43 protein-coding genes are annotated in these 57,671 nt (G+C 53.0%); 26 read left to right on the top strand and 17 right to left on the bottom strand.

Features of this window, described 5'->3' with window-relative positions:
• Positions 1 to 27: 27 nt before the first annotated feature.
• The 5 genes from PXG97_RS06535 to PXG97_RS06515 all read right to left on the bottom strand — a co-directional run bounded on the left by PXG97_RS06535 (position 28) and on the right by PXG97_RS06515 (position 8,567).
• The gene (locus PXG97_RS06535) at positions 28 to 3,135 is read right to left on the bottom strand and encodes a type III restriction-modification system endonuclease (protein ID WP_276496944.1); all 3,108 of its coding nucleotides are present in this window, start codon (positions 3,133 to 3,135) and stop codon (positions 28 to 30) included.
• Between the two features lie 33 nt (positions 3,136 to 3,168).
• Positions 3,169 to 3,921 carry a hypothetical protein gene (locus tag PXG97_RS06530; RefSeq protein WP_276496943.1) on the bottom strand — a complete coding sequence of 251 codons (753 nt, stop codon included), beginning with the start codon at positions 3,919 to 3,921 and terminating at the stop codon, positions 3,169 to 3,171.
• A gap of 31 nt (positions 3,922 to 3,952) precedes the next feature.
• Positions 3,953 to 5,821, bottom strand: a complete 1,869-nt coding sequence (locus PXG97_RS06525; RefSeq protein WP_276496942.1) for a site-specific DNA-methyltransferase — start codon at positions 5,819 to 5,821, stop codon at positions 3,953 to 3,955.
• Positions 5,811 to 6,110, bottom strand: a complete 300-nt coding sequence (locus PXG97_RS06520; protein WP_276496941.1) for a helix-turn-helix domain-containing protein — start codon at positions 6,108 to 6,110, stop codon at positions 5,811 to 5,813. Before PXG97_RS06520 ends, PXG97_RS06525 begins: the two co-directional genes overlap by 11 nt.
• Positions 6,111 to 6,461: 351 nt before the next feature.
• Positions 6,462 to 8,567, bottom strand: a complete 2,106-nt coding sequence (locus PXG97_RS06515) for a copper-translocating P-type ATPase (protein ID WP_276496940.1) — start codon at positions 8,565 to 8,567, stop codon at positions 6,462 to 6,464.
• Positions 8,568 to 8,859: 292 nt separating this feature from the next.
• Between PXG97_RS06515 and PXG97_RS06510 the strand changes: the two genes are divergently transcribed.
• From PXG97_RS06510 to PXG97_RS06500, 3 genes are read left to right on the top strand one after another with little or no spacing between them, the layout of a single operon-like run.
• Positions 8,860 to 10,419, top strand: a complete 1,560-nt coding sequence (locus PXG97_RS06510; protein WP_276496939.1) for a vitamin K epoxide reductase family protein — start codon at positions 8,860 to 8,862, stop codon at positions 10,417 to 10,419.
• Positions 10,403 to 11,740, top strand: coding sequence for an amylo-alpha-1,6-glucosidase (locus PXG97_RS06505; RefSeq protein WP_276496938.1), 1,338 nt, complete (start codon positions 10,403 to 10,405; stop codon positions 11,738 to 11,740). Before PXG97_RS06510 ends, PXG97_RS06505 begins: the two co-directional genes overlap by 17 nt.
• Before the next feature lie 36 nt (positions 11,741 to 11,776).
• A complete protein-coding gene (locus tag PXG97_RS06500) occupies positions 11,777 to 14,308 on the top strand; it encodes a cation-translocating P-type ATPase (RefSeq protein ID WP_276496937.1) in 2,532 nt (843 codons plus the stop codon).
• Positions 14,309 to 14,429: 121 nt separating this feature from the next.
• On the opposite strand, the gene PXG97_RS06495 is transcribed toward PXG97_RS06500, so the two are convergent.
• A complete protein-coding gene (locus tag PXG97_RS06495; RefSeq protein ID WP_276496936.1) occupies positions 14,430 to 15,671 on the bottom strand; it encodes a sensor histidine kinase in 1,242 nt (413 codons plus the stop codon).
• Positions 15,668 to 16,345 (bottom strand): response regulator transcription factor, encoded by a 678-nt coding sequence (locus tag PXG97_RS06490; RefSeq protein ID WP_276496935.1) that lies wholly within the window; start codon positions 16,343 to 16,345, stop codon positions 15,668 to 15,670. Before PXG97_RS06490 ends, PXG97_RS06495 begins: the two co-directional genes overlap by 4 nt.
• 243 nt (positions 16,346 to 16,588) lie before the next feature.
• Here PXG97_RS06490 and PXG97_RS06485 point away from each other — a divergent pair, with 243 nt between their 5' ends.
• The 7 genes from PXG97_RS06485 (at position 16,589) to PXG97_RS06455 (ending at position 23,046) form a co-directional block, all read left to right on the top strand.
• Positions 16,589 to 17,053: a thioredoxin family protein gene (locus tag PXG97_RS06485; protein ID WP_276496934.1), complete on the top strand. Its 465-nt coding sequence runs from the start codon at positions 16,589 to 16,591 to the stop codon at positions 17,051 to 17,053.
• Positions 17,054 to 17,106: 53 nt separating this feature from the next.
• On the top strand, positions 17,107 to 18,168 hold the full coding sequence (locus tag PXG97_RS06480) for an FAD:protein FMN transferase (RefSeq protein ID WP_276496933.1): 1,062 nt from the start codon (positions 17,107 to 17,109) through the stop codon (positions 18,166 to 18,168).
• Positions 18,169 to 18,179: 11 nt separating this feature from the next.
• Complete coding sequence (locus PXG97_RS06475; protein WP_276496932.1) at positions 18,180 to 18,398, top strand: DUF4266 domain-containing protein; 219 nt, start codon at positions 18,180 to 18,182, stop codon at positions 18,396 to 18,398.
• A gap of 11 nt (positions 18,399 to 18,409) precedes the next feature.
• A complete protein-coding gene (locus PXG97_RS06470; RefSeq protein ID WP_276496931.1) occupies positions 18,410 to 19,603 on the top strand; it encodes a DUF3570 domain-containing protein in 1,194 nt (397 codons plus the stop codon).
• A gap of 7 nt (positions 19,604 to 19,610) precedes the next feature.
• Positions 19,611 to 20,507 carry a phosphatase PAP2 family protein gene (locus tag PXG97_RS06465; protein ID WP_276496930.1) on the top strand — a complete coding sequence of 299 codons (897 nt, stop codon included), beginning with the start codon at positions 19,611 to 19,613 and terminating at the stop codon, positions 20,505 to 20,507.
• Between the two features lie 297 nt (positions 20,508 to 20,804).
• Positions 20,805 to 22,295: a sensor histidine kinase gene (locus PXG97_RS06460; protein WP_276496929.1), complete on the top strand. Its 1,491-nt coding sequence runs from the start codon at positions 20,805 to 20,807 to the stop codon at positions 22,293 to 22,295.
• Positions 22,296 to 22,341: 46 nt separating this feature from the next.
• Positions 22,342 to 23,046, top strand: coding sequence for a LytR/AlgR family response regulator transcription factor (locus PXG97_RS06455; RefSeq protein WP_276496928.1), 705 nt, complete (start codon positions 22,342 to 22,344; stop codon positions 23,044 to 23,046).
• Positions 23,047 to 23,081: 35 nt separating this feature from the next.
• Here PXG97_RS06455 and PXG97_RS06450 read toward each other — a convergent pair whose 3' ends face one another.
• The gene (locus PXG97_RS06450; protein ID WP_276496927.1) at positions 23,082 to 24,911 is read right to left on the bottom strand and encodes a metallophosphoesterase; all 1,830 of its coding nucleotides are present in this window, start codon (positions 24,909 to 24,911) and stop codon (positions 23,082 to 23,084) included.
• A 730-nt stretch (positions 24,912 to 25,641) separates the two neighbouring features.
• Between PXG97_RS06450 and PXG97_RS06445 the strand changes: the two genes are divergently transcribed.
• From PXG97_RS06445 to PXG97_RS06435, 3 genes are all read left to right on the top strand, one after another.
• Complete coding sequence (locus PXG97_RS06445; RefSeq protein WP_276496926.1) at positions 25,642 to 25,791, top strand: hypothetical protein; 150 nt, start codon at positions 25,642 to 25,644, stop codon at positions 25,789 to 25,791.
• A 301-nt stretch (positions 25,792 to 26,092) separates the two neighbouring features.
• Positions 26,093 to 26,986 (top strand): cyanophycinase, encoded by an 894-nt coding sequence (locus tag PXG97_RS06440; protein ID WP_276496925.1) that lies wholly within the window; start codon positions 26,093 to 26,095, stop codon positions 26,984 to 26,986.
• Positions 26,987 to 27,445: 459 nt separating this feature from the next.
• On the top strand, positions 27,446 to 28,375 hold the full coding sequence (locus PXG97_RS06435; protein ID WP_276496924.1) for a hypothetical protein: 930 nt from the start codon (positions 27,446 to 27,448) through the stop codon (positions 28,373 to 28,375).
• Positions 28,376 to 28,525: 150 nt separating this feature from the next.
• Here PXG97_RS06435 and PXG97_RS06430 read toward each other — a convergent pair whose 3' ends face one another.
• The 5 genes from PXG97_RS06430 to PXG97_RS06410 all read right to left on the bottom strand — a co-directional run bounded on the left by PXG97_RS06430 (position 28,526) and on the right by PXG97_RS06410 (position 33,428).
• Positions 28,526 to 29,083 (bottom strand): hypothetical protein, encoded by a 558-nt coding sequence (locus PXG97_RS06430; protein ID WP_276496923.1) that lies wholly within the window; start codon positions 29,081 to 29,083, stop codon positions 28,526 to 28,528.
• Positions 29,076 to 30,578 (bottom strand): PQQ-dependent sugar dehydrogenase, encoded by a 1,503-nt coding sequence (locus tag PXG97_RS06425; protein ID WP_276496922.1) that lies wholly within the window; start codon positions 30,576 to 30,578, stop codon positions 29,076 to 29,078. Before PXG97_RS06425 ends, PXG97_RS06430 begins: the two co-directional genes overlap by 8 nt.
• 774 nt (positions 30,579 to 31,352) lie before the next feature.
• Positions 31,353 to 31,988: a TlpA family protein disulfide reductase gene (locus PXG97_RS06420; RefSeq protein ID WP_276496921.1), complete on the bottom strand. Its 636-nt coding sequence runs from the start codon at positions 31,986 to 31,988 to the stop codon at positions 31,353 to 31,355.
• A gap of 50 nt (positions 31,989 to 32,038) precedes the next feature.
• Positions 32,039 to 32,923 carry a DoxX family membrane protein gene (locus PXG97_RS06415; protein WP_276496920.1) on the bottom strand — a complete coding sequence of 295 codons (885 nt, stop codon included), beginning with the start codon at positions 32,921 to 32,923 and terminating at the stop codon, positions 32,039 to 32,041.
• A gap of 142 nt (positions 32,924 to 33,065) precedes the next feature.
• Positions 33,066 to 33,428 (bottom strand): hypothetical protein, encoded by a 363-nt coding sequence (locus tag PXG97_RS06410; protein WP_276496919.1) that lies wholly within the window; start codon positions 33,426 to 33,428, stop codon positions 33,066 to 33,068.
• Positions 33,429 to 33,893: 465 nt separating this feature from the next.
• Here PXG97_RS06410 and PXG97_RS06405 point away from each other — a divergent pair, with 465 nt between their 5' ends.
• From PXG97_RS06405 to PXG97_RS06390, 4 genes are all read left to right on the top strand, one after another.
• A complete protein-coding gene (locus tag PXG97_RS06405) occupies positions 33,894 to 34,847 on the top strand; it encodes a sugar phosphate isomerase/epimerase family protein (RefSeq protein WP_276496918.1) in 954 nt (317 codons plus the stop codon).
• 96 nt (positions 34,848 to 34,943) lie between these two features.
• The gene (locus tag PXG97_RS06400) at positions 34,944 to 36,683 is read left to right on the top strand and encodes a GMC family oxidoreductase (RefSeq protein ID WP_276496917.1); all 1,740 of its coding nucleotides are present in this window, start codon (positions 34,944 to 34,946) and stop codon (positions 36,681 to 36,683) included.
• 26 nt (positions 36,684 to 36,709) lie between these two features.
• The gene (locus PXG97_RS06395; RefSeq protein ID WP_276496916.1) at positions 36,710 to 37,378 is read left to right on the top strand and encodes a gluconate 2-dehydrogenase subunit 3 family protein; all 669 of its coding nucleotides are present in this window, start codon (positions 36,710 to 36,712) and stop codon (positions 37,376 to 37,378) included.
• Positions 37,379 to 37,434: 56 nt separating this feature from the next.
• Complete coding sequence (locus PXG97_RS06390) at positions 37,435 to 38,205, top strand: 3-keto-disaccharide hydrolase (RefSeq protein ID WP_276496915.1); 771 nt, start codon at positions 37,435 to 37,437, stop codon at positions 38,203 to 38,205.
• A gap of 419 nt (positions 38,206 to 38,624) precedes the next feature.
• On the opposite strand, the gene PXG97_RS06385 is transcribed toward PXG97_RS06390, so the two are convergent.
• Positions 38,625 to 39,575 carry an NmrA/HSCARG family protein gene (locus tag PXG97_RS06385; protein ID WP_276496914.1) on the bottom strand — a complete coding sequence of 317 codons (951 nt, stop codon included), beginning with the start codon at positions 39,573 to 39,575 and terminating at the stop codon, positions 38,625 to 38,627.
• 560 nt (positions 39,576 to 40,135) lie between these two features.
• Between PXG97_RS06385 and PXG97_RS06380 the strand changes: the two genes are divergently transcribed.
• Both PXG97_RS06380 and PXG97_RS06375 read left to right on the top strand, forming a co-directional pair.
• Positions 40,136 to 41,422 carry a DUF5690 family protein gene (locus PXG97_RS06380; RefSeq protein WP_276496913.1) on the top strand — a complete coding sequence of 429 codons (1,287 nt, stop codon included), beginning with the start codon at positions 40,136 to 40,138 and terminating at the stop codon, positions 41,420 to 41,422.
• Positions 41,423 to 41,666: 244 nt separating this feature from the next.
• Entirely contained in the window at positions 41,667 to 42,041 is a 375-nt protein-coding gene (locus tag PXG97_RS06375) for a DUF202 domain-containing protein (RefSeq protein ID WP_276496912.1), read from the top strand.
• 306 nt (positions 42,042 to 42,347) lie between these two features.
• On the opposite strand, the gene PXG97_RS06370 is transcribed toward PXG97_RS06375, so the two are convergent.
• From PXG97_RS06370 to PXG97_RS06360, 3 genes are all read right to left on the bottom strand, one after another.
• Positions 42,348 to 42,953, bottom strand: coding sequence for an ankyrin repeat domain-containing protein (locus PXG97_RS06370; RefSeq protein ID WP_276496911.1), 606 nt, complete (start codon positions 42,951 to 42,953; stop codon positions 42,348 to 42,350).
• 59 nt (positions 42,954 to 43,012) lie between these two features.
• Positions 43,013 to 44,371 carry an amidohydrolase family protein gene (locus tag PXG97_RS06365; protein ID WP_276496910.1) on the bottom strand — a complete coding sequence of 453 codons (1,359 nt, stop codon included), beginning with the start codon at positions 44,369 to 44,371 and terminating at the stop codon, positions 43,013 to 43,015.
• A gap of 80 nt (positions 44,372 to 44,451) precedes the next feature.
• Entirely contained in the window at positions 44,452 to 45,300 is an 849-nt protein-coding gene (locus PXG97_RS06360) for an AraC family transcriptional regulator (RefSeq protein ID WP_276496909.1), read from the bottom strand.
• Positions 45,301 to 45,993: 693 nt separating this feature from the next.
• Between PXG97_RS06360 and PXG97_RS06355 the strand changes: the two genes are divergently transcribed.
• From PXG97_RS06355 to PXG97_RS06325, 7 genes are all read left to right on the top strand, one after another.
• The gene (locus PXG97_RS06355) at positions 45,994 to 47,346 is read left to right on the top strand and encodes a hypothetical protein (RefSeq protein ID WP_276496908.1); all 1,353 of its coding nucleotides are present in this window, start codon (positions 45,994 to 45,996) and stop codon (positions 47,344 to 47,346) included.
• 5 nt (positions 47,347 to 47,351) lie between these two features.
• Positions 47,352 to 47,765 (top strand): hypothetical protein, encoded by a 414-nt coding sequence (locus tag PXG97_RS06350; protein ID WP_276496907.1) that lies wholly within the window; start codon positions 47,352 to 47,354, stop codon positions 47,763 to 47,765.
• A gap of 2 nt (positions 47,766 to 47,767) precedes the next feature.
• The gene (locus PXG97_RS06345) at positions 47,768 to 49,219 is read left to right on the top strand and encodes a hypothetical protein (protein WP_276496906.1); all 1,452 of its coding nucleotides are present in this window, start codon (positions 47,768 to 47,770) and stop codon (positions 49,217 to 49,219) included.
• A 521-nt stretch (positions 49,220 to 49,740) separates the two neighbouring features.
• On the top strand, positions 49,741 to 53,205 hold the full coding sequence (locus PXG97_RS06340; RefSeq protein ID WP_276496905.1) for an acetate and sugar kinases/Hsc70/actin family protein: 3,465 nt from the start codon (positions 49,741 to 49,743) through the stop codon (positions 53,203 to 53,205).
• A 210-nt stretch (positions 53,206 to 53,415) separates the two neighbouring features.
• Positions 53,416 to 54,177, top strand: a complete 762-nt coding sequence (locus tag PXG97_RS06335; protein WP_276496904.1) for a hypothetical protein — start codon at positions 53,416 to 53,418, stop codon at positions 54,175 to 54,177.
• A gap of 8 nt (positions 54,178 to 54,185) precedes the next feature.
• Entirely contained in the window at positions 54,186 to 55,931 is a 1,746-nt protein-coding gene (locus PXG97_RS06330; RefSeq protein WP_276496903.1) for a hypothetical protein, read from the top strand.
• Positions 55,932 to 55,941: 10 nt separating this feature from the next.
• Positions 55,942 to 56,598, top strand: a complete 657-nt coding sequence (locus tag PXG97_RS06325; protein WP_276496902.1) for an OmpA family protein — start codon at positions 55,942 to 55,944, stop codon at positions 56,596 to 56,598.
• The last annotated feature ends 1,073 nt before the right edge of the window (positions 56,599 to 57,671 follow it).

The following is a 57,671-nucleotide window of genomic DNA, read 5'->3' as shown; positions in this document are numbered from 1 at the left end:
TTGTTAAAATATCAAGTAACTCCTGCTTCAGTTCTGTACCAGGTTTTCGCTCTGAATGATGGACATCATTTTGTCATAACTACTCACACGTTCGAATTTCACTTCCTGACCGCTAATCAACTTAAAGTGCTCATCGGCACAATGCAGCTTTAGGCGCTCAATTTCACGTACCTGCAAGTCAGAGTCCGACCCTTTAGTTTCGGCTATAAAGTAAATATGCCGTTCCTCGCCCTGGTCCAGCACAATGGCCCAATCCGGGGTATAGTTGGCTACAGGAGTCGAAATGTAAAAGCTCTTAGGCAATTTCGCATACACCACCACCTCAGTACTGCTTTCCAGCGCCTTGGCAAACGCTGTCTCTATGTTCGATTCTGTGATAAGGTAGTCGTAGATGTGTTTTTTTAATGGTTCTGTAGAACGGAGTACCTGCCTGTCATTGGTGAAAACGGTACTTGCGTCATACCTGTGTTCGGTCTTGTGGTAGATGATGTTGTTGATGATAAGGCTAGCCTTTGCCTCGTTGATAAGCCTACTGCAGCCTGCAATAAACGCCTCCGGGTTTTTACGGAGCAGCAAGAATTTTTCCTCGCTGATGGCTTTAAGTATGGCAACGATGGTGCTGCGGGTCAGGTGAGTTAGCGCCTCTATTTCGCCAACAAGATCATACAAGGCTCCAGTAGGAGCAGTGTCCTGTACTCTCAGGCTTTGGCGGCTTTCCTCTTGTAGCAAAGTGCCTTGCTGCAGCTGCTCCTTCGTGCCATACCGCTGCTCGCCGGTTTTTATTTCGTAGGCCCGGTCTGCTATGTGCAGCTGCACATCAATCTTTCGCTTACTGTCAAGAATCAGCTTTTCGGTGTCAAACCTTACTTCATAAACTGTTTTCAGGTTGATCTTTTGCCAGAGCTCCTGAAACTCTTTTTTACGAAGGTTATGGTTGGGTCCCAGCATGATGGTCTGGCGCTCATCCTCCGGCTTAAATGCCACCTCTGCATACACAGACCGGAGCAACTGCACCACAGCATCCTGGTATGGCGCCAGGTGCTCCGGCAGTACGAGTCGGTGCTGTTCGATAAGCTCTCTGCCGAGCGCGGTGATCCTATCATCAGCATCCAGTATGTCGTGCTTGTAAAGGAACTTGTTAAGCTTGTGTGCATCCTGTTCTGTGAGTCGATAGTTCCCGTTTGTTGCATGCTGCAGTACTTTGCCCGCCAAATATGTCGCATCAGCCTTTCGCGGTCGGTCCTTGAGCGTTTCAGCAATCTCTTTCTGTAGTCCTTTCGCGAAGGCCTCATAGCTCTCCGAGGCGATAACCGTGAGCTTGTTTATATCATGCACCTGTTCCCCCACAGTCTCGAAATCCTGGCGGGTGCCGTATTTGTTCACGCACAGGCGCATGCCGCGGCCTACTTCCTGCCGGCGGCGGGTTTGGCTGCCACTGTCTGCATTCTTGAGGGCACAGATCTGGAAAACGTTAGGGTTATCCCAGCCTTCCTTTAGAGCGGAGTGCGAGAAGATAAAGCGTGTCGGCTCCTCGAAGCTGAGCAGACGCTCCTTGTCTTTCATGATCAGGTCGTAGGCAGAGCTGTCGTCCGAATCCTCCGAGCCGCGCTTTACTTTAGGGTCAACCGCTTTCCCTTTTTTATCGACGGAGAAATAGCCGCTGTGTACTTTGCTGGCTATGTCACGACTGAGGTAAGCCATGAAATCCTTTTGTTCTGGATTCTCCTGCTGCCAGTGGGCCATAAACTCATCACGGGCGCTGCTATACTCTTCTTCGAACAGGCGGGCGTAAACACCAGGTTCCGGCTCCCCGGCCTCGTCATAAACCCGGTACTTGTCAACCGAATCAATAAAGAAGAGCGAGAGCACTTTTATGCCCTTCTCGAACAGCTGCTTTTCTTTTTGCAGGTGGGACGTGATGGTTTCCCGAATCTGTACCCTGCGGAACACGTGCTCATCCTCGCTGTTTAGCATTTCGCCCGCATAAATGTCTGCGCCACCAACGGTAATTTTGCTTTGCTGGCCGTTGATTTCGGTCAGGACCTGGTTTTTATAAACGGGCATGCCGCCCGACAATTCGAAGAAGTTAGCTCCTTCCTGCAGCTTTTGTCTTTTACGCGAAACGGCCCCGGCTTTAGTCCGGTACTCATACTCCACTACAGCCACAGGAGGCCTGTTGGCGCTGAGTAGGATCTGCTCCACGTATAAATAGCCTGTTGTGCCGGTGGCGCTTTTCAGGCTGATGCCCTTTACCTGTATTTTCTTAACCAGGCGCTTGTTGTAAGCGTCCAGCGCATCCAGGCGGTATACTTTGTTATACTCGGTTTTGTGGGTGGCGGAGTAGCGCAAGGTGAACAAGGGACTAAAGTCCTGCATGTTTTTCAGCGTCTTCCCGCCATCCACAGACTGCGGCTCGTCGATGATGAGAATCGGATTTGTCTGGGCGATAACATCAATTGGCCTTCTTGTACCGAACTGGTCCAGCTCCTGGTATATTCTTCTGGCATCTGCACCACTGGCGTTAAAGGCCTGGGTGTTGATGATCATGACGCTGATGCGGCTGTCGGATGCGAAACTCTCAATGGCCTGAGGGTGGGCGGAGTTATAGATGAAAGGGCTTATCTTATGCCCATACAGCTCCTGAAAGTGCTCCTGGGTTACCTGAAATGATTTGTAAACCCCCTCGCGTATGGCTATACTTGGCACAACCACGATAAACTTACTCCAGCCATACTGCCTGTGCAGCTCATACATGGTACGGATGTAGGTATAAGTTTTACCCGTGCCTGTCTCCATTTCTATGGTGAGGTGGTAGCCTTGTTTTATACCTTTAGGCCGTTCCAGCTGCTGGCTCTCATGCAGGTCGTTTCGCTGTTGTACTGCCTGTATATTAGTTAGCAGCTGCGCGTCCTGGATCTGGATAGGAGTATTGCGGTAGCCGATTTCCTCCAGCACCTCAGCCTCAAAAGCATACGTTTGCTGGCTTCCCACTGCCGCCTGCCTTGCCTTCTCAAGAAGCGACCTGCTTCTCTCCAGCGTAAACCGATTTGTTGTGAGCGGTTGGCCGGCAAAACAGTCAACGACGGCTTTTACTGCCTGAACCTGAAAGTCCTGCTGCTTAAATTTTAACTTCATAGGATGATGGAAGCAACGGGGCTTCTGCTTGTGTTATTCCTGGTTGATCAGGTTAAAAATTTCTATGGTGTCGAGGGCTTTGCTAAAGGGAACAACACGGAACTTCGATTCCTGGTACGCTGCTGCGGCTACTGCATCATGTGGCCGTAGGGTTTTCTCCTTTGAGACCGCGTCATCCGTCATCATGTCCCAGGTAGCTCCCCCCGTTAGGTATACTTTAAAGTTATCCTTCTTTGCTACCTCCAGAAAACTTCTCCCTTCCGGAATGTGAAAGAGAGTTCTGGTATAAAAGTCTTTCTGCACCTCGCCGGGTTTTACGGAGTTAGAGTAAGGGCCAAGTATATCAAACTCTTTTTCCTTGTGGCATATAGAGAACGTGATGCCAATCCGGGGAAACGAGGAGCGGACCTCGATGCGCTTCTCATTGGACAGCACAACGAGGTCAATCTGTGCAGATGCAGCCGTAAATTCGGTATAATCCACGATGTCTCTTCCTGCTTTCTGGTTTAAGTACTTTTTCCAGCAGTACTCTGCCAGAAGCCCGGCTGCTGCGTTATTCAATATTTGCTCCTTTTCCCTAGGATGCGTTGCATTGTTGGAGGCAGCCGGATTGACAGCCTTGGCAAGCGCTTCACCCTTGGCAAAAACTTTATTCAGTAGCTTTTTGTGGCTCTCATTAGATGCATAATCAAACGCGGTATAAACAAGCCTGAAAGGAGATACTCTGTTCGAGTTTTTATACTTCAGCTCTTGTACGCAGTTGATCGTCTCTTCTTTGAAAGTCATAGCAAAAGAATCAGCAGGTTATGGGTATGGTTTAAATCACTTTCATCTCCGTTTCAGGGCTAAGCTGCTTTAACAAGTGCTTTACGTTTATTTTGGCAGTATCGCTCCTGAAGCCGGCGTCGCGGAAAACGATGCGCTGGGGAGCCTCCTGCGCCAGCGCCTTAGCGAACTCCTCGTCCAAGCCTTTGTCGAAGCAGGCATGGAGCAGGTTCCCACCCACCCGGAACACCTGCTTGCCGGCAACAGCCACCTGTTCTATCCGCAGGGAGAGGGGCAGGCCCCAATCCAGTATGACCTGGGCCAGTAAGTCCGCTGCCGTTCTGTCGGGCTTGATGTTGTCTGCAAACAAGTCCAGTATACTTTGCTGGTAATCCTGTGGCCGGTAGTACACGTCCTGCATGTTGCTGCTGTCCAGGCGGTAGACCCGGAAACCGTAGTCGATGTCGGCGCCCGTCTCTTCCTTCACCTTCCTGGCCGCGCGCCGGATGCGCTCCTTGCCAATCTCGCAGATGTTATGGTAGCCAGCCACGTAGGCTTCGCTCTTTTCGTCCGTGAGCTCCGGTAACTGCACCATGATGTACTTTAAGGAGCCGCGGCCCTCCGCGTTTTCGACCATCACAGCATGCGCCGTGGATGCCGAACCGGAGAAAAAGTCCAGCACGGTATCGTCTGCCTCACAACTGCTCTGGATGATTGTGGATAGCAACTCGATGTTTTTAGGGTAATCGAACAGGCCCTGGCTACTGGCATCTGACCTGGAGGCCAGGATATCCAGCCAATTGGTGTTCCGAAGTATACCTTCCGAGGGAGCGATCCAGTTTTCGACGCCTTTGTTTTTACCTTTTCCGTCCGGGTTTCTGCGGATAAACTTTAACTGTTTGCCCGTAGCGGCCCAATATTCTTCCAACGTCATCTTCTCCTGGTAGTGCTCCAGGTAAGTTTGGTAGTTGGCAACGGCCTCCAGTGCCGTTTCCTCTTTCCATTTCCACTGGCCTGTTTCAGGAGTGTGGCCAAGGATGTCATAGCGCATGGTGGGTCTGTCGGCGTCGTTCCAGAAGCCTTTCCAGTAGCCTGCTGTCTGGCGCTCTTCTGAGCTCTCCTTGAACACGGGCTTGAAAGAAAATTCCGGGGATTTAGCATAGCACACAATGTACTCGAAGCCCACATTGAACGTCTTTAGCCCAGCATTCATGAACTGGCGGTTCAGGTTCTTATCATGGCGCCGGGCAATAAAGGCGTTCCGGAAATTTGACTCTCCGAATATCTCATCGCATACCTTGCGGAGGTTGCTCAACTCGTTTTCATCGATGGAGATGAAAATAGCGCCATTCGCTCGAAGCAGGTTCCGGGCTAGCTTCAGCCTGGGGTAGATCATGGTGAGCCAGTCGGAGTGGTAGCGGCCAGCCGTTTCGGGGTTGGCAAACAAACGCTGGTTGTGGTCATCTGTTTGGCCGCTTTCCAGTGCGTATTCCCCGGCACCTTGCCTGAAGTTGTCTTTGTAGACAAAGTCCTTCCCCGTATTGTAAGGCGGGTCTATGTAGATCAGTTTGATCTGCCCCAGGTAGCTTTCCTGCAGTAGCTTCAGCACCTCCAGGTTGTCGCCTTCAATATAGATATTCTCTGTCGTCTCAAAATCAACGCTGTCAGCAACAATCGGGCGCAGCGTTTTGGTACTGGGCAGGTTAGCCGTTACAATGGCCTCACGCTTCCCCGGCCATTCCAGGCGGTAGCGCTCTTTGGCACCTTCCACTATCTCAGCGCTCAGCTCCTGCTTTAAAAGGTCAAAGTCAATGGCTACACCGGTTGCGGTTTCGGTAACGCAGTGAGGAAACAGCGCTGCAATTTTCTCTATATTTCTTTGAACCAGATCTGGTGTGGCTAAATCAAGTTTATCGGACATACCTATTTTTTATATCTTCTACACAGGCAATAGCAGCGGTCAAGGCCTCCACCTTATAGTTTTCCCCAGCTACTGTTTTCACCACCTTGTCTGCTAACCAAAGCGTCAGGAGCTCTTCCTGTGGTTGCTTGAAAAAAGCGGAGAGGCGGATGATATCTTCTTTCTTAAAGTATCGTTCGCCTCGCTCCATTTTGCTGAGCATGGCCGTATCCATGTCCAGCAGGGCGGCTAACTGGCGAAGAAGTATCTTGTTCTCTTCCCGGAGCGTTCTGATCCTATTACCTATCACTTTCTGTCTATTTTGTTTTAGACTTGACAAATTATGGACAATATATCGAGTTTATTTAATGTTTAAAGCTCATTTTATACTTTATTTTTTTAAAGGCACCGCAAGGGAGCAGGTGGCGGATGCCGCTCTGAAGTATAAGCTACAGAGTAAGTATGGCGTAATCTTTTCAGTTAAGAAAGGGGGAGGTATCCACACCATCCCGTGGCAGTGGCTATCAACGCACACCTTTTCCGGCATTCGTTTCTGAACACAGGCCGTGTTCACAGCTTTGTGCCTGTGGGCTAAGGCTGTCTAAAAGGAGGGAGGTCTATACCAACTAGGGTTGGAGGCATCTTCTTTTTCTTGGGTGCATTATTTGATCTGCCGGCGCAAAAGCTGTGCGTTGATAGCCACGATCACCGTGCTCAGGCTCATAAGAGCCGCCCCCACAGCCGGTGATACCATGATGCCCTGGTGGTAGAGCACACCCGCCGCCAGTGGCAGCGCCACCACGTTGTAACCGGTGGCCCAGATCAGGTTCTGGATCATCTTGCGGTAAGTGGCCTTGCCGAAAAGGATGAGCGAGGCGATGTCCTGCGGGTTGCTGTTCACCAGGATGATGTCGGCCGTCTCGGCGGCTACGTCGGTGCCGGAACCCACGGCAATGCCCACATCTGCCTGTGCCAGGGCAGGGGCGTCGTTCACCCCATCGCCGGTCATAGCCACAAACTCGCCCTGTGCCTGTAGCTCCTTTACCTTCTCCTGCTTCTGGTGCGGCAGCACGTTGGCCAGAAAGCCGTCCATCTGCAGCTGCTCGCTCACGCTTTTAGCCACGCGCTCGTTGTCGCCGGTGAGCAGCAGGTTTTTGATGCCGTTCTCCCGCAGTACCCGTATCGCCTCCCCGGACTCTTCCCGAATCTGATCGCGCATGGTGATGTAGCCCACCGGCTCCCCCTCCACGAGCACATACACCACTGTCTCCACGCCTTCTTCGGCCTGGCTGTCCGGAATGGCAACGTTGTACTCTTTCAGGTAGTTTGGCCCCACCACTTTCACGTCACGACCCTCTACCATACCTTCCAGCCCTTTGCCCGGCAGGTAGCTGAAGGCTTCGGATGGCGGCACGGCTATCTTTTCTTCCTTTGCCCTGCGCAGTATACTTTGTGCAATGTAGTGCTCGGAGTTCTGTTCCACCCCAGCGGCCAAACGTATCATTTCCCGCTTGTCCCTACTTCCAAAGGCTACGACAGAAGCTATCTGGTGGGAACCCTGCGTGAGGGTGCCGGTCTTGTCGAAGATGACGGTGGTGATTTTGCGGGAGTTCTCGAAGGCGGTGCGGTTGCGGATGAGCAGGCCGTTATTGGCCGACACAGCCGTGGAGATCGCCACCACCAGCGGCACGGCCAGCCCGAGCGCATGCGGGCAGGAGATCACCATCACCGTCACCATCCGCTCCAGCGCAAAAGCCAGGTTCTGGCCAAGTATAAGCCATACGGCAAACGTACCAAAGCCAGCGGTCAGTGCCACGTAAGTCAGCCATTTAGCGGCCCGGTCCGCCAGGCGCTGCGTCTCAGACTTGGTTTTCTGCGCCTCCTGCACCAGGTTGATCACCTTGTTCAGGTAGCTTTCCTTGCCCGTAAACTCCACGCGTACCCGCAGCGCCCCGTTGCCGTTGATGGAGCCGCCAATCACTTTCTCGCCCTTCGTTTTTTTAACGGGTTTGCTTTCGCCAGTAAGCATGCTCTCGTTCAGGTGGCTCTCACCGTCCTCCACCACGCCGTCGGCGGGTACTTTCTCGCCGGGCTTCACCAGTATCAGATCGCCTTTCCGCAGGTCTTCGATCCGTACTTTCACTGTCTCCCCGTCACGAATCAGCATGGCCTCGGCGGGCATCATGCTCACCAGCAGTTCCAGTGCCTTGGAGGCTCCCAGCACCGAACGCATCTCAATCCAGTGGCCCAACAGCATGATCATGATCAGCGTGGCCAGCTCCCAAAAGAAGTCCATGCCCTCCAGCCCAAACACGATGGCCGTGCTGTAGAGGTAAGCCACCGTGATGGCCACTCCAATCAGCGTCATCATGCCCGGCGAACCTTTCTTTACCTCCTGCGCAAGGCCGGTCAGGAAGGGCCAGCCGCCATAGAAATAAATGATGGAGGAAAGTATAAAGGCAATGTACATGCTGAATGGAATGTCCAGCGAGAAACCCAGGATGTGCTGTACCATCGGGCTGAGAACAATGACAGGAACAGACAACACCAGCGACACCCAGAAACGCTTCTTAAAGTCCTCGATCATCATTCGGTGATGGTCATGTCCGTGCTCGCCGTGCGGCGGGTGGCCGGTGGTGTCGCTGTGCATCGCGTGCTCGTGGCCATGCAGCGCCTTTTCTTCCAGCCGCTCTTCTGCTTTACTTGCTTTTTGCCCTGCCTGGCGGTGGGTGTTATGGTGCTCGTGCTGTTCGTGTGGATGTTGCATCTCTAAAGTATGTTGCCGGACAAACTTATCCATCTGTAGTAAAGCGAGAAATGATGCGCGTCATGTTTGCGCCCAGAGTGTTTATACTTGTACTTGGCAGGAGGAGATGCGTTGCAGGTTTTACTTTAACAAATGCATCCTATCCTCATCATCTGTAAAACTATTACGGCATGGGTCGGGTAAACCTTAGGATGATGCCGCAGCTCAAGCAGCAACTTATTCCGCAGCTTGTCTAGTCTCGGCGCATCGCTGCCAGGGCAGCAATAGTTGTAGGATTTAATGCATACCGGATATGGATAAGAATAAGCACAAAGGCAACGGGCAGCACGAGGGCGGAGGCATGGGCATGCGCGGTGTTACCCGACCAATGGCCGAGAAGCAAATACGGGGGCACAACAGCAAGATGCAGGAAGGGGAGGAAAGTGGAGGAGAAAGCCACCAGATGAAAATGGACCCCGAGATGCGGCAGAAGATGCTGCACATGCATCACATGCAAACGCTGTGGGTTTACTGGATGATCATCATACTGGGTTGCTGGGTACTGATTTCTCCCTTCACCTTTGACTACAGCATCGGCACGGTCAGCCCGTCAGGGGGCAGGAGCGTGTGGTTGTCCCTGGAGCAGCGCATTGCCTTTATGAAGTGGAGCGTCATCATCAGCGGAGCTCTTCTGATCTTCTTCGGGTGGCGCGGCCTGACGCCCAACCGCCCTGTCAGCCTCTGGGTCTGCTGCTTTGTGGGCATCTGGCTTACCATGGCCCCCATCCTTTTCTGGTCACCGTCTGCAGTGGCTTACCTGAACGATACCCTGGTAGGGGCGCTCGTCATCGCCCTGACCATACTTATCCCCGGCATGCCCAACATGATCCTATATATGAAAATGGGACCGAAGGTGCCGCCGGGCTGGAGCTACAACCCCAGCAGCTGGCCCCAGCGCTGGATCATGATGGTGCTGGGTTTCTTAGGATGGATCGTGTCGCGCTACCTGGCGGCTTTCCAGCTGGGTTACATCGATTCGGTGTGGGATCCGTTCTTTGGAGGCCAAAGCCAGCAGGTGCTTAACTCCAGCATGTCGCACTCGCTGCCGATTTCGGATGCTGGCTTAGGCGCCATTGCCTATACGTTCGAGTTTCTGATGGGCTGGATGGGCAGCCCCGCCCGCTGGCGCACCATGCCCTGGATGGTGGCTGTGTTCGGTATATTGGTCATTCCGCTCGGCTTGGTGCACATCTTCCTGGTGATTTCGCAGCCCGTGATGGTGGGCGCCTGGTGCACCTTCTGCCTGCTGGCCGCTGCCATTATGCTGCCCATGATCCCGCTGGAGGCCGATGAGGTGGTTGCCATGGGCCAGTTCATGAAGAGGAGAGTGCAGCAGGGCGAAGGCTTTTGGAAGGTTTTCTGGAAAGGCGGTACGGTAGAGGGCGGCGAGCAGGAGGAGCATGCGCCGGAGCTCCTGGAATTTCCGCAGGAGCCGGGCAAGGTATACGCTTCCTCTATCTGGGGGATGAGCTTTCCGTGGTCGCTGTCATTAGCTGCATTGCTGGGCGCGGCCCTGGTGTTTGTCCCTGGCCTGTTCGGTGTACCCATTCAGGATACCGTGGCGGATGTGCTGCACCTGTCGGGTGCGCTCATTGTGGTGGTGTCTGTTATCTGCATGGGCGAACCGCTGCGCATTGGCCGTTACCTGAACGTGCTGCTAGGCCTAGTTGCGGCTGCGGCTCCCTGGTTTCTGGGGGGGCAAACGGGGCTCAACATCACATCGCTTATACTTGGTCTGGCTGTCGCCGCACTGGCTATTCCCTTAGGCCCCATTACGCAACGCTATGCCGGTTGGGATGAATACATCAAGTGAAAGTAAGGCATTAAGCCCTGGGCAGGGGGTGTTGCCGGACGAGGAGTTAAGGGAGCGGGTGCGGGCCATGCTGCACCGAAACATGATCAGCGGGAAGCGGTCAGGATACAGTTACCACTTCACCAAACCATCGCCGGAAACGTACCCTTTTCAGTTTTTCTGGGACACCTGTTTCCATGTGTTCACGCTGTCAGCCCTGGGCGAGGTGGATATGGCCAAGAAGCACATGCGCAGCCTTTTTGAGATGCAGCAGCCGGACGGTTTCGTGGGGCACATGAGCTACTGGAAGCGCCTCTGGCCAGGCCGTGTGACAGATTTGCTGCAACTCAGGCCTGAAACTGTCCTGCACCTGCACCAGCCGCACATGTCGGCGCTGGTGCAGCCGCCTTTGGCCGCACAGGCTGTCCTGCGCATCTATAGGGGCGATCAGGGTAGCGACTTTGTCAGGGAGATGCTGCCTCGGCTGAAGATGTATTACCAGTGGCTGGCCGACAACCGCGACTTTGAGGGAGAGGGCTTGCTGTCCATCATCTCCCCGTTTGAGTCGGGCATGGATTGGAAAGCCAGTTACGATCCTGTGGTAGGTTATAGCCGAGGGAAAGCAGGCCCACTGCTTTTTTGGAAGTTCCTGCAGGTGGATGCCTTAAACTTTCTGAAAAATTATAACCTCCCCGAGATCTACGGCAGCAACAGGTTTATCGTAAAGGACGTGGGTTTTAACACTATTTATGCGCAGAATCTTTGGGCGCTGGCAGAGCTCTGTGCCATACTTGCCGACGCGGACGAACAAAAATTTAAGAGGCTGGCACTGAAGACGGAGCAAGGCATCCTGCGCTACATGTATGATGCGCAGGACGCGGCCTTTTATGACCTGCACGGACATCATTACGAAAAGCTAAAGATCCGGACCGGCACGATCTTTTTTCCGGTGGTGCTCAGGAGCGTGCCAAAAGAAGTATGCCAGCGGGTGCTGGAGTTGCACCTGCTGCACAAAGACGGCTTTCATGTGCCCTTTCCATTGCCCTCGCTGGCTGTGGATGAGGCTGCCTTTAACCCGGGCGAATCGCTTTACCTCTGGCGCGGGCCCACCTGGGTGATGTTTAACTGGTTTATGCAGGAACACTTGCTGGAGAAGGGCTACACAGAGGCGGCAGAAGGCCTGCTGCAAAGCGTAAAGCGGCTTATTAGCAAGAGCGGCTTCAGGGAGTATTACCACCCGTTTACCGGAGAGGGCAACGGGGCGGAGGACTTTACCTGGTCGGGGTTGGTGGTGGATATGATGGATAGGCAGCGTAGGTACAAGCGAGAAGGCAACATGTAAGAAGGCAGCTTTCTACAGGAACAATCACTCTATCGTATGGCTAAAGTCACAGTGCCGGAGCAGCGTGCGCACACCCAGGGGCTAAGCACAGAGCAGGTGCTTGCGGCAAGGGAGAAATATGGGCTCAACCGGCTGGAGGAGCACAGGGAAAACGAGCTATGGGCGGCACTCAAGGGTTTAGCCAAGGAGCCTATGGTGGTTTTGCTGCTTATCGCCGCCCTGATCTACTGGATCAGCGGCGATGTGGGCAACAGCATCTTCCTGGCCGTAGCCATCCTGCTGGTGGCTGCCATCTCCCTGTACCAGGACTCCCGCAGCCGCAGTGCACTGGAAAAGCTGCGCAGCTTCACACAGCCAAACTGCAAGGTGATTCGAAACGGGCAGGTGGAGGAGATCAGGAGCGAGGAAGTGGTGCTGGGCGACAGCCTGATGGTGGAGGAGGGGAGCCTCATAGCGGCAGATGGCAGCATTGCGCAGGCAAATGACTTTTCAGTGAACGAGTCCATTCTGACCGGGGAGTCAATGGCCGTGTTTAAGGACCAGCACCAGGCAGACCATTTTATTTACCAGGGCACTACCGTCGCCAGTGGTTTGGCCATTGCCACGGTGACAGCCATCGGCAATGATACCAAATTAGGCAGGATCGGCAGGAGTATGGAAAGTATAGCCGAGGAGGTAACGCCCCTGGAGCTGCAGATTGAGAGCTTTGTCCGGAAAATGGTGCTGCTGGGTGCTGTCGTGCTCACCATCGTGTGGGGTGTTAACTTCTTCCAGACCCATAACATGCTCGACAGCCTGCTCAAGGCCCTTACCCTGGCCATGAGCATCCTGCCGGAGGAGATCCCGGTTGCTTTCACCACCTTCATGGCCCTGGGTGCCTGGCGCCTGATGCGGCTTGGGATCGTGGTGAAGCAAATGAAGACGGTGGAGACGCTAGGCAGCGCCACGGTAGTCTGCACCGACAAAACCGGCACCATCACCGAAAACCGGATGCAACTGGACAAGGTGTTTGCCCTTGCCTCTCACCGGCTTTGCCGCCTGCAGGATGAACTGAACGAAAAGGAAAAGGAACTCATCCGGGTGGCGATGTGGGCCAGCGAACCAATCCCCTTCGACCCTATGGAGCTTTCGCTGCATGAAGCATATAAAAAGCTGGCTGCAGTGGACGAAAGACCGCACTACCGGCTGGCGCACGAGTACCCGCTGGGAGGCAAGCCGCCTATGATGACCCACGTGTTTGAAGACAGTCAGGGCAGGCGCATTGTGGCTTCGAAGGGTGCTCCGGAGGCTTACTTCAACAATGGCGGGCTCACGGCAAGCGAAAAAGCCGAAGTAGAGGGAGTGATGCGCGAGTTGGCGGGAGCAGGTTACCGGGTACTGGGCGTGGCGGAGGCGGTGTGGGATGGCGCTTCGTTCCCGGCCACGCAACAGGAGCTGCCGTTTCGCTTCAAAGGCCTTGTCGCGTTTTATGACCCGCCCAAGCAGGGCATACAGCAGGTGTTCGCAGCTTTTTACGCAGCCGGCATCGACGTGAAGATTGTGACCGGGGACAATGCCGCGACGACGGCGGCCATTGCCCGGCAGGTAGGTTTCCGGGGCTACGACAAAAGCCTGTCAGGAGAGGAGCTGATTAACTTACCCGAGGCGGAGCTGTCGGAGCGGGTAATGGAGACGAAGGTATTTACCCGGATGTTTCCGGAGGCCAAGCTCCGCATCATTAATGCCCTGAAGGCAAAAGACCAGGTGGTGGCCATGACAGGCGACGGGGTGAACGATGGACCGGCGCTGAAGGCAGCTCATATTGGCGTTGCCATGGGCCGAAAAGGGGCGGAGATAGCCAAACAGGCTGCCTCATTGATCTTGCTGGAAGATGACCTGAGCAAAATGGTGGATGCCGTGGCCATGGGGCGAAAGATTTACGCAAACCTCAAGAAAGCCATTCAGTACATCATCTCCATCCACATCCCGATCATCCTGACAGTATTCATCCCCCTGGTGCTGGGCTGGAAGTTTCCTAACATATTTTCACCGGCCCACATTATTTATTTCGAGTTGATCATGGGGCCTACCTGCTCCATCGTCTATGAAAACGAGCCGATCGAGAAAAATGTCATGGTGCAGAGGCCGCGCAAGTTCTCCCAAACTTTTTTTAATTGGCGGGAGCTGGCCACCAGTGTCGTGCAGGGCCTGGTGATCACGGCGGGTTCTTTGAGCATGTACCAGTATGGCGTGCAGCAAGGGTACAACGATGCCCTTACCCGCACCATGGTGTTCACTGTGCTTATCGCGGCTAACCTTTTCCTGACTTTGGTCAACCGCTCCTTTTATTACTCGATGCTCACCACCCTAAAGTATAAGAACAACCTGGTGCTACTAGTAATCGGCATAACCATAATCTTGTCAGGCTTGCTGCTTTACGTGGGGCCGCTGGCGGGCTTCTTTGGTTTTGTTTCCTTAAGTATGCACCAGCTTGTTTTGGCTATAGCCGCAGGTTTTGTTTCTGTGGTGTGGTACGAAGGCGTGAAGTGGTGGAAAAGGCGAAACCGTAAAACAGCGAAGGCGCAGTAAGGGCAGCAGTGTGGTTTGACCGTCACGGCTGCCGAAGAAGCCCAGCATCGGGCGCCCCTTTTAGCATAAACTCAAAAGCTGATTAACCGCTGGCAGGGGCAGTAAGGAGGCTGCAGGATGCTCAGGCGAACCGCACCGTGAAGTAATGCCTGCCATCGCTATAGCTGTACTGCAGTGGCCAGCCATGCACGTTGCAAATCTCTTTGGCTATCGCCAGCCCCAGCCCTGTAGACTGCTCTGGCCCCGACCGCTCCTTTTTAAAGCGTTCAAAAAGCTGTTCCTCCGCCAGGGCCAATGGGCTGCCCGGGTTGGAGATGGTAAGTCTATTCGGGCTGAGGAGTACGGAAACGCGGCCCTGCCCGGAGGTATGGCGAAGCGCATTGCTCAGCAGGTTCGACAGAAGAATCTCCATCAAGTATCTGTTTGCCTGAAGCACACAGGGAGCAATTTCCAGCTGCAGGAGCAGCCCCTTTAACGAGAAAAGCTCCTCGATTTGCTCTAGCTGTGCCTGCAGCAGTTCCCTTACGTCAACTGCTTCCCTTTCCTCAAAAGCCCTGTTGTCCAGCTTGGCTAGCAGCAGCAGCCCTTTGTTGATGCGGGACAGCCTGCTGGTGCTGGCCTTGGCCAGGGCCAGGTGGTGCGCCACCTCTTCGCTCAGGGGGTACTGGCTCAGCCGATCAAGCTTTGACTGCAGGATTGCCAGTGGGGTCTGTATTTCATGGGAGGCGTTTTCCGTGAATTCACGAAGGGCCAGGAAGTCTCGGCGTCCCCGACGGGTCTGTTCCAGCAAGGCACTTTGGAGTTCCTGGAATTCCTCCACTTGCGAAGCGTGAAGGGAAAGTGGTTCAGAAGAGCTGATTTGGTACTGCCGGTAGGTGGCCAGGTTCTGGAAGAAAGGCTGCCAAATCCTTTTAGCCAGGAAGTAATTCGCCACGGTTCCGGCAACGCCGAGGAGCAGCCCCATCACCAAAAATACAAGAAAGATCGTCACGTAATACTCCCCCCAGCCCACATGCGCATCCATTACCAGCAGGGCATAGTTTTTCCCGTTTATGCGCCGCACTGTTCGCAGGTAGCGGTAGTCTTCCTCCCGTTGCTGCACATGGTCGTAGATCACTGAGTCGCCGTAGGTCCTGGTAAGGGCTGTTTCTGTGCTTACCTGCCTTACCTGGGTTAAAGGGAAGCGCGGTATTACTCCGTTCCGGATCTGCTCTACAACCAGCTCCTCCTGCAGGGCAAGCTCCTCGTTTACCTCTTCCTGCACCTGCCACTGCAGTATCAGGAAGAGCAGCAGGCTGCCAACAACCAGCATTGCAAGGGAGGCCAGCAGGTAAGTTCTCGTGATGATGTGCAGGAGCTTCATGAAGTGGCCCATTTGTAGCCCAGCCCGTAAACCGTTTTGATGTACTCTCTCCCTGTGCGCTGCTTCAGCTTTTTACGCAGGTTCTTGATGTGCATGTAGATAAAGTTGAAGTTGTCCGCCATGTCGTAGCTGTTGCCCCACAGGTGCTCGGCAATAGCTTGCTGGCTGACCATCCGGTTCTGATTGACCACCAGGTAGAGCAATAGTTCATACTCTTTCCGCGTCAAAGCCAGTTCTTCTCCCTGTACGGTTACCGCCTTTCCCACAGTGTCAATCCTGAGGTCATCTATCCTGATATCAGCGTGGCCGTGCTGGTACTTCCGGCGTATAAGGGCGTGAATGCGTGCATTCAGCTCCTCCAGGTGGAAGGGCTTGGTGATGTAATCATCCGCTCCCAGGCTTAGCCCCTCCAGCTTATCGGCAAGGGCGTTTCTGGCCGACACGATCAATACCCCCGCCTCAGGGTTTACCTGTTTCAGGAGCTTGAGCAGCTGCAGGCCGCTTCCGTCGGGTAGTGTGATGTCCAGAACAATCACATCGTACTCATACAGCAGCATCTTTTCTTCTGCCTCCACAAAACCTGATGCACGCTCGCACAGGTATCCTTGCTCGGTCAGGTAAGTCGATACCTCCTCCAGTAGTACCTGCTCGTCCTCTACAATCAGTAGTTTCATATTTCTTTTCAGGGGTGCTACAAAGGCTTTTGCTCCCAAGGGTAAGCCTGTAAGTTTAACATATTTTCTGTACGGAGTAACCGTTCCTATAGAAATTCTACAGAAACTTTTGGTTGTTTACGTGCAAATAAGAAGCATTTTCCTGTAAAAGCCTGGTTCCTATTAGCCAGATGCCCCTTCTGTCGAGAAGCTCAGAAAGGCGGCAGATTTTTACAGGCTTGGCTGCTGTAACAAGACTTACTGATGAAAAAGAAGTTAGCTTTTGCCCTGACCCTAGGGCTACTCATGAATCTGAATACGGCTTTTGCCCAGCTCGCCGACGGCAACGGGTGGAAGGTGAAGTATGAAGCCGCTGTCGCCGAGGCCAAAGCCGCGCACAAGCCTATCCTGATGGTGTTTGCGGGGTCGGACTGGTGCAAGCCCTGCATCATGCTGCGCAAGGAGGTGTGGGAGTCGGAACAGTTTAAGCAGTACGCCAGGGAAAACCTGGTGCTGCTGGAGCTAGACTTCCCGAGGCTGAAGAAGAACCAACTGCCCGCGGAGCAGACAAGGCAGAACGAGGAACTGGCGGCCAAGTATAACCGGGATGGCCTTTTCCCGCTGGTGGTGCTCACAGACGAGAATGGAAACGTGATAGCCAAGACTGGCTATAAGACCGGGGGCCCGGAAAAATACATCCAACACCTGAAGGAGCTCCAGAAGGATTGACGTGTAACCACTATCATACTGACTGAATCGGCCTCTACGCCAGACAAGCACTTATGCTCAAACGCCTGTTTATACTTTGGATAATCTGCTGCGGTGGCCTCGTGCAGGCCGTGCAGGCGCAGCGCCTGCCCCTTCAGGAGCCCCAGATGCAGAAGAAAGTGCTGAAGCTGATGGGCACCCGCTTTGAGCTGGCAGCCGTCAGCCAGGAGCCGCAGAAAGCCTGGGAAGCCATAGACGCCGGCATCAAAGAAATCCAGCGCATCGAGGCGCTTATCTCGGAATGGCAGCCTACCTCCCAAACCAGCGAAATCAACCGCAATGCCGGCATCCAACCGGTGGTGGTGGACCAGGAGCTCTATGACCTGATCAGCCGCAGCAACCGCATCTCCCAGATGACGGGCGGCGCCTTTGATATCACCTTTGCCTCCGCCTACCAAGTATGGAAGTATGACGGCAGCATGAAGGTCATTCCCTCGCCCGAGGAAGTGGCCGCCTCTGTCTCCAAAATCAACTACAAAAACATCATCCTAAACCCTAAAGACCACAGTGTATACCTGAAGGAGCCTGGTATGAAAATAGGCTTTGGGGCGATAGGCAAGGGCTATGCTGCCAACCGGGCCCGCGATGTGATGCGCGAAATGGGCATTGCGGGAGGTGTGGTGAATGCGGCCGGCGACATGGTAACCTGGGGTAAACAGGCCAATGGCGAACCTTGGTACGTCGGCATTGCCGATCCGGAGGAAAAAGATAAGGTATTCTCTTGGCTCACCGCCGATAACACCGCCGTGGTGACATCCGGCAACTATGAAAAGTATGTGGAGCTAGACGGCAAGCGCTACTCGCACATCATCGACCCGCGGACCGGCTATCCTGCGCAGGGCCTGAAGAGCGTCACGATTGTATGCGCCAACGGCGAGCTGGCAGATGCCCTTGCCACGGCCGTCTCCGTGCTGGGGAAAGAGGAGGGGCTTTACCTTGTTAACCAGCTAAAGGGGGTAGAGTGCCTGCTGATCACCGACGAGGATGCTATCGTCACTTCAGATAAACTTAGCCTGCATTATTACCAGAACAAGAGGAATTTAACCGAAGCTACCGGGGCAACGGGAAAGAAGTAGGAGACAAGAAAATGAGAAAGCGAAAATTGGTGCTTGCGGCGTTCCCACTGCTGGCGCTGCTGGGCAGCTGCCAGTCTGTGAAGCCTTATCAGAAAGCCTATTTGAATGAGGAGGAAATGAAGCTGAGCGCCAGGAAGCTCGAGAGCTTTGAAACTAGTTTCGAATCGTACCGGGAGGGTGCCTCCGGAGCAAACGGCGGTAAGGTAGGAGGGGGGTGCGGATGCAATTAGAGCAGAAATGCTTGGCACTTGTCGCAGCCTTTGCTTTGGTTGCCGGATGCGCCTGTGCCCAGGGCGCGGGAGCCAAAGCCACCAAGCGGGTAAAGGAGCTGCCCCCCGCCGACGTGAACATTCTGGCCAGTTATTACAGCCAGGACGGCAACCACTCGCCTGTGACGGGCGGCATCGGCACAGAGGAGCTCACTGACGTGACGCCAACGGTGATCGTGAACGTGCCGCTGGACACGGTCACCAGCCTGCTGGTGAATTTCGGTATGGACTTTTACTCTTCCGCCTCTACCGACAAGATAGACTTTAACGTTTCCTCTGCCTCCAGCTCAGACATGCGCACGCACATCAATGTGGGCCTGAGCCGGCGAAATAGCCTGAGCCGCGTTACCAAGAGCGTTACGGTGGGAGGCTCTAACGAGTATGACTATAACTCGTTCTCGCTGGCGGGCAGCTGGGCCAAGGAGTCGCTGGACGGTAACCGTGAGGTGAGTTTTGCGGGGCAGGTTTTCTTCGACAAGTGGAAAATCATCTATCCGGTTGAGCTGCGGGATAAAAGCCCCTGGGTAGACACGGATAAACGCCAATCGTTTATCTTCACGGCTACCGTATCCCAAGTGATCACCAAGCGTCTGCAGGCTTCGCTCACGGCAGACGTCGTGTACCAGACGGGCCTGCTCTCCACGCCCTTCCACAGGGTGTATGTGCAGGAGCAGGAGGAGGCTGTGGTGGAGCAGCTGCCCGACAGCCGCCTGAAGCTCCCGGTGGGGCTGCGCGTAAACTACTATATAAGCGACCTGCTCACGGCCCGCATGTTTTACCGTTTCTACACCGATGACTGGGGCATAACAGGCCACACAATAGAACTGGAGACGCCGTTTAAGATGGGGCCGTTTTTCTCTATTTACCCGTTCTATCGCTTCCATACCCAAACGGCTGCCAATTACTTTGCCCCGTACAAAGAGCACACGCTCAGCCAGGAGTTCTATACTTCTGACTATGACCTGGCAGGCCTGAGTAGCCAAAAGGTAGGCCTGGGGGTGCGCTATTCCCCGCTGTTCGGCATTGCCAAGTTTGGCCTGCCTTTTACCCGCAACGACACACGACTAAAAAGCATAGAGCTGCGTGCCGCGCAGTACTGGCGCAGCGACGGCCTCAAAGCTTTCCTGATCAGCACGGACCTTGGTTTTACGATACCTTCAGAGTAACATACTTATGTTGACGGCACATCCTGAAAGCAAGCACCACGGCAGCGGCATATGGCTGACAATGCTGGTTTGGTTATTTTGTTATGGGGTGCAGGCGCAGGGTCTGCCCTCCCAACCCGACACCACCTTCCTGGATTCCTATATCCGCCGCGAGCGTAGCTTTGGGCCGGCAGCGGAAGCAGCTGCAACCAGCATCGGACGGGCCAGGTGCTCCCCCTTTGCCAGAGGAGCCGCTGTGGTAGTGGCGGGGGCAGGCATTTGGACCGCCACCTTCGCCTGGGCTGATGAACCCATACAGCAATACACCCAAAGCCATCGCAGGGCTGTGTCCGACCAGCTGTCCTCTGTAGTAGAACCGCTGGGCCGGCCCGGCTACATGGCGCCGCTCGCCGGGGCTGCTTTTGCCGGTGGGGTGTTTTTAAATGATGCGAAGCTGCAGAAAGCCGGTCTGGTATCGCTGGGAAGCATACTTATCAGTACGGGCGTAACCAGTATCCTCAAAAATGAGTTTCACCGTTACCGGCCAAGCGAGACGACAGAAAACCACTTTTTCGATGGCCCTGCTCCTGCATCAAGCAACACTTCGCTGCCATCTGCCCATACTGCCACAGCCTTTGCCGTGGCGACCTCTGTTGCGAATGTGTATGGGCGAGAGCACAAATTTGTAAAGCCGCTGGCCTATGGGGCGGCGACACTGGTGGGGCTCTCCCGGATCAATGACAACGCCCATTGGGCCACCGATGTGATGGCGGGTGCCGCGGTAGGCTACTTGTCTGCGAAGGGGGCCATTTACCTCTACGACATGGCCCACCAGAAACAAGGCATCCATAGGCAGCGGCGGCTGCTGGTTACTCCTCAGCCTGGCCTCCACTCAGGAGGGGTGAGTGCTACGCTGGTTTTCTAGCCATGTGAGCAGCTTCTTAGAAGGTCCACCTGATAAGTTATAGGTTTGATGTGATCTTACTTGTCCGGTCGGCACCTCCACCGCCTTGGTTTAGGGCGATTTTCACCACTTATTTCCCAGGACTTTAGGTGAGTACGGCTCTTCCGAAAAGCCTCTGCTAAGCGCTTTCTTAAAAGCAGGCGGAGGTAAGGCTTTCCTGATTCATCACAAACTTCAGGGCTTTCATCACTTTTATTACCTATCAACAGGGCTTTCCTTTATACTTGGGCTATGAATGATATGGCAATAAAAAACATCATGGCAGAGCCTGTCCAGCGGGGCAAGGTAGAGTTCTGGGCCGCTACCACCATTTACGTGTTTTCGCTGTTCTCGCTTTCCATCGAGTACAGCCCAAACGAGTTCGACTTCCGGAACGCGAACCTGGTTTTCCACTATTACGAGCATTTTTTCTGGCCCCAGTTGGTGCGCTTTACCATTATTTACCTGGCCTTCCTGCTGCTTAACTTCAAAGTGGTGCCCAGGCTGATCCAAAAAGAAGCGGTGTGGGTCAACAGCCTGCTTGTTCTCACGGTATTTGTGGCCGTAGGGGTCTTTACTGGCATCACAGATACTTATTTTAAAGGATACCTGCTGGCTAGGTTCGAGAACGTACAGGATTTCTGGAATTATACCTTTCAGAGTAGTTTCCAAAGTACCTTGCGGCTCCTGCTCGTGTTCGGTTTCTACACGTTCATCAAGTACTTCGGGCTTTACCTGCTTGCTAATTCTGATGCCATACAATCCAGGTACCGCATGGTGACACAGGATGTGATTACGGCTTTTATGGTATGGTTGGTGAGTGTGTTCATACTGGTTGTATTTAACGTGGGGGAGGAGTTAACTGCGATCTGGGCCATTGTTTCACTTAGCGGCATCCTGCTCTATTTCTTTTCGTTTTATGTACTCATCCCTAGGTCGCTTGCGGCGAAAAGCCCAGGGATGTTTTATGGGGCCAGGGTGTTGCTGCTACTCGTTCTTGCCTACCTGCCTGCTGCCTTGCTCTTGCTGCCCATGCTGCATGATGAAGATGCCGCCTTTGGGATTAGTCTATTCAATGCCGTGTTTCAGTTAGCCGTAACGGCGCCTGCTACCTGGTTCTTGTATAAGCGGCAGCTAAAAGGCAAGGAAGAGGTATTTGTGCTGAAAAAAGAGCTGGGGCATTCGGCCGCGAACCTGGATTTGCTGCGCTCACAAATAAACCCGCACTTTCTGTTCAATGCCCTCAACACGCTTTATGGCACAGCCCTGCAGGAGCAGAGTGAGCGCACGGCTCAGGGGATACAGATGCTGGGTGATATGATGCGCTTTATGCTCCATGAAAACCTGCAGCAAAAGATCCTGCTGTCGCGCGAAACAGAGTATCTTGAAAACTATATTAACCTGCAGCTGCTGCGGACCTCTGCATCTCCAGGCATTGTGGTTGAGACGAATGTAGAAGAGGTGCTGGACCAGAAGTACATTGCCCCCATGTTGTTGATACCCTTTGTAGAGAATGCCTTCAAGCACGGCATAAGCCTGCAGCACAAGTCCTGGATCAGGATAAGCCTGCATTGCGACTCGACTAAACTATACTTCGATGTGTACAACAGCACCCATAAAAAATCGGAGCAGGACCCTGAGAAGAACAGATCCGGCATTGGTTTGGAGAACGTAAAGCAGCGGCTGGAGCTTCTGTACCCCCATAAGCATGAGCTGATTATCCGCCAAACACCGGAAGAGTACTTTGTGCACCTTACGCTGGAGTTGTAATTACCACCACGGACTACGTATATTCGGAGAAAGTATAAATGCTTGTATGAGAGCAATAGCGATAGACGATGAACCAATGGCGCTGGAGGTGGTGCGGTCTCATGCCGCGAAGGTACCGTTCCTGGAACTGGTCGCCTGCTTTACCGATGCCTTCCAGGCGCTGGAGTTCCTGCAGAAAGAGTCGGTTGACCTGTTGTTCCTGGATATCAAGATGCCTGACATCTCTGGGCTGGAGTTTGTCACCAGCCTTCAGAAAAAGCCGATGGTCGTTTTCACCACAGCTTACTCGGAGCATGCCGTTATCAGTTTCGAGCTTGATGCCGTGGATTATCTGCTGAAGCCCTTTTCCTTGCCCCGGTTCATAAAAGCCTGCAACAAGGCGCAGGAGCTGCTACAACTGCGCGGCGTGGGGGCACCCGCCAATGATCACCTTTTCCTAAAGACAGGCTATGAGCAGGTGAAAGTATACTTTGAGGAGATCTTATACTTAGAGGCAGCCGGCAACTACGTAACGTTTGTGCTGGAAAACAGAAAGCTGCTCACGCGCATGACCATCAGCGAGGCAGCCGATGTACTGCCAACTGCGCAATTCGTGCGCGTGCACCGTTCCTTTGTAGTTGCCAGAAACAGGATCGATAAGATCGAGCGCCATCAGGTAAGCATTGCGGGCCTTGAGGTGCCGGTAGGGGCATCGTACATGCAGCAGTTGCAGGTTGCTCCCCACAGTGCCATCAACGGGGCTGGAAATTAGGTGCTTTCTTCTCTGCCTTAGCTAACCAAAGCGATTCACCGATGCAAAGGGATCACCAGTGGGTTTTCTATGAGAAATGCACGCTGATCCTCCGCAGTAGCAGCTGGATCAAAATAGGGAGCCCCGGCTTGCTTGCCGCTGGACCGATTCCAGGAGCGGGGTACCTTTCTGATACCAATGGGGTAGAGGGTTATCTCCCTTTCGGTGATGCGCAGGCGCAGGAAGTTCTTGTGGTCCTGGTGGCGGAGGGCAGAAAAGGTCTCGTTGTCCTGCACCTGCAGGAGCAGGTTTAGCAGGATTAGGAAAGTGCCGGTCAGCAGCCCTCCCAGCAGCCAGCCTGTTGCCAGGAGCAGCAACACAGAGCCTGCTTTCCCCATGGCATACGCCAGGAAGGGAAGAGCAGTGCTCTCCTGCAGCGAGACTGCGGCTAGCAGGTGGCCTCCGGGCCAGATGATAGCCAGGGCCAGCAGGGCATGGCAAAAGCCATGTACGCCGCCCAGGAAGGTGACCACGGCTGGACGATCAGAGGCTTTCCTGTCTGCAAACATACCAAAGCCTGCAATAAGGAGCGTGAGGAGAAAAACAGTGGAGGGACTGCCGGCCAGGGCCTGTAAAAGGAGAAGCGGCGACGGCCACAGGCCGCCCAGACCCGGCCAGCCTGCTGCCCAGAGCCGGGCATGGTCACTGTAGAGTTGCCAGCCCACAAGCAGGTAAAAGATGCCGAGCAACAGACTGAAATACGGGTTCCTGAATGGGAACAGCAGATTACCGAACGTAAGCGCCCGGGATACCTTTTTCGAGGGGAAGCACTTTTGCAGCTGGAAAGTTTCCGCTTTGCCGCTTTGCTTTTCCGGCCAATTGATGGTTTCCTGTAGGTGATGCGTTGGGTGCAGGAAGGTACCGCCACCGCCGGCTGTCAGGTGGGGGACGTCCGGCTTGCCCTCGCGCAGGTGGGTGTAACGGGCGTAGTGGTGCAGGTCCCCGGACAGCACGAGCACCAGCCGGAGGGTACGCTTTCTCTCCTCCTGGATACCATTTTCCCCCATGTGCGTATAAGCGATTTCCTCGATGCAGGACTTTTTGAAAAAGGCCAGTTTCTCATAGCGCTCTTTTGCGAAGGCCTTTTCACAACGCACCCAGGCTGGCTCTGCCGTGCATAGGATCACCTGGTCGCTGTCCCGCATGCGCTCAGTGGCCACCTCCTTGAAGTAATCCAGCTGCGGTTTGTCGATGTCGGCGTTAAGAGAGATGTCAATCCCCCACAACCAGCACGTAGAGGTCAGTTGCAAGGCAAAGTAACTGCGCTCCTGCCGGGTCGTCCAGCCCCCGAGCCTGCGTTCCTGGCAGAACTGCTTCAGGAAATTAGCCAGTCCGTCATACCAGTCGTGGTTGCCAGGAATGGCAAACAGGTGCGGTTCCGGTGCCGCACAGCCCTGCGGGATTACAGGCCTGGGGAAAGCGCACTCGTAGGGCCCCCACAGCCGGTCGTGGTATTCCTTTCGTGCCGGGGTAGGATATACCTGATCACCACCCATCAGGAGCAGGTCCCCGCGCCGGGTAGAGGTGCTGCCCACCACCAGCTGCTTTTGTGCCAGGAGGTAAGCCGTGTAGTAGGTAGGGTTCCAGCCGTCCCCGATGTCAGCTATGTAGTCCAGCCACAGCTCCTCGCGGCCGCTGTAGTCGTAGGGTCGGGGCTTTCGGGTGGTGGCAAAGGACTCCCGCTTGTCTACATAGGTGCTGAAAACAGAGGAGACCACCACGCGAGTCGCTGTATCGAGCAGCTGCAGCGGGTTGTACCAGTGCACCATGGGCTTTCGCCGGAACGATACGTTACCTATGTCTACTTTTGACTTGTCGCGGTGCATGATAGGGAGTTATAGGGAGTAACTACAAAAAACGGTCTCCAGATGAAACACCATACTAAGGTAGTGGTTCCACGGTACTGTTACAAGCTGCCACGCGTATTCCACCGGCCGGGTTTTGTGGCGCGGCTCCAACTAGTCCTCGCATGTAGCGGGCGCTGAGTCAGGCAACCGGGTACCATGCGTCCGTAGGAGTGCACCTCCTCCAAGCCGCCCGTTCCGTAGAAAGCAGGAGTCTTCTTTACATAGAACTATGTGCGGACGATACCCTTTCATCCCAAACAAAGCGATCAGTGGAGAATCCTGAGCAACCCGGCTGCTGGCACAGTTTGATATGGAGGCCCGATACAATGCCGCGCCTTCCCAACTGTTGCCGGTCATCATCAACGAGGCGCCGGAGTACCTGTAGTACGATGGATCTGCAGAAGAACAAGAAACTCCTTCTGATAGCAGTAAAAATAACATGTAAATTTTTGCCTGTGCCGTACATCTGTTTTTCTCTGGCTTGTTGGTTTGAACACGGCTTTAGAATAGGCTTTAACAGTTGTATGATCATTTTTTAGAGAAAGAAGACGGTGCCAGTATCTTTTTCTGGCGCTGTCTTTTGATACTTACAGCTTTACCAACTCTGTGTCTCTGCAGGAGCCGGGCAACCGCTCTGCGCAAGATAAGTATGAGGTATGAAGAAAGACTAAGCTTCACGCCTATGGAATGAAAAAAGGAATTGACGCACATGGCCTCTGTGGTTGGGCAGCTGCGCAAGGAGGAATACGAGCTCGGCTTCAAGGTAGACAACGGTGGATTGCTGTGCACTATGGACGGGAAACAGCAGTTCGGGCCGGAAGAGGTGCAGGTCGTAAACTTCTACAGCCTCGAGGGCTAAAGTTATCCGGATGACATGGCCATTCTTTACGTGCTGGAGACGAACAGCGGTGCCAAAGGTACATCGCTGGTGCCTACGGCCTCTACCTTGATGAGAGCGTGGAGAGTTTTATAAAGCAGGTACGGGACTTGGGCAAGAACCTGGACAAGCGCGTGTAAAGTGAAGCCAAAAGTGCTTTGCCGGCGCAGCAGCGCTGGCAGGTAAAGAGTGGGAGAGGCTCTGAGTAATGAGCCACTGGAAACCGCAAGAGTACCTGCTTGGTACATGAAGCCCCTTTGTTTAACCTAAACGAAAGTAAAGTATGTCAAAACACACTGTATCAGACAGACCAAAAACGCATAAGGAGGCGCCGGTTCCCAAGGGACGCCTGCTTGCCATTGGCGGTCATGAAAGTAAGGGGGAGGGAGACAAGACAGAAGACCAGGAACGTAATGTAGAGTTCGAGAGCGAGCAGATACTCAGGTTCTTCGCCTCCGAGCTAAAGGGCGACAGCCCGACAGTCGTACTGATCCCCACCGCCTCTGCCGTACCGGACAAAATGATCAAGGACTACCAGAAGGTGCTTGGGGAGATGGGAGTAAAGAAGGTGGAGGTCATGGACGTGCGAAACCGGAAGGAGGCCATGGACGACGGGCTCTGCGAAATGGTGGAGGGCGCGGCGGGCATCTTCTTCACCGGTGGCAGTCAGCTGCGGCTCACCTCCATCTTCGGGGGCACCAAGGTGCTGCAGCTGATGAAGGAACGCTTCACCTACGACGATGTACTTATCGCCGGCACCAGCGCCGGGGCTGTGGCCCTTTCCACGCCCATGATCTACGAGGTGATGACCCAAGGCGGGTTCGTAAAGGGAGACGTGCGTGTCACCACGGGGCTGGAGTTCATTAAGAACGTGGCCTTCGATACCCACTTTATCCAGCGGGGGAGGATGGTCCGGATGGCCCAGTGTATTGTCACCAACCCCGGCTGCATCGGCATAGGGTTGGAGGAGGACACGGCCGTGTATGTCACCGAAGGCCGGCAGATGCAGGTGCTCGGGAGCGGGCTGATCACGGTGATCAACGGCTTGGACCTGACCTGCTCGGATATCTACAAGATAGACACGGGCCACCCTTTCTCGGTGCGAGACCTGCGCGTGCACCTGCTGGCCGACGGAGAGAAGTACACTATGCCAACTTATGACCACTTGCACCAGTAGCAGCTTACCTGGTCGTGCCTTTGCTGATCCTAACGCTGCTACGCTTGCCCATGTGCACGGCTTTTACTGGTTAACATATGTACCTGGCCCTTCAGGCACTTTTCCAGTTTTTTATAAGTAACAGGGCCAAAAGCGGATCTACGAAAATTTTATGGCCAACTTTTGAAGTACTTGGGGGCTTTGGTTAAGGGAGCAACAAGCCAAAGCGTTCCTGTTGAGGTGCCGCTTACCGGTCAAGCGCTTTAACCTGCTACATGAAAACGATCAAGAGCGCTTCTGGTTTATGAATGGCTCTTATTCCAGTGCTGTGAAGGAAGAGCTTTACAGGGATTAATCAAGCCCATGCTTAACAGGGATGTCCCCGGCAAACCGGAAACAAACCCTTTGTTATGTGGCGGGGTATAAGGAGGCACTACGAAGGCACTTGCAGGAAACACCTTTCACTTAAGACAAAGCAGCATGAGACTAATCACAGTAAAGGCCCCTGAAGGACAGGGAAAAAGCATCGCCGAGGTAGCCTTTTCCTCCGGGGCCTCGCAGGTGTCCCTGCGCCAGGAGAGAAGGCTCTCCGCAGCCCGTGAGGAGACGGAATTGCTTGACGTGGTGGAGGTGGAGACAGCCACCCCCAAAGCGAAGCACTTTATCGAAAGCCTCATGGTAGCCACTTTCTATGATCCTGCGTCCTACGCCTTCTCCATACGGCATCCGGAGTCCATATTTGCCTCGGAGCCTCCTAAGGAAGAGACCCACCCGATCGTCAGGCCCACGACAGATGTGTACGAGGAACTCTGGCAGTTCACAAAGGTTACCGTTAGCCTGGTGGGCCGGGTTTTCCTCTCCTCCGTGCTGCTTGCCTACGGCATGGTGGAGGGGATGCTGCCGCTCATCATAGCCGGGCTTCTGTTCCTGCCGTACCACCACCACATGCTGGGCGTAGGTTTGGGCGCCTCCATTCGGGAGTGGCGCTTTCTAGGGCAGGGGCTCCTGGCCTTGCTTGTCTCCACTGGCCTGATCGTGCTGGCAGGGGCGTGTGTGGCGCTCTTCACTGAGCCCCCCATCCACTTCAATGAGTTCTTCAGCCCGCCGCTCACCGGGTTAGTCATTTCAGCGGTTATTGTTGTGGCCGCGGGGTTGGGTGCCGTGGACGATGCAGGGCGAAGGGAGCTGGTGGGCCTTGCCGCCACGGCCCATATTACGGTTTACCCGGCGTGGTTCGGGCTTAAGCTAGTCTTTGGCTTCGATCCTGCGGACAAGATCGGAGAGCACCTGCTCACCTTCGGTGTCAACGTTGCCTCTTTAACTGCCGCCGCCGCTCTCACTTTCGCGCTGATGCAGATGAAAGGAGATGGAATCAGGCGCTTTGTCAGCCGAAAGACTGGTGGTATATAAAGAGATTCTCCATATCTATTGTACCTGCTGGCAAGTTATAAGGTGAAGTTAATTACGAATGTAATTCTCGGGCATCACTACCATAGAAAGGAGGTAACGATTTTCCGGCACGGGTACCTCCCACATGTTCATTAACGTGTGGGGCAGTAGTTAGAAGTTCTCCTTGTAAAGGATCGACATAGAGCACATCTCCAGCACCGCCTCCTGTAGTAGCAGCTGGCTCGTGGATTTTTCCGCTACCACGCCAAAAGTGATTTCTACGATGCGCGGTATGCCTAAGGCCAGCCCCAGCTGCTCTGCCACTGCAAAGGCGCCCATCGAGTTGTAGTTCGACAGGTATACTTGGTGTAGGTCCTGCCAGGGAGCTTTGGCACCACCGGCCACCGCTATAAAGTCTCCGAGCGCCTGCCTGGCCTTACCCATTACCTGGCCCAGCAGTTGCCGTACATCCGATGGCTCCCGGTCGATCAGGGAGAATAGCTCGCGCGCTTTTTCCTCGTGCTTCTCCGCTTGCTGCGCCATTTCGGCAAGATACTGTTTGATGTGCGGTTCTTCTATCTTCTCTACTGTGTCCTCTAGCAGCTTCCGGTGGGCAGCCTGCGTCAGGAGCACGTTATCGAGCCAGGACTTTGCGCGGTCCAGCTGTTGATTTCTGGTTTCCCGGTCCAGTTCTATAAGTATGGTGGGGATTTGTGTCGCCTTAGCCATTGTTGTCCTCCTTTCTTGTCACTTTCCATAGCACGCCCGTGTGGGCGAAGGCAAGCATGTTGCCAGGGGTTACTTTTGCTACGCCAAAGTCCAGCACATATAGGCTCCTGCCGTCGGGGCTGAACTTGCAGGATACAGGCCGTTCGATGCCGCCGGTGCCGTAAGTAGAGGCTGGGCCCATCTTTCGGTTGTGCATAAAAGGTTCTGCGGTGCCTTTCTCCACGTTTACCCGTATCACGCGGAAGCCATGGTCTAGGTCTTCAGGTCGTGGGGAGTTTAGCGGTGCCAGCGTACCCCATTCGGCCACGAAAAGCTCTCCTTCGTGGCCAAAGGCATCGGAGCGGGAGAAATCCATCTTACACATGCAAGAGTGCGGTTGCTCCAGGAAAACGGCTGGCCCGGCCCATTCCGGCGGATTCTCCAGCAGCAGCTCTGCAGCTTTGCCCCGGCTGGGCAGGTGGCTTTCGTGGTTTACCGGCAGGCCGTCGCCACAGATATCAGGGAAACCATACCAGGCTGGAGTGTTAACAGACCCGAAGGGTAGGCTGGCGTTTTGGATGTGCCAGATGCGGTCCGGGTCATTGGCCACCGCACGTTCTCCTTTTTCCTCAAAATCGTTATCTGCTACATACAGCTCACCGGCATCGTTCATCGCCATACCAAACGGGTTGCGAATACCCCATGCCAGAAGCTCCACATCGGTTCCATCTGGGCGTGACCGCCAGACAGCAGAATTACAGAACAGCTCGCCCTTTACTACTTCCCCCTTTTTGGCAGGCGTACCGAAAGGTTTGAACGCGCCGGTTTCGATCATGTAAGGGTAGGGTAGGCGGGGATCGCGGCTTCTGACATTGTTGCCGGTTAGCGTCACGTCCTGGCCCGGTACATCGTGTGCATTGGGATGTTTGGCCAGGTCTACGGTAAAGCCTGCCGGCAGCGTCACGCCCTGCTGCGATACGGAGCCGTTTCCAAAGTACATCATCCCGTCCGGCCCAAAGATAGGCCCGCCCGGCTCGTGCCAGCCACCGCTGGGAAGCTGGTCAATAAGGATCTTCAGCTCTCCGTTCGCTAGGTTGTACTTTGCGATCTGCATGTGGTAGCCGCCCTTCAGCGCCATGTACAGTTCCCCGTCGCGCCAAGCAATGCCCCGGGGGCCTGCCTGCACGTTCATAACTATGGCCTCTGTTTCACCGGAGCGGTGGTGCACAATCACACGCGCCGGCATGTAGGGACGCGTGGGCCAGGAGCTGCCGCCCTCACTCACGAAAACGGTTCCGTCGTCGGCAAAGGCAATGTCAGTGGGGAAGGAGAGACCGGCCATAACTACCTCCACTTTATATCCTTCGGGCACTACCACCTCGGAGGCATCTAGCATTGGCCTGGCTGGTGTGGAAAGGGTACGCAGATCCTGGCCCGAGGCAGGTGCTGTCTTTAATTTTGTCTTGGAGATCGAAAAGCCGGTGTTTTTGCGTAGCTCTGTGTAGTCTGTTCCCATAAAGTGAGTTGTAGAAGTATAAGTTTATAACTGCTGTAAATCTTGCAGGCAGATAAATAATTCTTTGTGTGTTTCTTCAGCTAAGCGGGTGAGGTAGCTGAAAGGAGGGTAGCGTTAGGATAGGTAAAATTGAACGCTGTTGCTGCGATAAAGTTGGGTATTATCCAGATTAGCGGGCCGCTAACTTCCTGCTAAGGTCTTTTGTGTATGAATGCCTGCACTACCGCGATAGAGTTTTCCCGTCTTGCAGCCACCCATTATGCACCATTCATAATTTTGGTATCAGGTAATAGCAGCTTCAGCATCGCTTTCACTTCTTTTGGGGCTGCTTGCTGAAGGTAGTTATTTAAGTTTCTAGTATTCGTTCATTGTTTAGATGAGTCTGGTGAAGGCGCCTTGCCTCTTTGGCAAGCGCTGCCGGAAGGAGAACTTGGCTTCGGCTACTCTGTGGAAGACGGAGGTTATAGCGCCCTTTTCCGTAATCATCTTGTTTTTTAGAGGGAGGGAATAGCTTACGGTGCCGGAGGATGCGCCAAAGGCGAAGCAGGCAGCCTAAAATGGACAGCAATAAGAAAAAACAGAGCGGTTTCTCCCAGCACCCCAGATAAGCTCTATTTGCCGCAGGAGCACATCATCAAAGGCGACATGATTGACTACTACCAGGGTGTAGCTGATCAAATTTACCGTTATCTATAATGCTTAGATCTGTGAAGGAAGTGCCATTAAAAACTTCACCCGTTCTGAAACTGCCAGAACGGGTGAAGCCTGGGGTTATTATTTGATAGCCAGCTTCTGAAGGAACTCGACTACTTCGGGTGTGTCATAATCAGCCATTCCTTCCTGCTTGGCCACAATCTTGCCATCCGGGGAGATAATGAACGTCGTGGGAATGGCGTTGGAGTAGAACTCCTGCGGGAAAGGGCCAGCCGGCATGTAGACCGGGAAAGTATAGCCTTTTTTATCAATAAACTTTTTCACCTTGTCCATGCCGCCCTCATCCACAGATAGCATTACAAAGGCGATTTTATCAGAACCTACTTTTTCATAGAGCTTCTGGATATTGGGCATTTCTGCAATGCAGGGCGGGCACCAAGTTGCCCAGATGTTGAGGAACACCACTTTGCCTTTCAGGCTCCCAAAAGCCACCTGCTTGCCTTGAAGATTAACCATTTTAAAGCTGGCTCCAGCCATTTCTGAGCCTGCAGCCGCCGCCGCTCCTGCAGTTGCGGCAGGATCCGGGTTTTGGAGCGTTTGCGGTACTTCAGCACTCCTAATGCCTGTAGCCAGCAGTAGACGCTGCACCTGCCCAATAGCTTCGGTATGCAAACCTGTTACATATAAAATGCCAAAAGTGGCCAGCATGATTGCCCAGCCAGGAATAGCTTTGAGTGAAAATTTGTTCTTATGCATGATGTTCTTTTTTGAAGTGAAGATAATTGACCTTTCAGGATACTGCGTGGCTACAGTTCCACGGTAGTATAGCCTTTTTGCTTCAGGTTAAACATATAGGTTAGGCCGTTTGGCGTGATCTCAACCCCATCTGTCAAGTCAGCAGGGGCGATGTTAAATTGATTTAAAGACATGCCGCACAACATATAAGTAATCCCGGCAGCCCTGCCTTTTGCTATCTCTGCAGCCATTGCACCTTCTTCTCTGAAGGCTTCTACTGATTTTCCACAGGCCATCACTACAAAAGAACCACGGTTATACTTGCTGTCCTTTGTGATCGTCTCGGCTGTGTTTACGGCGGCCTTCAGGTGGTTTGGTTGGCTGATGAGTACGGCGTATTTCATGCCTGCAGCAGGTACAGTAGTTCCTTGATGCGTTGCATGCTGAGCAGTTGGCGTGGCGCAGGAGCCAAGCAATACTAGTAGGCCGAAAGCCAAAACGGCTGCATAGTTGCCTTTGCGTAATAGGGCTAACCTTGTTCTCTTTTTCTGCTCCAGTACTTGGTCTATGCTATAGTGTGTGGCGCCATTTAACACAAAGAAGATGAGCAAACCAAGTAGCGCAACATTCTTAAACAAAGGCCCATAGTCTTCGCTCCCTACCTGTACTGTCAGTGTAATGGGTATGAGGATGGCCAGCAATCCGGCAGAAGCCAGCTTTGTCTTGAAGCCAACCAGCAGCATGATGCCGCCTAAAAGCAGGCCAACGCCTGAAAGTTGAATGAGCGTTTCGGCTGGCGCTATCCAAGTAGCGAGCTGTGCGAACGGCGCCTTCTCTAATCTGGCGGCCGCACCGGCTGTATGCAACACGTGGTTAAGGCCTGCTGTAACAAAAATCAGGCTACCCAGGCCGCGCAGCGCAAGGAAGGATATCTTTTGTTTAGGGGTAATTCCCATTTTGTTAAACTTTCTTAAAATAACTTGATAGGTAAATACGGGGCATACCTGTCACTACTCGCCTGTAGGAGGGAGTCAGGTATGACATGGCCAACAGAAACTGGGTTCAGCCAAGCTGTTACCTGTCGTGTTAAAGTTGATTTTAAGAAAGCCGGGGCGGCTCGGGGTCATACTCGAGCACAGGAGAAAGGTGTTTCTGGACGAGTGGCAACACAAAGGCTTTCGTAGTTTCAAAAATAATGGGAGACTCTGGATGCAACTCGTTTACAACAGCGTATACTTGCTGGCTGCAGCCCAAAGCTATACCTGAGGCGTTATCTTTCTGGCCGGAGTGCGTCTGATGTCTCAGGCATTTTTTAGCACAAGGTCCTTTACCAAAATGCTTACTGATTCTACAGCCTTTTTTTAGCTCGACCTGCTGCGTAAAGCTGCGCATACTGCTACTCTTCGGTAGCGCGAAGAGCAGTAACGTGAGGGTCACAAACAGCAGCAGGTAGTGTTTCATTTTTAGAATGCCTTAGGCTTTCTGTTGTGGCAGACCAAAAACAGAAAGCTGCAGAAGGTGTGCTGTCAGTAAAAGTACAAAATAAGTTAACCTTGGCCAAGGCGAATACGCATTCTCTGCTGTGAAAGGGCGTTCGGTGGCATCTGAAGTCCTTTCATGTAGCAAGCAGGGGAGTAAAAACCGGTCTGGACAAGGAAGCGATAAGCAGTAGCATGAACGGTTATGAGCCGCCTACACAGCGGCCGCGAATCGTGATGAACTATTACTTCCTGTTGCACGAGGATAACTATAACCTTCGCGAGTTCATGGATTCCTAAAATGCCTCGACATATGTCTTTACGAGGTCGTATGCGACGAAGAAGTATAAATCAGGCTGCCAGAGAGAGTATTCGCTTGCATTTTTGGGTACATTGGAGTACTTTAAAGTACGTTTCCTACTGTATCGCTCACCATAAAACCATACTTATGTCAATAGATCGCCGCAGGTTCCTGCAGCAGCTGGGCAGTACTGCCGCCGGCCTTACCGGAGTTGCGCTTTTAGGCCCGGATGCCTTTGCCGCTCAGCCGCCCAAAAAGCTTTTCTTTAAACTGTCGCTCGCGCAGTGGTCGCTGCACAAGTCGCTGTTCAAAAAGGAGATTGACACGCTGGACTTCCCAAGGCTGGCCCGCGAAGTATACCAGCTAGATGCAGTGGAGTACGTGAACCAGTTCTTTAAAGACAAAGCCACCGACAAGCAGTACCTGCGCCAGCTGCTAAGGCGCAGCCAGGACCAGGGCGTGTTCAACAACATGATCATGATTGACGAGGAAAGCGACCTGGGTGACCCTGACCAGAGCAAGCGCCTGAAAGCTGTGGAAGTGCACAGCCGCTGGGCCGATGCCGCTAAGTTTCTAGGCTGTCGCATGATTCGGGTGAATGCCTTTGGCTCCGGGAATAAACAGGAGGTAAAAAACGCTGTAGTGGATGGACTGGGGCGGCTGGGCGAGTACTGCCACCAGATTGGCCTGCAGCTGGTCACCGAAAACCACGGCGGCCTGTCTTCGGATGCCGAGTGGCTGGCCGATGTGCTGCGGCAGATAGACAAGCCTTACGTCGGCTCCTTGCCAGACTTTACCAACTGGTGCCTCCGCCGCGAGGGCCCCGGCTTCTGGGGCGGCAAGTGCCTAGAGGAGTACGACCCCTATAAAGGCGTGGCCACCCTGATGCCTTTTGCCGCCGGCGTAAGCGCCAAAGCCTTTGATTTTGACGCGAAAGGCAACTGCCTGGACATCGATTATACCAGAATGCTCCAGATTGTGAAAGACGCCGGCTACACCGGCTACATCGGCATAGAGTATGAAGGGGAGAGCCTGCCGGAAAAGGAAGGCATTCTGAAAACGAAAGCCCTGCTGCAGCGCGTTGGAGCCAAGCTGAGTTGAGTATATTAAAACCAATGTTCTTAAACCAATAGATAAGGACGTTTTCTTATAATAGCTATGGTCTTGGTCGTTCTCATCACCCTTGTTTAAAAGCTCATGAAAGAATTTCAGGTTAAAAAAGAAGTAAAAAAGTATGATGCCGTGATTGTCGGCTCTGGCGCAGGAGGGGGCATGGCAGCCTATGTTTTAGCCAATGCCGGCCTTAAAGTATGCCTGCTGGAGGCCGGGCCGATGTATGATCCTGCCATAGATTCGGCACAGTTAAAAAACCCGTGGGAATCACCCCGAAGAGGGGCTAGCACGAAGTTCAGACCCTTTGGCGATTTTGACGGCTGCTACTGGGGATGGGAAATAGATGGCGAGCCGTATACCAAGGCAGAAGGAACCGAGTGGGATTGGTGGCGTGCCCGCATGCTGGGTGGTAGAACAAACCACTGGGGCAGAATTTCCCTGCGCTTTGGTCCAAAGGACTTCAAGCACAAAAGTGTAGATGGACTGGGAGAGGACTGGCCCATCGGGTACGAGGATGTGAAGCCATACTATGATAAGGTAGACAGGCTGATCGGCGTGTTCGGCACAAACGAAGGCCTGGAGGATGAGCCCGATGGCATTTTCCTGCCGCCACCGCTACCGCGTCTGCATGAGTTGATGATCAAAAAAGCAGCCACCGGGATCGGCATTCCCGTTATTCCTTCCCGCCTGTCGGTGCTCACCAAAAAAATAAACGATGAGCGCGGGCAGTGCTTCTACTGCGCGCAGTGTGGCCGCAGTTGCAAGGCCTACGCAGATTTCTCCTCTTCCTCCTGTCTGGTAAAGCCTGCCGTGGCGACGGGTAACGTGGATGTGATTCCCCATGCGATGGCGCGCGAAGTCATCACCAACTCCGAAGGGTTGGCCACGGGAGTCTCTTATGTAGATACGCTGGACATGCTCGACTACCAAGTGGACGGAAGAGTGGTTATTCTGGCGGCAAGCGCCTGTGAAAGTGCGCGGTTGCTGCTCAACTCAGTGTCGCACCGCCACCCGAACGGGTTGGCTAATTCGAGTGATGTGGTTGGCAAATACCTGCATGACTCGACAGGGGCTGCCATGGGCGGGGTGCTGCCGCACCTGATGGGCCGCAAGCGCTACAATGAGGATGGCGTAGGCGGCATGCACGTCTATACACCCTGGTGGCTGGACAACAAGAAACTAGATTTCCCGAGAGGGTACCATATTGAATACTGGGGAGGCATGCAGCAACCGGCGTATGGGTTTGGCTGGGGGATTGAAAATTTGAACGGAAAAATGCAGGTGCATGGCAAAACCAAAGCGGCCGGAGGCTATGGCAAGTCCTTGAAAGATGATTACCGGTTTATGTATGGGGCGGGTGTGGGCATGGCCGGCCGTGGTGAAGCCATTGCTTTTGAAAGCAACTACTGCGAGATAGACCCGAATGTGGTGGATAAGTATGGCATTCCGGTCCTACGGTTCAATGTAAAGCACTCAGACTACGAGATTAACCAGGCCAAGCACATGAACGAAACCTTCAAGGAGATTATGCACGAAATGGGGGCGGTCATCACCTGGGGTGGCGATAACGGGCCTCATAACAAGTGGGGGTTGGAAAATCCTGGCAAGATTATCCATGAGGCCGGTACGGTGCGCATGGGCAACGATCCCAAGCGATCAGCCCTGAACAAGTGGAGCCAGGCTCATGACTGCAAAAACATTTTCTGTGTAGACGGGGGGCAGTTTGTGTCGCAGGCAGACAAAAATATTACCTGGACGATCATGGCCCTGTCGATGCGTGCTTCCGAGTACATTGTGGATCAAATGAAAAAGCAAAACCTCTAGGAATATTTACGATTTAAATCATCAAAATGGATAGAAGAGAATCATTCAAAGCAATCGTGTTAGGTGCTGTTTCTTCGGCGATGCTCCTGGAATCCTGCGACACCAAAACCGAGGAGCATGTGGCCGAAGTTATCAAGGAGCCTAGCGGGGAAGCCGGGCGCATGTCAGAGGAGGTGGCGCGCCTGAAAGAGGTAACATCCAAGACCTTTTTCACAGGGCATGAGATGGCTACCATTACCCTGCTGGCCAATATTATCATTCCGGAAGATGAAGTGAGCGGGAATGCAGCCGAGGCGGGTGTACCGGAATTTATAGAATTCATTGTCAAAGACAAGCCGGAGTTCCAGACACCCATGCGCAGTGGCCTGAAATGGCTCGATATACAAAGTATGAACCGGTTTGAAAAAGCTTTTATAGAGTGTGAAGAAAAGCAACAACTGCAACTGGTGGATGCCATTGCTTACCCGGAAAAAGCGGCACCTGAAATGAAAAAAGGCGTTGCCTTCTTTAGCCTCATGCGTAACCTGACCGCCACCGGCTTCTTTACCTCTGAAATGGGAGTGAAGGATTTAGGATATGAAGGAAACCGCCCGAACCTGTGGAAAGGTGTGCCAGATGAGGTTTTGAAAGAATACAACCTGGCCTACACGGAAAAGGAGTTGCGGGAGTGCGTGCGGTATGATGAGCTTGCTTAATAGACCAGTGCCTTGATTAGAAAGTATTCAAAACATATATCATCGTTTTTCCAGATATGAAGTATAAACTACTCTTTACCGCAATTTTAACCACTACGCTAATGGCAGCGCAGGCGCAGCAAAAAGCAAAACCGGAAGACACCGAGGTATGGGAACCCGTTCCCAAGGAGGTGCAGCCTGGGCAGGTACACCTGCAAGCTCCCTCAGACGCTATCCATCTGTTTGACGGGAAAAACCTGGATCAGTGGGTAGCGACGCAGGACAGGGCCAAGCCTGCCGGGTGGACTGTTGTCAATGGGGTGATGACTGTGAACAAGCAGGCCGGCAACATTGAGACGAAAAAGACTTTTACCGATTACCAGTTGCACATTGAATGGCGCATACCGGAGAACATTAACCTGGAGGGGCAAGCGCGGGGAAATAGCGGTATTTTCCTGGCATCAACGGGGAAAGGGGACGAGGGGTACGAGCTGCAGGTGCTGGACTCCTATCAGAACAAGACCTACGTGAACGGTATGGCAGGCAGCATCTACAAACAGTTTGTGCCCTTAGCAAACCCGGCCAAGAAACCCGGTGAATGGCAGAGTTATGATGTATTCTGGAAGGCACCGGTGTTTGAAGCCGATGGCTCCTTAAAGTCTCCGGCAAGGGTAACGGTCCTGTTTAACGGAGTGCTCGTGCAAAACAATGTGGAGTTGCTCGGGCCTACCCAGTACATCGGCAAGCCTACCTATAAGGCACATGGTGCAAGTCCTATCAAGTTACAGGCACATGGGGACAAAAGCGAGCCCATCAGCTTTCGTAATATCTGGATAAGGGAGCTGTAATTGCCCAATGGCTGTAATAAACTGTGGCCATGTGCTGTCGTAACATACATGTCCTTTTAAGTTTATTAGGTTTGATGAAAACGAACGGATCCAACCTGTCAAGCTCACCCTGGAAGGCGTGGCGCCACAACGTGTGAAGTACTAGCTGTGTATGCCAACGGAAGGTTGGCTCTGCTTCCCTCTAATCTATAGGGAGACCGGAAACAACTGCTTATAGGGACCCGCTTTTTAGTGAGCTGCTAGGCTCAGGCACTATGCCGAAAAACTGGATATTGGTAGTGTAGAAAGTGGCTTCCTGTATAAATGAACAAAGCAATTCTTAAACCTGAGTTAGAAAACAAAGCACTTTTCTATCATAGCATGTGAAAACCTGCTGCTTAAACCTTTAAGAAAGACTAAAAATGGGGGTTAACTGCGATTTACTCCATAGGGATTCGCTTTCCATTTTCAGCTAGCCAGGAGTTGAATGATTTCAGCTCAGGATTTAGCTCTCTTGAAAACTTAACGTTACGCACACTGTTGCAGACCTGGTCGAAATCACGGTAGAACTGAAACATGTTGCCCAGGTCGTCTGCTCCAGGAAAACCGAACCCCCGATAAGTCTCGGGCGAGATGCTGTTATAAGTTATCTCCTTCCCTAATGCTTTCGTCATGGCTTGTGCCATTTCCTGGCCAGTAAGCTGATCGCCTGCCACACCCACGGTTTTACCAATCATTTCTTTGCCACGTTTAAAAATGCCATAGGCACATTTTCCTATGTCTTCAGAAGCAATGCCAGCCATCTTTTTATCTCCCATCGGTAAAGTAAGATAATATTTTCCGTCGTCTCCTTTTTTAGGCCCCATCCCAAAGTAGATGAAGTTATCCCAATAGAACGAAGCACGAAGGAAAGTGGTAGGTACTTCCAAATCAGTAAAGAAATGATCCGCTTCGCCTTTCGCATCAAAGTGAGGTACTTTATACTTTTCCTGCAGGGTAGGCATCCGGTCATCATCCAGCGGCACCCATTTGCGGGTATCTTCCAGCGTAGACCAAATTACATGTTCTAACCCTGCTTCTTTAGCAGCTTCGGCCAAACTTTTAGCCTCTTCATATTCCTTTTCAGGAGTGAAATGTGCCCAGAAGAAGGTAACAAAGTATGCTCCATAAGCACCGTCCAGTGCCCGTTTCATACTTTCTTTAACGTCAATATCTGCTGTTACTACTTCTGCACCCATAGCTGCAAGTTCTTTCGCTTTGTCTGAGTCAGAGTTTCTGGTAACGGCACGAACCGCAAACTCACTGTTGCTGTCTTGTAATATTGCCCGTGCAACCCCGCCGCCTTGAGCCCCGGTTGCCCCAAGCACTGTGATGATCTTTTTCGCAAGCATAGAAATACGTTGTTGAATTTGTAGTATAAGTATAGCCTGTTATACTTACAAAAGGCTTAGTGGGGTGAGGCCAAAAGGGAAAACTCCGTAACCAACTATTATACTTAGTCGGAACAGCTATATTAGAAAGCAGTGTTAAACCTGTTAGTAAGTCAAGCTACTAGATAAATGAATGAACAGCTTAGTATACGTCTGAATTGATAATGTTACAAAGCGTGTTTTGGGCAACTCTATTTAAAGCAAGCGAGGGAGCATAGGGCAGCCTTTACTCATGCTGATTATGACAAGGAGCCAAGGCACAGCTTCACTAGCTTGCCTGTTCTTTCAGCAGCTTATAAGGGTCTGTTGAAGTTAGCAGTGAGTGTTCTGCTGGTGTTTGCGGTAGGTTTGCTCTTTTTCAAAACTACAAGAATTAGTGTAAAATGAGCCATAGTCCAGTGAATGGCTGTTTCCAAGAAACCCACAACAATTATTACCCGCCGCCATAAAAGTCCCATCGCTATTTGCTACATTACCAGGGTAAAAAAGGAAAGTATTACCCTGTAGATGAGGTATAAAGCATGTCAACAATAACTGGAAAGGGCAGCAACACGGTAAAGGTTGGGCTCTATGCGGCTGTCGTGGTCTTTTTAGCCTACACTATGATCTTTGGCTTCAGGAAGTCTTTCACCGTGGCTACTTTTGATGGCATGGAGGTGGCCGGTTACAGCTACAAAACGCTTCTGGTCATCAGCCAGGTGCTCGGCTATCTGCTGGCCAAGTTCTATGGCATCAAGTTTATCTCAGAGCTTAAACGAACTGGCAGGGGGAGCGTGATTCTCATCCTGACGGGCATTGCTTGGGTGAGCTGGCTGTTCTTTGCCCTGGTGCCGCCTCCTTTCAACATCGCTTTTCTGTTCATCAACGGGTTCCCGCTAGGTATGCTTTGGGGAGTGGTTTTCTCTTACGTGGAGGGCAGGAAAAGTACCGACTTTATTGGAGCGACGCTCGCGGTGAGTTTTATCTTCGCCTCCGGGTTTGTCAAGTCCGTTGGTGCCTGGCTGATGGTGCAGTTTGGGGTGTCTGAATTTTGGGTGCCCTTCTGTACCGGTTTGGTCTTTGCCCTGCCGCTGATGCTCTTTGTGTTTCTCATGGAGCGGATCCCGCCCCCCAGCGAAGAAGATATTCGATTAAGAGCAGAGCGTGCCCCCATGACCGCAGGAGACCGGAAGCGCTTCGTGCAGGAATTTTATGTCGGTATAGCGGCTTGTGTACTCATTTACTGCTTTGCAACCATTTTCCGGGATATCCGCGATAACTTCGGCGCCGAAATGTGGAAAGAGATGGGTTATTTCAGTCAGCCGGCTATTTTCTCAAAAACAGAGATCCCCATCACCCTGATCATCCTTGTTCTGATCGGCAGTATGGTGTTCATCAAGAACAACTATAAGGCCTTGCAGACGGCCCATATCATTATTCTGATCGGCTTCACCGTCGCCGGCGCTTCGACCATGCTCTACGCCACGAAGGCAATAGAGCCATTCTGGTGGATGATGCTGGTTGGGCTGGGCCTGTACATGGTCTACATCCCCTTCAACGCAGTGTTCTTCGATAGGCTGATCTCCACCTTCAGGTATACCGGAAATGTGGGTTTCCTGATTTACCTGGCCGATTCGTTTGGCTATGTTGGTAGCGTTGGGGTTCTATTCAGCAAAGAGGTCTTCAGGGTGCAACTGAACTGGGTCACCTTCTTCTCCAACAGCGTGATCGGCCTGTCTGCGATCGGTATTCTGCTGACAGCTTTCTCCATGGTATACTTCGGGAGGAAATACGCCAGGCTTCATTCCAAGGAACTAACTCCTGCCTGAATAATTGAAACAGAAGAGCCATGTAGGAGGACATGAAGCGGGTTGGAACTACACCCTACGCATGGGGCTTTATCCAGCGCCTTTATTCTGCCCCGCACAACCGACCCCATCCTGCGAAGCGTTCCGCCAAAGCGGAGCTTAACCTTCCTGAGGCCGGAACCTCCTACTGTTGGCTGTTTGCTCTGGGACTAGCCAAACGATTCTACGTGTTTTACCTTTCGACTCCGGTCCCGTATAGGCGTCTATGAAACTACGGGAAATACTTTCTAAAAAGCTCAGGAAAAGGGACAAGGCAGTGATAAAGCTTCAGGAGCAACAGAATCTGGAGATAAGCGATAGCCTGGCCATGGACCGTACCAAACTGGCCAACGAGCGCACGCTCTTGGCTTATATGCGCACTGCCATGGGCATGGTGCTGGCCGGCCTTACCTTTATTAAGCTTTTCGGGGACGATTTGTTGTACTGGGGAGTGGGGATTGCCTCTGTTCCTATGGGACTAGCGATTGCCCTGTTTGGGTATAGCAGGTTCAAGCGGAAAAAGCAACAGGTGGCAGCGCGTGCGCGTGCCTATGTTCCTACCAGCGAAGTGCGCGCCAAAGCTACAGTGGCCGAGCAGTGAGCCTTCAGTTTCTACAGGAGACAACTCAACCCGGAGCTGCAGGTTGAGGTACGCTTTTTCCAGCACACGTCCCTGCTTGTTTTTGGCACCCTTAAATTTACGCTGCTGTAGGTGGGGCAACAGCAACAAGTACGCCTACTGGTATCCAATGTACTATACTTAGTGCAAGTACTTAAAGCTACGTGAACCCGGGAACCAAGCATATATTCTGACTATAGTCCGTCCTTGCTGCAATAGTCGCAAGGCGCTTGTGTTACAGGTAGAAATGAGACCGGAGAACCTGACTTTTAAAAGGCCCTGATACCATCAAAAGGAGGCTTTTTCGAGCACGTTTGCTATCTCAGTATAGCCCCTTTCCCTAGCATGCTGCAACGCGGTGACGCCGTCTTTATCAGGAATGTTGATGTCGCAGCCGGCGTCAACCAGCGTCTGCACCAGCTCTACGTAGGTCTGGCTGCCGTCTCCCAGCACGACGGCTTCCATCAAGGCTGTCCAACCCAGGCGGTTAACGTGGTCGATGGGGAAGCCTTCGGTGTTGGCCAGCAGCTTTACTACTTCCAGGTGGCCCCGCTCGCAGGCCGGAATCAGGGCGCTGCCGTGGTAACGGTTAAACACATCAAAACGGGCGCCATGCTGCAGGTACAATTCCACCAACGAAGTATGCCCAGCGGCCCCGGCGTATAGGAATGGGCTGTCTTTGATGGCATCCTGCTGGTTTACGTCAGCCCCATGTGCCACCAGCAGCTCCGCCATTTTCAGGTCGTTGTTATGCGTGGCTAGCAGCAGCAGGGACCTTTTCTGGTGATCGGTGGCATTGACATTGGCACCATTTGCCAAGGCCGTGGACACTTTATCAAGCTTTCTGCCTACAACGGCTTTAACAACGGTATCTTGTGCGGTTTGCGTGCGCATAGTAGTTTCAGGCTGGCAAGCGGTAAGAAGAAAAATGCAAAGCTTTAAAAAGTACGAGTTCATACAGCAGGGTGGTGGAAGACGATTTTTCCTTGGTGGATCAGCGATGTGACAGGAGAGATACGGGATACGGCTTCTGCCGAGCAACTGGCATCTACCAGCACCATGTCGGCCGTGTCGCCTGCTTGTGGCCACTGGCGCTTGCCCTCATCGCTTAGCGGCAGGACGTTGTGGGTAGCCAGTCTCAGGCAACGGGAGAGTTCAAATTCGGTGGAGTAGCCGTATAGTTGCGCCATCAGGTTGGCTTTCTGCAACACGCTGCCCGAGCCGAAGGTATTCCAGTGGTCGATAATGGAGTCGTTGCCGGTGCGCACATCCACGCCATACTTGTAAAGTGTCGGGATGGGCATGATCATACTTCCAAAGGGGATGGTTGAGACAACACCGACCTGCGCAGCGGCCAGTTTCTCGGCTACCTCCTCCAGCTGAGGGTTCTCTAACCTGGCCAATACAAAGGCGTGGCTGATGAAGGTTTTCCCTTTCAGGACGGGGTTCTCATTTACCTGGTCGATCAGGTACTCTACGGTGCGTAACCCGGGTTTGCCGCCCTCGTGCAGGTGTATGTCAATTCCTTTGTTATGATCGAGAGCCAGTTGCACTACAAAGTCTATACTTTTCTCCACATCCCCGTCGATGGCATGGGGATCCAGCCCGCCAATGAAGTCGATGCCCATGGTGGCGGCCTCTTTCATCAGCGCCTCGGTGTTGGAGCGGAAGAGGCCGTGCTGCGGAAAGGCGACCAGCTCTGCGCCAAGGCTATCCTTTTTGTTCTCCAGGGCCTGCTGCAGGTTTTTCAGGGAGTCGAGCTTGGAGGTGGGCTCGATGTTGACGTGGCTCCTGGCAAAGTTGGAGCCTTTCGACTGCAACAGCTCGATGAGCTTCTCGGCCCGCTCGGTAGAGGTTTTCAGCATTTCCGGAAGCACCTGCTGCTCAAAGGCGATCATATCCTGCACGGTGCGGTTTTTCCGGCGGCGGGCCTGCCACGGGCCACCGTAGAAAGTCTTATCCAGGTGGATGTGCATGTCCTTAAAGGCGGGCAGCAGCAGGTGCCCCTGGGCATCTATGGCCTTGGCAGCTGGGTTGTTAGGCAAAATGGCTTTTATCTTTCCTTCGCTCAGCTCGATGGTAAACAACTCGGTTTTGGTGCCGATTACTTCTCCTTCTTCGTAGGTAAAGCTTGTTTCGAGGCTGACGTTTTTGAGGGTGAGGGCCTTGCCAGCAGCAGTTGCAGCGCTCTGCCCAGAAGCTTCTGAAGTGCCGGCTGCCAGTATACTGTTGCACCCCATCAGGCTGCTGCCAGCCAGCAACATGGAGGAGTTGATGATAAAGTCTTTTCGGGTAATGCGTTGTGCAGCCATACTTGTTGCATTTATACTTGCAAAAGTAGTCCTTGTTATACTTCAGGCAGATGCAGGATTCCTGCCAAAACTTGTGAATTTTATAACTGACTTCGGAAAGATCGTGGCGAAACCCCTGTATGGGCCTTAAAGAAATTAGAAAAATAAGCCAGGTCGCTGAAGCCAAGTTCAAAGGCAATTTCCTTCACCGTCATCTCAGAGGCCAGCAGGAGCCGCTTGGCTTCCAGGGTAGTACGGGTCTGGATGAGGTGGGTAGCTGAGACCTGCAGGTGCTTTTTGCAAAGAATGTTCAGGTAGTTGGCTGAAATATGCAGCTGGTCGGCATAAAAGGCCACCGTCTTGTGCTCTTTATAGTATAGATCCACCAGGTTGTGGTATTTCAGCAGGGCAGGGGCGGCGCGATAGGCTGTCAGGTCCTCATACTTGCTTTCGGCCACGCGGCTAATGAGCTGGGCCACCAGTTGGCACCGTAGGTTGAGGACGCCCCAGTGAACGGGCCTCATACTTAGCTCGCCCCGTATGGATTGAAACTCGTATCGCAACTGCCGAAAGACCTCCTCGGAGAGGCTGAGGACGGGGTGTTTCTGGTAAAGCGTAAACGAAAATTCCAGGGAGGCTGAGAAGGTCTCAAACAAAGGCCGACTGATCATCAGTTGGTAAGCCAGAGTGCTTTCGTCCAGCTCCCAGCGGTGTACATGGCCTGGCAGCAACAGGTGTAGCTGGTACCTGCCTACGGGGTATTCCTGAAAGTCTATGGTGTGGGTGCCACTCCCTTGCTCAACCAAGAGCAGAATAAAGAAGTCGTGCTTGTGGGGCTTTGCAATGCTCCTTTCCCCACGGAGCTCGTGATACTGCAGGTTCGCCTCCGACTGCAGGTTCGGCAGAAATTCTTGTATACCAAGTATGGGAAAATGGTCTCTCTCGCCCATTAGGGTAAAGTATTAAGTGTAACGCTCACCACAGTAATAAATTCTAGAAAGAATAAGTATGGCACAACCACCACCTTAAAACTCCGCAGACGCCAATTTCGTGCCTTATATATAATCTATACTTTGGTTTTGGAAGCATGAAGTATAGTTGATACTGGTTGAAGTACCTAATCCAAATGCTCAGGGAATGACCCTGGACCTTTGCGTTGAAGTGGCTTTGGGTAAAGCTGGTGAAGCTGCTAACCATAGACTATCGCCGCAGTCAAGTTACACCTCTCCCTTACTTCCGCTTTCTATCAGGATGTAGATGCTTTCCACAGGCAGTGAGCTTTGCCAGGAGAGCCCGAATGCTTGTTTTGCAATGCCACGCCGCTGGCCCATACCTTATGAAGAGCCTTGTCCGTTTAAATTCAGGGGAAGAGCGCTGAACAGCGGGTAGAGGTGAGCAGATGGGAAACACAAACTTATGTTTTTAGGATCGTTCCTTGGTGTGAGGGGCAAATGCAACGAAGAAGTATAGGGCAAGAATAAAAATGACTGCTTAACAATTTCAGGGCTGCCTGTATCTATCCTTCTTCTATATCGTTATATGTCTATGCTTTTAAAAGAATCCAAATTTTTATAGGTGTCTGGCGATGTCCTGTAAGCAAAATGCACTTTCTCATTTTAACGCCTAATTGTTAGAGCCTAAGTATGTTGATAAAAAAGATCAAAGGGAACCTCCTTGTGCTGCTGTTTTGCTGCGGTCTGCTACTGTGCGGATGCTTTAAAAAGCAGAACAAGGAAGCGGAAGACGAGCCGGAAATAACAGCCAGTAAGGGAGAAAGCAAGCAATCCGACGCACCTGCCCGGACGGCAGCAGCCGCTACTCCCGAAAAAGTAGACGTCCATGTGTATTTGGAGATTTCAAACGGCATGAAAGGTTTTATGCCAGCCGTAGCAGCCGGCGAAGAAGCCACCGCGTTCCAGAACAACCTGCTAAACCTGATCTCGGAAGTGCAAGATGGACGCTATGTAGCTAAGAAAAGCTACTTCTTGGCCAAGGAAGATGCCAGAAGCCAGCCAGTGCTGGACAGTGTCTCATACAATACGATGAAAAGCTACATCGTTAGTGGTATCAGGGATGATGTGCGCGGCACACCGCTTCCGGCCATGCTGAAAGCGGCGCTGCAAAAGTCTGTTGACCAGGGGGCGGTGAGCATCATCATCTCGGATTTTATATATGGACCCAGTGACCAGGGACAGTTTATCTCACTGGACGCCGATATCAGGAGCAGCCTGCGTGAGGCCGAGCACCAAGGGTTGGCCATTGCGATACTTGGAAACGCATCAGCGTTTTATGGCACCTACCACCCGGCTGTGAAAAAGCCCGAGGTAAGCAGGAAATTGAACGGGGAGGAGATTCCCTATTATATCTGGATAATCGGAAAGCAGGGGGAAGTGCAGGTGGTGACAAACAAGGTGCTGCGCAACCTACCGCAGCAGCAGGCGTACTTCGGGTTCGAGTATGAGGCGGTACCCTTTTCTGTTCTACTGAAGGAGCGGGAGTTCAGGCCGGCAGGTATCGTGTACTGCAGCAGCCGTAATGCCGACCCTTGCACAGAAGTGAACCTGCAGCCCGAAAAGCAGGAGCCGGTAGAATTTACTGTGGGACTGGATTTGAGCAGTTTGCCGTTGTCGATGCAGCGCACAGATTACCTGAAGCGCAACTTGAAGGTAAGCAGTAGGGGTAGCAGGGCAAGTGTGCTATCGGTTACGGCGGCTGATGAAAGCATAAAGGCCACACCGGACCTGGCCAGGTATAGCCATTTTGTGCGGATACGGGTATCAGAGCTAACTGCTAGCTCCGGCTCCATAACGCTGGGGCTACCGCAGGTAACGCCGGCCTGGATCAATGCTTGGTCTTCCGAAAACGACAACAATCCAGCGGCGGAACCAAAGAAAACATACCAGCTTACGAAAATCATAGACGGCATTCAGGCACTCTACCGCGACCAGAGCGACTTCGTATTTAAGGCAACCGTACAATTTAACAAAGCAGACTAACACGTATGATTCAACGTTTCTTTTCCGGGCTCTACGAGCTGGTGCTGGGTCGCCCTATCCCCGCCAACTTCACCAACGACTACCGCGAGGTGGTGTTCCCGAACACAGGGCTGATGCTCTTCATCATCACGCTGGCCATGGTGGTGGTGTACTATTACGTGCTGAACCGCATGATGAGCACAGGCCTGTACAAGACGCAGCATTGGGTAATGTTCCTGGTCCTGAACGCGATCATCGCCTTCATCATCCCGGTAATGCAGGTAAGCGGCAACGACATTGAGACCCACTCCTATACTTACATGTTCGCCTTTGTGAACGTGGTGTATAGCCTTATACTTTTCTTCGTTTTCTCCATACTACTCAAAAAGGGCTCCGTGCAGGCATGGACAACCCCGATGAAGTGGCCTAATAAAAAATAACTATGGCAAAGCTTTTTGTATTCGGAATCGGAGGCACCGGCTCCCGCGTGATCCGCTCACTGGTCATGCTTATGGCGGCAGGTGTCCGGGTTCAGAACTGCGATAAAATCGTACCGATCATCATCGATCCCGACACGCAGAATGGTGACATGAACCGCACAGTGGAGTTGCTCAAGACTTATAAGCACATCCACGACGCCCTAGGCCGCCGCGAAGAGGGGTTCTTCCACACTGATATCAGCACGCTCTCCAGCATAGCCGGCGACGGCACTTCCAAGATCCGCGACAGCTTTGTGTATGATTTCGGCGGGATCAACAAACCATTCAAAGACCACGTGGGCTATAACCAGCTGGATGTGGAGAGCCAGGCGTTGATTGACTTGCTGTTTACACCGGAGAACCTGAACAACAGCCTGGACGTGGGCTTCCGTGGCAGTCCGAATGTGGGAAGCGTGGTACTAAACGAGATCATCGACTCCCCGGAAATGCGCTTCTTTGCGTCTAACTTCCAGCCCGGCGACCGGATCTTCTTTGTAAGCTCCATCTTTGGCGGCACGGGCGCGGCCGGCTTCCCGCTGCTGCTCAAGAACTTTAAGGATGCACGTACTTCGCTGCCAAACGCTGCTAGTTTGAACGCTGCCCTGACAGGGGCCATGGTGGTGTTGCCCTACTTTTCGCTGGAGCAGCCAGCCGCGGGCGTAGAAGCGGATTTTATCGACTCCAACACCTTTACTACGAAGGCAAAGGACGCCCTGTCGTACTACCAGCACCACCTGAACGGGGTGAACGCGGTCTACTACATGGGCGACACCCCGGACAAGCCGATGGAAAATAACCCGGGCCGCGCCAGTCAGAAAAACGATGCGCATTTGGTGGAACTGCTGAGTGCTTTGGCTATTGTGGATTTCATGGATTACTCGGATGATGAACTATCCGGCAGCGAAGTGTACCACGAGTATGGCCTGCGTGAGGATGTGAGCCATGTACAGTTTTCGCACCTGGACAGTGAGACCCGCGACCGCATTGCCAGGCAGCTGATACGCTTCCATTACTTTGAGCGCTACTACACAACACACCTGCCCGGCGATGCGCAGGCGGCCTATGCCAAGGGCGTGGACCTGCAGGGGGCTATCCGAAATGAGCCGGTGTTCCGGGAGCTGAACAAGTTCCTGACAAACCCGGAGTTCGGTTACCAGGCGTGGCTGCGCGAACTTGGCCGCAAGGAAAGAACGTTTGCTGCGCTGGACCTGAACGAGACGGACTTCAACCGCATGGTGTCGGACAAGCAAGTAGAGACGGGCTTCCTGAACAAAGGCATCCACCAGGGGGCTTTCGTGAAGGAGCTTAACCGCGCCTCCGAGTCCATTCCCGACCGTGACGCTCTCAAAGCCACTATCAAAGCTTTTGAAACAGCCACGGAAAGGCTGGTAGAGGAGAAGCTGAAGTATAGTTAACAGGAATTGTCCCCTTTAGGGAACCACAGGGGTGTAATCATTCGGGAGCTTTGCTGCGAGTTAAAGTATAAGATTTACAACCGTACTTAACACCCCTATAGTCCCCTCAAGGGACAATCCGGTACTTCTTTTAAAGCTGTACTTAAAGATTTGAAAAGCATCAAAAGGAAGAGGATCCTACGACTATATACTTACACATTGCTCTTCCGGATTTGCAATCCGGAAGCTTCTAATACCAGGATTTATAATCCGACCTACGTTATGTTAGGCAACGGTAAAAGTATAAAGCGGATTACAAATCCGAAAGTGTAGTAGGCAGAGAAGATAAGCTGCAGTTGATAAAGAAAGATAATTCAGCACTGATGTTTATGGATGTGTGGGAATAGTAGGGCTTACTGGTTCTTGCCCACAAGATCCTTTCAGGGTGACAAAAGGGTTGAGAAAGGTGCTTATTAAGTGACAATACTATAGAAGCAGTTTCAGTTACTGCTTTACAAAGTAATACTATAAAAGAAACAAACATGCCGAAAGTACTTCGTCTTCATAAAACCGGTTCTAATGTGGAAGGCTGGGCTAAGACCAGCCAGATCACCAGCACTGAGATTAAAGATATCACTGATGGCGCCGGTGGACGTGCCCTGAAGATTAGCGCCTCCATACCGACGCCCTTTGCCCGCATGCACCTGTTCGAAACCGCCTTCGATTTTGTAAAGCGCGGTGTGGCAGGCAACAGCACCAACACCATTTACCATAAGTTCGTTACGCACTTCTGGGACCTGTGGGAGCTGCTCTACAACCAGCAGAGCTACGCGCAAGCCGGCAACAAGATCATCATCCGCCGCTGGAACAAGCACCAGCAGCTGGGGGCCATGCAGGCTAACCCGAACACGAGCTTGCTGGGCCGTACGCTGGAGCTGTTTATGAACGACAGCCGTTTTCAGGGCATAGAGGATATCTTCCTGATCTTCTTCGAATCTACTAACAGCCGTGGCGACCGCCACATGCAGCTGATTGGCGGCACTTCGCCGCTGACCTTCCTGTTTGTGGCGCCTAACGTGCAGCCGCTAAGTATAAATCGCGCCCAGAACATCGGCACTTACTTTGATCATAATTTTGTGTCGCTGGAGCATCGTGAGGCCGATTTCAGGGAGTATGTGCACAAGCTGTTTGTGTCGAACCCTGCCATGATCCAAGCGTTCCCTGCCGTGTATAATGCGCTGGACGAGAATTTGCTGCGAAGTATAAATATGGCGGGTGCGGTTGGCCAAGGCGCCATTGCCTCACAGTACCTGCAGCTCGTGGATTTCCAGCAGAACCCGGTGCACGTCGGCCACATCAATTTCCTGGTAAAAAAGGACCAGACTGCCGTAACCAGCAGCGACCTGTTCATCCGCCCGACCCACACCGGCTTTACCGGCGACCGGCCAATCGTGCTGAAGCCCGACTTGCGCCTGGCTCCCAACATCAAGTATGTCAACAACCTGGCCTGGCCTACAAATACCGTGGTGGGGTATGCGGATGAGAAACCACTGGAGAACCGTTCACTTCCGGGCGTGGGATTTAACTACCCATACCTGACGATCAACGACCTGCTGCAGGAAACGCTGGTGCAGGTGCCGTACGAGGTGAACACCGACCGCTTCTTTAGCGGCACGGTGGTATACCAGCCGGGGGTAACGGACAAGTCTTTCAACTACCTGCTGCCGATCACACCTTTATATTTTGATTTCTTCTCGCCGGAGGATCTGGCCAACCATCTGACCTTCCACATCGACGTGAACCACGTGCGGGTAACGCTGAACGTGCCGACTGAGAAAGGCAATGTGGTATACGAGCGCAGCTATTACGATAACCCGCTGAACTCGAAGGATGCGCACGGCAATGTGATTCCGGAGAAAGGCCATATCCTTAAATCCAGGATCGGGCTGGGTGTGTTTCCGTTCTACAAGTTCACGGACGCAGTGCAGTACAACGACTTCTATAAGGTGATGCTGGTGGATGAGGACATCGATTCGCTGCTGGTAAACAGGAACCACTCGCTCAGCTTCTTTGTGGACGGCAAGCAGTTGGAAGCAGGTGGCGGTATTACTTCTGCTACAGCACACAGGCGGACCAAGAAGAGCAACAGCAGTGCGGGCAGCACCTATTACGAGATCCGGGGCACGCACTTCGATTTTGCCGAGTTAACGCATACCGGTGTGGACTTCACCGGTAAGGCGCTCATTGTTCCGAAGTTTCAGGAGGTGCAGCAGGGCATCCACAACTTTACCTTTGCCGTGGACTTCGGCACCTCCAACACCCACATTGCCTATACATCGGGCGCTAACCAGCCGCCGCGCGAGTTCTCCATCACAGCCAACGATCAGCAACTGGTAATGCTGAACAAGCCATCGGACGATCCTTCACTGACAGATTACCAGCGTTTCCACAAGCGCGGTTTTGGTCGTCTGTTTGCCGTGGAAACCTTGCTGAAACGTGAGTTTTTACCTTTGATCATCGGCTCCGGAGGCTCGTTGTATAACTTCCCAACCAGAACGGCTACCTGCGAGGTGATTGATTTCGAGAACCAGATAACCAACCTGTTCGGCAACATCAACATTGGTTTTTCCATAAACACCGAAGGCACACACCAGGACCAGTATAAGCAGACGTACCATACCAACCTGAAGTGGAGCGAGACCCTTACCAATGCCGGCAAGCGCCGCATCGAGGCCTTCTTCACCGAAATCATGCTCCTGATCAGGAACAAGGTGGTGCTGAACCATGGCAATGTGGGTAGCACGAAGATAGTGTGGTTTGCGCCGCTGAGCTTTGATGAGTACTCGCGCAACATGTTCCAGAACGTTTGGGACAGTGTGTACGACAGCGTTTTCAAGAACGGCAGAACCACGGTATGCATCACCGAATCGGTGGCGCCTTTTTACTTCCTGTCCAGAACCGGGGCCGTGGTGCCAAGCCAGGACGAGAACCTGATCAACGTAGACATTGGCGGTGGTACGACAGATGTGCTGCTTTTCACTAACCGTAGGCCTTCGCACAGCTCGTCTTTCCGCTTTGCCGGAAACGATTTGTGGGGCGATGGCTTTGCCACGGTGAAAACCCAAAAAGACAATGGCCTGCTGCAGTATGGGGTAGACCACGTGCTGCGCATTCCGCTTACGGAGGAAGGCCGTGAGTACCGTAAGTTCCTGGAAACGGCCTTGGACAACCCGGACTTCAACTCCGCCGACATCAGCTCACTATTGTTCAGCTACGATAAGGAGCTAAACTACAGTTCGCAGCTGCTGCAGGCGCGCCAGCTGCGTTTGATGTTCTACCTGCACTTTGGGGCGCTGATGTACCACCTGGCGCAGCTGGTGCAGCAACTGGATGTGAAGGTGCCGCGTTACATCTCCTTCAGCGGCCGGGGCAGTTTATACATCAGGCTGCTAAGTGCTGGTAACAACCTGTCTAATGTGGAGCGTTATGCCAAGGCTATTTTCCAGAGGGTGACGGGGCAGGAGCCGCCCGCTAACTTTAAGCTGGTGTTGGTAGATAATCCGAAGCAGGTAACGGCCAACGGCGGAGCCATGGCACTGGAAGGAACCGATCTGAACGACCTGACCAATATTCCGATCATGCGGCCAACCGGCTCTGCCAATCCGGAGGATGCCCTGACCCCGGTAACCAAAACCCAGATAACGGGCGAGCTGCGTCAGGAGGTGATGGACAATGTGATGAACTGCCTGGAGATGTTGCTCGACGATCCGGATATCTCACCGCTGATGCGCTCTATGGGCGTGGAAGTAGACCCCATGCGGGTGCTGGAGTTTATGCGAAACAACATACAGGACAGCTACACCATGATTCTGGAAGATACCCTGCGTGGGCTGACAGACCGGGAGCCGCTGCATGAGACCATGTTCTTCATGCCGCTCAAGCAGTCGTTGTACCTGCTGTCAAAGGAGCTGTACAGGCAGCAGTCGCAGGTAAGCGCTATTTCCTAAGTGGGTTGGGCCAGTGTCTTCTGTAAATGGAGAAATCATCAGCACATTTCTCTCTTATCAGAGCGGCTGAGGCTGCCTGTAAATCTACATGAATACTATCTCTGATTTAGAATCTATCATCGACTCATGAATACAGTAGCAGTTATTATAAGTATTATAGCGCTGATTGGCGCTGGCTTCGCTTTTATCAGGGCAATCAGTGCTTACAACATGCTTACCAAGCGAATCAACAAGCTGAATGACAAGAACAGCGAATTGGAGGCCCGCCTCAGAAGACTGGAGGGAAACGCCAGCCGGGGCAACAGGTCGGCAGGCGAGCCAGGCGAGGGCGGCAGGCAAAGGAAGCAACGACAGGAGCAACAACCGGAGCAGCGCCAGAAGCAGAAAGAGCGACAGCAGTCCTCCCCGGCCGAAGAAGTTGCCGACCAGCAGCAGCCAAAGCGCAGAAAAGAGAAAGACAGGCGCAGGAGAAATGAGCCGATGGAGCGGGCTAACCCGGAAGAACGGGAGAAGGTAGAACCAGCCTCTGCCTCTAATGCAGTGCGTATGGAGTTTGTTGGCGGTGATCTGCTGGATGAACTGGAGCAACAGGCAGCTGGGACTACGCCACCGCCGGTGCAGCCGGAGGCCCTGCCAGAAGTGGAGCCACTGGACTCCGGAACGCGTTTTGCCATCATCCCGGAGGACGGGGTGATACGGCAGCACCAGTTACAGCAGCGCCCTGATTCCGACAGCTATATTGAAATGGATATGCCCGCCGACGGCAGTAACACCACCCGCTATCGCTTTAATCTGGCTGGCAATCATGCCTTTGTGATTTCTCAAGGCATAGACAGGCTGGAGAACGCTTTTGCCTTCGAGAAGCCATCGAACCGTATGGTGAGCCGGGTGGTGCTACAGGGTGATGGCATTCTGACCAAAGTGAACAACGGCTGGAGAATACAGGAAAAAGCACGCATAGATTTCAGATAATCCCTTAGATGGAAGGCATTTTTATTTTAGAGGCTGTCCTCATCCTGATCATACTTGGCTACCAACTGTACGTGTACAAGGGTAACAAACAAAAGATCAGAAGTATAGCCGAACTATACCCTTCCGAGGAAAAGCTAAGTATACGGGAGCAGCTGCTGGACGATGGAAGTACAAGGCCTGGAGCGGTGGCACCTGACGCTAAGTTATGGGAGGCTGTACTTGCCGGCAAACCCTTTAGGGAGTATACTCCCTCTAACCCGGTAGTAAAGCGTGTGGTGGCTACAGATGGTAACATGCTACAGATAACGGCAAAAGGAGGCCCGGTTGACAGTTACAGCATAGTGCGCGAGAAACTGGAAAAGCTTTTTAACGGCGGCAACCTGCACCCGGTGGAAGGCGATCCGGATGCGCTGATCACCACCGTGGCCTCAGGTGGGAGAGGAGCCGCCACCATCGACCTGATAGAGGTACAGCAGCCTTCCGATACCTTCAGCAACATCATCCGCAGTACCAACCAATACCTAAGACGCAACAAAGGCGCGGCGGCAGACTTCGACATCCTGAAGGATGTCTCGGAGCGCTATGCCGAGGCCATGGACGTGGAGGTGCAGTCCACTATTGCCACGCCACTGTACATCGGCCTGCTGGGTACTTTCTCCGGAGTAATCATTGGCTTGTCGAGCCTGATTTGGTCTGGTCTGGGAGGGGAGGAGGCTAGCGCTTTCATTACCGATCAAAACATTCCCTCTTTCCTTTTCGGGGTGCTGATCGCCATGTCGGGCAGCTTCCTGGGGCTACTGCTGACACTGCTGGGAAACAATGCCCTGAAAAACGCCCGCAGCCAGCGCGACCGCAACAAGAATGCCTATTACACTTTTCTGCAGACTAACCTGCTTCCCAAGCTTAACTCCGATATGGCTGCCAGCCTGGGCAACCTCAAATCAGTGCTCGACTCCTTCAACAAGGATTTCCTGAACAAGGTGCTGGGCTTCCGGCCGATCGTGGATACCCTGACAGAGAACATCAGCACTCAAAAGGAATTTATAGAGAAGCTGGATAAGATCGGGTTTACCCAAATGGCCAATGCCAACCTACAGGTATTCGATAAGATGAAGGAGAGTGAGCAGCTGTTCAAAAACTTCATGCAGTACCAGGTGGCCCTGAACGATTCGGTGCAGAAGGGGGCGGAACTGACGCACACGATCAGCGAGGTGCTGAGCCGGCTGAACAGCCTGCAGGAGGGCTTTGACAAAGTGCCAGGCTACCTGCAGAAGCACGACGAATCCATTCAGCGGCAGGTGAACTTCTTTGGGCAGCACGAGCAGGATCTGCGCAACATCGGGGCCCGCGTGGAGCAGTATTTTGACAAGGCCGCCCTGCGCCTGACCGACCTGATGGAGGCACGCCTGCAGCACCAGGAGCGGGATGCCCAGGTTGCTTACGAGAAGTGGCAGGAGCATTTCCGCAGGCTCAACGAGGACAATATTTACCAGCGCATACTGGACTACATGCAGCCCTTTCAGAACCTTAGTCAGCGGCAGGACAACCTAAACGCCACGCAGCAGCAACTCTCTGGTGATATCCGGCAGACAAACGAGCGCCTGCTGCAGAAGCTTGAGGCGGATACCGCGATACAGCAGCAATTGCTACAGCAATTGCAGACCCTGAACGCGCACATGGCCAGAAGTATGGAACCGGGGCCAATAAAAGTCGCTTTTGACAAGCTTTTCGGGGGCGGGCAGAACAGGAGATAAAGAATAGAGTATGAGCAAGGAAAGCCGAGACTTCTTCTGGCCCAGCTATGTAGACCTGATGACGGTGCTCTTCCTGGTGATGCTGGTGCTGTTTGTGCTCAGCTTTAAGCTGTTCATGGACAAAGACCTGGAAAATCGCGACAACATTGCCCGCCTGCAGGTAGAGGTGCAGGAAAAGCGCAAGCTAGACGAGATAAAAGCTGCCCTCGCCCGCCTCGACGATGAGTACTTTCAGTACAACGAGCAGTATAAGCGGCACGAACTGCTGGTGGATGTGCTGTTTGAGCAAAGCAGTGCCGAAATTCCGAAGCGAGCGCGTGCACCCCTCCGCAAAGCAGGCGAGAACCTGAGCCAGGTTATCAACTCCATTGAAGACAAAGATGTTAAGTACCTTATCGTAATTGATGGCCGTGCGGCCAGCTTTCCCAAGGGCGATCCCCGCAACGTGTCGCAGCGGGAGTATGCGCTGCAGTTGAGTTATGAACGCGCCCTGGCCCTGCTCGACTTTTGGCAAAGCCAAGGCATCAATTTCCCCAGAGATAGGGTGGAGCTGATAGCCGCAGGCAGCGGTTTTGAAGGGGCCGGCCGGAAAGGGGATATCCGCGACCGGCGCTTCGTTATCCAGATTCTGCCCAAGGTGGGTACTTTGGAAGCGAAAGGTAGGTAGTACAGCAAAAATGGCCGGAGCATTACTTGGGCAGTTCAGACTTCCTTGGGCAGCCTGCTCAGGGGGCTATCTTGCCCATGAGCAGGTAGAATAGGCCCAGTAACAGGCTTGAATACGTGTTCATTAGCAGGAACAAGGGGCCGCGCCCATGGATACCCATTTTCTCTGCACGACCTTGTTCCCGTGTCCGGACCGCAAGGCTACCTTTGTACAGGAATGAATGACGTTTGACTTTTGCTTGGGTGTGGCTGGAGGAGATAACAAGTGTGGTGTGATCAGCATCTTAACCACGCCGCTCTTTGGAGAGTATTACCCTACTGTTAAAATGCTAATGACAGGCTGAGTAGTAATGATAAAGGCCGGCTTTTCATTTTATTTGCCCTAATGCGGCTTTTAAAGGTAAAGCTGTGAGGTAGGGAGCGTCAATGAGCGCAGCAGTATTCAGCGTATAAGAAGCTTTATCTTGTCTTCTTGAGCCAAGCCAGTAGGTTGTCGAGCAGAGGAAAATCTGGTCACAACATGAGATGCTTTTTTGGAGCTCGCCTCAAGCAGGCATAAAACCTAAAAATATTTTACAAGTTTACCACTTGCTGCATAGGTAGTTGCGCTGTCATTGGCCTCAATTCTACGGAGGAGCAAGAAAAATCTATTTGCCTGCCCTTTTAAATCAAAATATAATTTCTACCTTTGCATCCGCTTCCACGCCAGGGGGCGGCCGGCCGGAGGGGCCGGGAAAAAAGTTTTTAGAAAGTGCTTGCGGGACAAAAAAAGGTGCTTACCTTTGCAGCCCGCTTGAAGCGGAAGCCTTCGGAAGGAAGTTCGGGAGGGAAAGAGAGAAAAAAAAGTTGCGCCAGAGTTTGGAAGTTACGTCAGGACTTCGGACCTTTGCAGCCCGCCACGAGGCAAACGGCCTTCGGGAGCGGGGAAGACAAGAGACACGGACCCTCGGGGTCACAAGCGGAGAGAGTAGCTCTCTGACAAAGTTCTTTGAGAGATTGCCTGAGACAGAAAATGAAAGATTAAGGTTCTCCTCCCCTCCGGGGGAGGAAAGGAGCCCGGGGTCGGACAGACAC

This window comes from Pontibacter litorisediminis, from assembly GCF_029360645.1.
In the GTDB taxonomy this organism is placed as follows: domain Bacteria; phylum Bacteroidota; class Bacteroidia; order Cytophagales; family Hymenobacteraceae; genus Pontibacter; species Pontibacter litorisediminis.
Note: the sequence above shows the minus strand (reverse complement) of the source record. Positions and strands in the feature narration are given on the sequence as shown.

What these genes read in the sequence shown, in the direction of transcription:
- PXG97_RS06535 (WP_276496944.1), bottom strand. Translation starts at nt 3,135, where the DNA reads ATGAAGTTAAAATTTAAGCAGCAGGACTTTCAGGTTCAGGCAGTAAAA.
- PXG97_RS06530 (WP_276496943.1), bottom strand. Translation starts at nt 3,921, where the DNA reads ATGACTTTCAAAGAAGAGACGATCAACTGCGTACAAGAGCTGAAGTAT.
- PXG97_RS06525 (WP_276496942.1), bottom strand. Translation starts at nt 5,821, where the DNA reads ATGTCCGATAAACTTGATTTAGCCACACCAGATCTGGTTCAAAGAAAT.
- PXG97_RS06515 (WP_276496940.1), bottom strand. Translation starts at nt 8,567, where the DNA reads ATGCAACATCCACACGAACAGCACGAGCACCATAACACCCACCGCCAG.
- PXG97_RS06510 (WP_276496939.1), top strand. Translation starts at nt 8,860, where the DNA reads ATGGATAAGAATAAGCACAAAGGCAACGGGCAGCACGAGGGCGGAGGC.
- PXG97_RS06505 (WP_276496938.1), top strand. Translation starts at nt 10,403, where the DNA reads ATGAATACATCAAGTGAAAGTAAGGCATTAAGCCCTGGGCAGGGGGTG.
- PXG97_RS06500 (WP_276496937.1), top strand. Translation starts at nt 11,777, where the DNA reads ATGGCTAAAGTCACAGTGCCGGAGCAGCGTGCGCACACCCAGGGGCTA.
- PXG97_RS06495 (WP_276496936.1), bottom strand. Translation starts at nt 15,671, where the DNA reads ATGAAGCTCCTGCACATCATCACGAGAACTTACCTGCTGGCCTCCCTT.
- PXG97_RS06490 (WP_276496935.1), bottom strand. Translation starts at nt 16,345, where the DNA reads ATGAAACTACTGATTGTAGAGGACGAGCAGGTACTACTGGAGGAGGTA.
- PXG97_RS06485 (WP_276496934.1), top strand. Translation starts at nt 16,589, where the DNA reads ATGAAAAAGAAGTTAGCTTTTGCCCTGACCCTAGGGCTACTCATGAAT.
- PXG97_RS06480 (WP_276496933.1), top strand. Translation starts at nt 17,107, where the DNA reads ATGCTCAAACGCCTGTTTATACTTTGGATAATCTGCTGCGGTGGCCTC.
- PXG97_RS06475 (WP_276496932.1), top strand. Translation starts at nt 18,180, where the DNA reads ATGAGAAAGCGAAAATTGGTGCTTGCGGCGTTCCCACTGCTGGCGCTG.
- PXG97_RS06465 (WP_276496930.1), top strand. Translation starts at nt 19,611, where the DNA reads ATGTTGACGGCACATCCTGAAAGCAAGCACCACGGCAGCGGCATATGG.
- PXG97_RS06460 (WP_276496929.1), top strand. Translation starts at nt 20,805, where the DNA reads ATGGCAGAGCCTGTCCAGCGGGGCAAGGTAGAGTTCTGGGCCGCTACC.
- PXG97_RS06455 (WP_276496928.1), top strand. Translation starts at nt 22,342, where the DNA reads ATGAGAGCAATAGCGATAGACGATGAACCAATGGCGCTGGAGGTGGTG.
- PXG97_RS06450 (WP_276496927.1), bottom strand. Translation starts at nt 24,911, where the DNA reads ATGCACCGCGACAAGTCAAAAGTAGACATAGGTAACGTATCGTTCCGG.
- PXG97_RS06445 (WP_276496926.1), top strand. Translation starts at nt 25,642, where the DNA reads ATGGCCTCTGTGGTTGGGCAGCTGCGCAAGGAGGAATACGAGCTCGGC.
- PXG97_RS06440 (WP_276496925.1), top strand. Translation starts at nt 26,093, where the DNA reads ATGTCAAAACACACTGTATCAGACAGACCAAAAACGCATAAGGAGGCG.
- PXG97_RS06435 (WP_276496924.1), top strand. Translation starts at nt 27,446, where the DNA reads ATGAGACTAATCACAGTAAAGGCCCCTGAAGGACAGGGAAAAAGCATC.
- PXG97_RS06430 (WP_276496923.1), bottom strand. Translation starts at nt 29,083, where the DNA reads ATGGCTAAGGCGACACAAATCCCCACCATACTTATAGAACTGGACCGG.
- PXG97_RS06425 (WP_276496922.1), bottom strand. Translation starts at nt 30,578, where the DNA reads ATGGGAACAGACTACACAGAGCTACGCAAAAACACCGGCTTTTCGATC.
- PXG97_RS06420 (WP_276496921.1), bottom strand. Translation starts at nt 31,988, where the DNA reads ATGCATAAGAACAAATTTTCACTCAAAGCTATTCCTGGCTGGGCAATC.
- PXG97_RS06415 (WP_276496920.1), bottom strand. Translation starts at nt 32,923, where the DNA reads ATGGGAATTACCCCTAAACAAAAGATATCCTTCCTTGCGCTGCGCGGC.
- PXG97_RS06410 (WP_276496919.1), bottom strand. Translation starts at nt 33,428, where the DNA reads ATGAAACACTACCTGCTGCTGTTTGTGACCCTCACGTTACTGCTCTTC.
- PXG97_RS06405 (WP_276496918.1), top strand. Translation starts at nt 33,894, where the DNA reads ATGTCAATAGATCGCCGCAGGTTCCTGCAGCAGCTGGGCAGTACTGCC.
- PXG97_RS06400 (WP_276496917.1), top strand. Translation starts at nt 34,944, where the DNA reads ATGAAAGAATTTCAGGTTAAAAAAGAAGTAAAAAAGTATGATGCCGTG.
- PXG97_RS06395 (WP_276496916.1), top strand. Translation starts at nt 36,710, where the DNA reads ATGGATAGAAGAGAATCATTCAAAGCAATCGTGTTAGGTGCTGTTTCT.
- PXG97_RS06390 (WP_276496915.1), top strand. Translation starts at nt 37,435, where the DNA reads ATGAAGTATAAACTACTCTTTACCGCAATTTTAACCACTACGCTAATG.
- PXG97_RS06385 (WP_276496914.1), bottom strand. Translation starts at nt 39,575, where the DNA reads ATGCTTGCGAAAAAGATCATCACAGTGCTTGGGGCAACCGGGGCTCAA.
- PXG97_RS06380 (WP_276496913.1), top strand. Translation starts at nt 40,136, where the DNA reads ATGTCAACAATAACTGGAAAGGGCAGCAACACGGTAAAGGTTGGGCTC.
- PXG97_RS06375 (WP_276496912.1), top strand. Translation starts at nt 41,667, where the DNA reads ATGAAACTACGGGAAATACTTTCTAAAAAGCTCAGGAAAAGGGACAAG.
- PXG97_RS06370 (WP_276496911.1), bottom strand. Translation starts at nt 42,953, where the DNA reads ATGCGCACGCAAACCGCACAAGATACCGTTGTTAAAGCCGTTGTAGGC.
- PXG97_RS06365 (WP_276496910.1), bottom strand. Translation starts at nt 44,371, where the DNA reads ATGGCTGCACAACGCATTACCCGAAAAGACTTTATCATCAACTCCTCC.
- PXG97_RS06360 (WP_276496909.1), bottom strand. Translation starts at nt 45,300, where the DNA reads ATGGGCGAGAGAGACCATTTTCCCATACTTGGTATACAAGAATTTCTG.
- PXG97_RS06355 (WP_276496908.1), top strand. Translation starts at nt 45,994, where the DNA reads ATGTTGATAAAAAAGATCAAAGGGAACCTCCTTGTGCTGCTGTTTTGC.
- PXG97_RS06350 (WP_276496907.1), top strand. Translation starts at nt 47,352, where the DNA reads ATGATTCAACGTTTCTTTTCCGGGCTCTACGAGCTGGTGCTGGGTCGC.
- PXG97_RS06345 (WP_276496906.1), top strand. Translation starts at nt 47,768, where the DNA reads ATGGCAAAGCTTTTTGTATTCGGAATCGGAGGCACCGGCTCCCGCGTG.
- PXG97_RS06340 (WP_276496905.1), top strand. Translation starts at nt 49,741, where the DNA reads ATGCCGAAAGTACTTCGTCTTCATAAAACCGGTTCTAATGTGGAAGGC.
- PXG97_RS06335 (WP_276496904.1), top strand. Translation starts at nt 53,416, where the DNA reads ATGCTTACCAAGCGAATCAACAAGCTGAATGACAAGAACAGCGAATTG.
- PXG97_RS06330 (WP_276496903.1), top strand. Translation starts at nt 54,186, where the DNA reads ATGGAAGGCATTTTTATTTTAGAGGCTGTCCTCATCCTGATCATACTT.
- PXG97_RS06325 (WP_276496902.1), top strand. Translation starts at nt 55,942, where the DNA reads ATGAGCAAGGAAAGCCGAGACTTCTTCTGGCCCAGCTATGTAGACCTG.